Here is a 54539-nt window from a genome sequence, read left to right on the forward strand (position 1 = left end):
ATCCAGACTTCGCGGGATTCAGGGGTGTCGGCCGCGCCGGTGGCTGCGCTCCAGTGCTGGTAGAGCACCGCCAGCCCGCCGATGAAGGCTCCGGAGAGCAGGTCGACGTCGAGCGGGTCCGCGTCCGGGTAGGCCAGGCGCAGTTCCGCCGACATCCGCCGGGTGATCGCGGTGAAGGAGCGAAGGGCGATCAGCGCGGACCGCGGCGAAGGCTGCGCGTCGCCCAGCTGGCCGCCGTCGCTGAGCATGGCGGTGAGCCGGGCCATCGGGCCGACGACGTCGCTGGCACGCAAGGCGGCTATGACCTGGTCCGCCATGCTTCCAGGTACCCCGGTGCCCTGCTTCATGGGAGAAATCAGCTCATCCAGCGTGCTGCCCAGGAGCTCGCTGCAGGCTTCGACAATGACCTCGTCGAGGGAGCTGAAGTGGTTGAACACGGTGCGGCGGGCGACGTCGGCCCGCGCGGCTAGCTCGTCCACGCTGAAATTCATGCCCCGCTCGCTCATCAGGGACGCCGCGGCGTCAATGATGGCGCGGCGGTGCCGCTGCTTCAGGCTGGACCGGCGGTCCGGTGCTGCGGAGGCGGCGGAAACGGTCACGTAACGACACTAGGTGCATCGTTGCACCCGGTGCAACTCGGCGGAGAATACCTGACATGCGGAGGATTGGACTATGGCTTTGACGCTGCGAGGCCGACAACTCTCGGCGGGTTCAGGCTCCTATGGCTGCGCCTTAACAGCATCAACCCGCCGAAGGTTGATGGACGCACCCACCAACCCAGCATCAACCCGCCGAAGGTTGATGGACGCACCCACCAACCCAGCATCAACCCGCCGAAGGTTGAGCCCAGGCGCCCGCGCAACCGCGCAACCCCGCAACGCGTCATTTGAGTCATTACGCAACGTTCATGTTGCGTAATCAGACACCGCTTAGGTTAGCCTTAGCTATGCCGCTTCCCCCACGCGGCGCTTGAGCCACAGCCGCCTCTCCTTTCCCAACCGGCGGCTGCCCTGAACGAGGAGTGAACACAGTTGTTCCTGCCCAAGAAGACCGCGGCCCTGGCTGCCGCCGCCGCCCTGACGCTGACCCTCGCCGCCTGCGGCGGCAGCGCCGAAGCGGAATCGGAAACGCCCGCAACGGGCAGCTCCGCCGACTGGCCGCGCACCATTGAGCACGAAGCCGGCGAAACCGTCATCGACGCCCAGCCGGAGCGGATCGTCTCCACGTCGCTGTCCGTGACCGGAACCCTGCTGGCCATCGATGCCCCGGTGGCCGCCACCGCCGTCACCGCGGCCCGCCCGGGCAGCACCGATGAAAACGGATTCTTCGCGCAGTGGGCCGATACCGCCGTCGAGCGCGACGTCGAGCCGCTCTACACCGTCGGTGAGTTCGATCTGGAAGCCGTGATCGCCCATGATCCGGACCTGATCGTCGTCTCCACCTCCGGCGCCGACTCCGTGCTGGACCAGTACGAGGCGCTCTCCGACATCGCCCCCACCGTGGTGGTCAACTACGGCGACCAGACCTGGCAGGACCTGGCCGGGGAGCTCGGCGAAGCCACCGGCCTCGAGGCCGAAGCCGAAGCCGCGGTCACCGAGTTCGACGCCCTGGTCGAGGAAACCGCCGGAAAGATCGGCATCGAAGAGGGCACCACCGCCTCGGTCGTCTCCTACAACGCCGGGGACACCTCGCCCGTGGGCAAGCCGACCGGCCCGCACGCGCAGCTGCTGGAGAAGCTGGGCTTCACCGTCAACGAACCGCCGGCCGAATTCGACACCTCCACCCAGAAACGCGAGGACTTCGCCTTCACCTCCTACGAGGGCCTGGCCGACTCCGTCATCGGCGACTACGCGTTCCTGATCAGCGCCGATGACAAGCGCGTCGAGGCGTTCAAGGCCGATCCAACCCTGGCCAACCTCCCCTCCGTGCAGAACGACACCGTCTTCGCGCTCGGCCTGGCCTCCTTCCGGATGGACCCCTACTCCGCGACGGACATCGTGACCTGGTTCGGCGACACCTTCGCCCAGTAGGTACCGCAAAGACCGTTCCATCGTGTTGCAGAAACCGCGCCGCCAGCACCGGCAGGGCCTCGGCTGGATTCTCGGCCTCGCCCTGCTGGTGCTGCTGGCGTTGCTGAGCCTCGCCGTCGGCTCCCGCCCCATTGCCCCCGCCGACAGCTGGGCGGCCCTGACCGCCTTCGATCCCAGCCGGAACACGCATCTGCTGGTCCGTGAGCTGCGGCTGCCGCGCACCGTGCTGGCAGTGGTCGTCGGCGCGGCCCTCGGCCTGGCCGGAGCGCTCATGCAGGCGCTGACCCGCAATCCGCTGGCCGAGCCGGGCATCCTCGGGGTGAACTCCGGCGCCGCGTTCGCCGTCGCCGTCGGTCTGGGCTTCTTCGGCGCGAACGCGCCGATGCAGTACATGTGGTTCGCCTTTGCAGGCGCTGCCGCCGCCTCGGTGGTCGTCTACCTGCTGGGCCGGGCGCACGACGCCGGCACCAACCCGGTGCGCCTGGTCCTCGCCGGCGCGGGACTGTCGGTGATGCTCGGCGCGGCCACCTCGATCCTGCTGATCGCCGGCACCGAAGAGAACCTCACCGCCTACGCCTCCTGGGCCACCGGTTCCCTGCAGGGCCGCGGCTGGGATGTGCTGCCCTGGGTGGCCGGCGCCTGCGTGCTGGCGATCGCCGCCGCCCTGCCCACCGCGTCCAGCCTGGACTCGCTCTCCCTGGGCCGGGACCTGGGGCAAACCCTCGGCGTGCGCATACGCACCACATGGCTCACCGGCACCGGCGCCATCCTGCTGCTCGCCGGCGCCGCGACCGCCGCCGCCGGGCCCATCAGCTTCCTGGGCCTCGCCGCTCCGCACATCGCCCGGCTGGTCACCGGGCCGAACCACCGGAGGCTGCTGCCCTTCTCCATGCTCCTCGGTGCACTGCTGCTGCTGGTCGCCGACATCCTGGGCCGCACCGTCGCCGCGCCCGCCGAAATCGGTGCCGGAGTGATGAGCGCCCTGGTCGGCGCCCCGTTCTTCATCGCCCTGGCCCGCCGTCGGAAGCTGGTGAAACTGTGAGCCTCAGGACGCCGCCACCGCGGACAGGAACCGCCCCCGACGCCGGCCCCTCCCCGCGCGTCTCCCCGCGCGTCCTGGCCCTCGGGCTCGTGCGGCTGCGGGTTTCGGCGCGCACCGGCGTCGTCGGTCTCGTCCTGGCCGCCGCCGCGGCGCTGCTGGCGGTGCTGTCCATGCAGACCGGCACCCTGGCCCTGGCCTTCGGCGACGTGCTGGCCGCGGTGTTCGGCGGCGGGGAACCGCGCACCCAGGCCGTGGTGCAGCGCATCCGGCTGCCGCGGACCGTCACGGCCCTGGCCGTGGGCGCCTGCCTGGGCGCCGCCGGCGCCACCTTTCAGTCCATCTCCCGCAACGCCCTGGGTTCCCCCGACATCATCGGCTTCACCACCGGAGCCGCCACCGGTGCCGTGGCGCAGATCGTGCTGTTCAATGCCGGTCCGCTGGCCACCGCGCTGTGGGCGGTCGGCGGCGGGCTGGCCGCCGCCGGCGCGGTCTACCTGCTCTCACTGCGCGGCGGCGTCACCGGCGGGTACCGGCTGGTGCTGATCGGCATCGGCGTCGGCGCCATGCTCAGCGCCCTGAACACCGTCCTGCTGGCCAAGGGAGACTCGGACCTGGCGGCGCAGGCGCACCTGTGGCTCTCCGGTTCCCTCGCCGCCCGCACCTGGGCGCACGCGCTGCCGGTGCTGGCCGCCGTCGCGCTCCTGCTGCCGGTGCTGCTGGCCCTGGGCCGGAAGCTGTCGCTCCTGGAAATGGGCGAGGACGCCGCCCGCGCCCTGGGGATCCGCACCGAACGGGTGCGGCTCACAGCCATGGCCGCCGCCGTCGGGCTCACCGCCCTGGCCACCGCTGCCGCGGGACCGATCACGTTCGTGGCCCTCGCTGCCCCGCAGCTGGCCGCCCGCCTCACCCGCTCCCCCGGTGTGCCCATCGGCACCGGCGCGCTGATGGGCGCGGTGCTGATGGTGGGCTCCGACCTGCTCACCCAGCACCTGCCGATCCAGGCCGCGGTGCCCATCGGGCTGATGACCGGACTGGTGGGCGGCATCTACCTGCTGTGGCTGCTGACCCGTTCCCGGCAGGTGTAGCCGTGCCCCGCAGCCCTGATCCCCGGCATTCCGCTCCCAAGGAGGCTTCCATGCCCGACGTGCTCTCCGCCGAGGCCCTGACCCTCGGCTACGACGGCCGCACCATCAGCGAGGACCTGGACGTGGTGATCCCTCCGGGGTCCTTTACCGCGATCATCGGGCCCAATGCGTGCGGCAAGTCGACACTGCTCCGCGCGCTGTCCCGGCTGCTGAAGCCGCAGGCCGGGCAGGTGTTCCTGCAGGGCCGGGACATCGGAAAGTACTCGACGCGCGACGTCGCGCGACGGCTGGCGCTGCTGCCGCAGTCCTCCGCCGCACCGGACGGCATCACCGTGGCCGATCTGGTGGCCCGCGGCCGGTTCCCGCACCAGTCGCTGCTGCGGCAATGGTCCGACGCCGACCAGGCGGCGGTCGACGCCGCGATGGCCGCCACCGGCGTCGCCGACCTCGCCGGACGCACCGTGGACGAGCTCTCCGGCGGGCAGCGGCAGCGGGTCTGGCTGGCGCTGGTGCTGGCCCAGGACACCCCGGTGCTGCTGCTGGACGAGCCCACCACGTTCCTGGACATCGCCCATCAGCTGGAGGTGCTGCGGCTGTGCCGCCGGCTGCACGAAACCGGCAGCTACACGCTGGTCACCGTGCTGCACGAGCTGTCGCTGGCGTTCCGGTTCGCCGACCACGTCATCGCCATGAAGGACGGGCGGATCGTGGCGCAGGGCCCGCCGGAACAGATCGCCACTCCGAAACTGATGAAGGAGATCTACGGCATCGACGCCGTGGTGATCGAAGACCCGGCCACCGGCGGGCCGCTGGTGGTGCCGCTGGAACCGGGCGCCGGGCAGCGCGCGAAGGCGGCAGCCGGCGCCGGCGCACAGGCGGCCACGGCAGGGGCGCCGGCATGAACGCGGCGTCCACAGCAGCGGAATCGGCCGGCGCTGCGGGCCGGGCGGTGCAGGGCGGGCATCGGCTGGTCGTCGAATCGGTCGAGGACCTCACCCCCGGCATGCGTCGCGTGGTCTTCGCGGGCCCCGGCGTCGCCTCCTATCTGGCGGCCGGCCCGCACGTACCGAACATCAAGCTGTACTTCCCGGTTCCCGGCGCGGAGCTGGACCTGCCCGTGAAGGTGGACGGGCGCTGGAGCTTCGCGCCGGGCCAGCGTGAGCGCGTGCGAACCTATACGGTGCGCCGGCTGGACCGGGACGCGTCCCGGCTGGCGGTGGACTTCGTCCGGCACGGCGACGAGGGCCTGGCCTCCGTCTGGGCCGAACGCGCGGTTCCCGGCGCCGAGCTGGGCGCCCTCGGCGGCGGCGGACTGGTGGTGCGCGACGGCGCGTGGGTGCTGCTGGCCGGCGACGAAACCGCGCTGCCCGCGATCGGCTCCACACTCGAGCGCTTCGCCACGGAACGCCCGGAGCAGCGCGGGCTGGCACTGATCGAGGTCGCCGGGCCCGAGGAGGAACAGGACCTCACTGCCCCGGACGGGTTCGAGGTGCGCTGGCTGCACCGCCGCCGGGGCGGGGCGGCTGCGCCGGCATCGTCCCGGCCTCCGGTGCCGGCCGGAACCACCACGCTGCTGCAGGAGGCGCTGGCCGCCGTCGAGCTGCCTGCTGCGGAGCTCGCCGCCGGGCAGGTCCGGATCTGGGTGTCGGCGGAGTCCGCCGTCGTCCGCTTTGCCCGCGCCCATCTGAAGCGGCTGGGCTTCGACCGGCGGCATCAGCTGATCATCGGCTACTGGCACCGCGGCATGACCGAAACCGGGTACACCCGCAGCACCGACCACGACCGCGAGCGCGGCGAACTGGCCGATGTGCTGCCCGGCCAGGAGCACGCCCATGCTCACTGAGCCGCCGGAGCCCTCCCCCGCCGCGCAGTTTCCCCCGCCGCGGCCAGCCGTCCCGCCCACCCCGCCGCCGTCGCCCGTACTTCCGGGCTGGTTCCGGAACCGCTGGGCGGCGATGGGCAGCAGCGAACGCCGGCAGCTGCTCGACGGGCTGGCTGCAGGCGGCCGGGCGCCGCTGATCGAGCCCGACCCGCGCGGCCACTCCGACTTCCGCGCCGTGACGTTCCTGCACCGGAATGCCGCGGCGTCGGCGGTGATCCTCTCAGCCAACGGGCTGCTGGATCACCGCAATCCGGCCGCCATGGAGTTCGACCGGCTCGACGGCACCGATCTGTGGGCACTGACCCTGCGGATGCCGGCCGATTGGCAGGCCGGCTACCGGATCACCGCGCATGTGGGACCTGGCCTGCCGCCCTGGCGGCTGCCCGGCGCGGACCGGCGGACCGTGCGCCTGGCCGCCGACGCCGGGGCGCCGGATCCGCTGAATCCCCGCGTGGGCGCCGGGATGAGCGGGGCGCCGCAGTCGCTGGTGCAGCTGCCCGGGGTACCGGACGCACCGTGGCTGGCCGCGGCGACGCCGGAGGCCGCAAGCACGCAACCGTCCGTGATGGGCGCCGGGACGGGGGAACCAAGCGGCGCCGGGCCTGCCCGGCCGCTGACGGGGCCGGACGGGGGCGGTCCCGTCCGGAGCCCCGGCAGCGACCCGCTGGCCTCCCCTGCTGCGGGGCCTGCCGCCGCCCCGCGGCTGCGGGAGCTGCTCGTGCCCGACGCCGGTGCCGGACGGGGCCGGCGCATCTGGCTCTACCTGCCGCAACAGGTGGCCGGGCAGGCTCCGTCCGCCGACCTGCCCCTGGTGCTGCTGCACGACGGACAGGTCTGGGCGAAGTACCTGAACCTCTCCGCCACCCTGGACGCGGCAACCGCCGCCGGGGTCCTACCGCCGCTGGCGGTGGCGATGATCGATTCGCTGGACGTGCCGACCCGGACCCGTGAACTGTCCGGACCGACCGGGACCGTGGACTTCGTGGCCCGGGACCTGCTGCCGCTGCTGTGTACCCGCTTCCCCGTCACGGACGATCCGGCCCGGACCGTGGCCTCCGGCGCCAGCTTCGGCGGCCTGGCCTCGCTCTGGCAGCTGGCCCGTTTTCCGGACCTCGTCGGCGCCGCGCTGGCGCAGTCGCCGTCGCTGTGGCGGTACGACCTGGCCGATCCGCTCGCTGCTGTGGCCCGGCAGGTACGCATCCGGATCCAGGCGGGCATCTATGAGGACACCATCCACCGGGCCGGTGAAGCCCTGCACCGGGATCTGGCCCGCACCGGCGCGGACATTCGTTTCCGATCCATCACCGGCGGGCACGACTGGGCGTGGTGGAATCCCTGGCTGATCCGCGGCCTCACGGAGCTGCTCGGACCGTAGGGCCGCTTCCCCGGCGCAGCTCCCCCTCCCCGGGCCGGCTTACCCGCAGGACCCCCTCGGCCCTGACCGGCAGCGGACCGGCGGCGTACGCTGGGCGCATGTCCGTCGAGGTGCGCGCAGCAGTCGATTTTGACGATGTGGCAGCCGTTCTGGGGCCCAAACGACCAGACGCCAACGTCTGCTGGTGCCTGAGCTACCGGCTGATGACGTCGAAGGAGAACCGCGCGCTCACCGGCCCGGCCCGCGGCGAGCGGGTGCGTGCGCTGCTGCGGGAGGACGTGCCGCCCGGCGTCCTGGTGTACGACGACGGTGAAGCGGCCGGCTGGGCAGGCGTCCACCCCCGCTCCGACACCAGCTTCGCGACCAACCGGAGGATTCCGCATCTGGACGATGCGGACCCGTGGTCGATCTGGTGCATCCGGGTCCGCCCCGGCCACCGCCGCCGGGGCCTGGCCCACCACCTGCTCCGTGGCGCCGTCGACTTCGCCCGGGACCGCGGCGCCGCGGCTGTCGAGGGCTACCCGGTGGACAATGCAGGGGCCAAAGTTGATCTCACCATGGCCTACGTGGGCACCCGGAGCCTGTTCGAGCAGGCCGGCTTCCGGAAGGCGGCGGACACAACCTCGGTGCTGGCCGGGTTCCCGCGCGTGCTGATGCGGCTCGACCTGCACTGAGCCACCGGCGCGCCGCGGCGCGGCAGACGCCCCGACGCCGTCAGTCGCCCCGGGAGCGCCGCGCGGCCGGCAGTTTCACGCCTGCCGTGACGGCCAGGGCCAGGCAGGACATCCACACCGCGCCGCCCGGGCCCAGCGGTGCGGCGACCAGGCCGGCGGCGCCCGGCAGCACCACCTGCCCCACCCGGTTGCCCAGCAGCCGCAGCGCCAGCGCCGCACCGCGGGAAGCAGGATCCACTGCCTGCGACACCAGCGTCATGGTCAGCGGCTGGCCCAGCCCCAGGAAGAAGCCGGCAAAGGCCAGCGAGAGGCCCGCCGCCCAGGCCGACCCCAGCAGGAGGGGGGTCACCGTCAGCCCGATCGCCGATCCCAGCAGCGACGCAAACACCAGCCGGTCCCGGCTCCACCGTTTCCGCAGCGGGCCCAGCAGCAGCCGGGACAGGATGGTGGAGGCGGCACGGATGGCAAGCAGCACACCGATGACAACGGGAGCGACTCCTGCCTCCTCGCCCATCAACGGCAGGAAGGAGAGCAGGATGTCGGTGGTGGCGAGCAGGGCCAGGCTGGCCAGCATATTCGCTTTGACCCCCGGACGGGCGAGGATCGCCAACACCGGCTCGCTGCTGCCGGTCCCGACGGCGTCGGCGCCGCCTCGGACGGGCCGGGTCCGTGCGGCCGGGAAACGCACCAGGCAGGTGGGCAGGGAGGCCAGGGCTATGCCTCCGGCCAGCAGCAGCGCCCGGTTGACGTCCTGCAGCCGGTCCGGGTTGTCGACGCCGGTGGCGGACCCCAGGAGGAACCCGCCGAGCAGCGGGCCGATGAGCTGCCCGACGGCGAAGGCGGCCGTAAACCAGCCGAACGCCGTGTCGATGCGGGCCGGCGGTGCGAGTTTCGCGATGGCGGACTGGCCGGCGATCGTGAAGCAGAGGTGTCCCATGCCCAGGCCTGCGGCCCCGACCGCCACCACCGCCAGCCCGGGGGCCAGAGCCAGCAGCACGCCGTTCAGCGCCAGGAGGCCAAGGCCGGCCAGGAGCAGCACCCGGAGCCGGGAGGAACGGTCCGAGATACGGCCGAGACCGATCGCGAAGGCCACGGGCAGCAGGGCGAACGACGCCGATGCCAGGCCCACCGCCACTGCATCGCCGCCCAGCGCCAGCACCTTGTAGGTGATGAGCGGACGGGCCAGGTTGATGGCGGTCTGGCTGAGCACGGCGGCGACCACCAGCGCCCACAGCCAGGCATGCGGCCGGCCGGCCGCGGTCGGTGAGGGCATGGGGTGCGGAGCCTAGACGTCGGCTTTGGTGCGCTGCCGCATTCTGCCCACCGCAGTGATCACCAGGGCAGCCAGCAGGCCCAGATACAGCACGATCGTGATCGGTCCATCCACGAAGACGGAGTAGTCGCCGTTGGAGGACAGCAGCGCCGAGCGCATCGAGGTCTCCGCCAGCGGGCCGAGCACGATGCCGATCATCAGCGGGGCCAGGGGAATTCCGTACCTGCGCATCAGGAATCCGAGGCAGCCGATGCCGAGCACCATGAGCAGGTCGAACACCGAGGCCGAGGTGGCGTAGACGCCCAGCCCGCAGAAGACCGTGATCCCCGCGTAAAGGTAGGGCTTCGGGATCAGCAGCAGCTTGGCCCAGAGCGGCGCGAACGGCAGGTTCAGGATCAGCAGGACCACCAGGCCGACGAAGAAGCTGGCCAGCAGGCCCCACACCAAATCCGGTGCCCGGTCGAAGAGCAGGGGGCCGGGCTGGAGCCCGTACTGCTGGAAGGCGGCCAGCATGATCGCCGCCGTTGCGGACACCGGCAGGCCCAGGGCGAGCAGCGCACCCATCGCCGTGCCTGAGTTGGCGTTTCCGGCCGCTTCGGGAGCCGCGAGGCCGCGGATGGCGCCCTTGCCGAACTGGGGGTCCCGGCGTCGGCGGTCCAGGCGGCGCTCCGTGCCGTAAGCCATGAACGTGGGCACCTCCGCGCCGCCGACGGGAATGACGCCGAAGGGAATGCCGAACGCGCTTCCCCGCAGCCAGGCGGGCAGCGCTTCACGGAATTCGGCCCGGGAGAGGAACGGCCGCCCGGCATTCCTGATGGCCACCGCCTGGGGATCCCGCCGGATGCGCGAAATGACGTGGAAGACCTCACCCAGGGCCAGAATGCCCACGGTCACCGTGATGATGTTGACGCCGTCGAAGAGCTGCGGGACGCCGAAGCTGAAACGCTCCGCGCCGGAGATGCTGTCGATGCCCAGCACGGCAATGGCGAGGCCGATCACGAGTGAGACCAGGCCCTTGATCACCGAGTCGGAAACAACCGAGGCGGTGGCGATGAATGCGAAGATCGACAGGGCAAAAAACTCCTGCGGGCCGAAATTCGCGGAGAGATCCGCAAGTTTCGGCGCAAAGAACACCACCAGCACGCTGGCGATGAATCCGCCGATGAAGGCGCCGATCGCGGCTGTGGCGAGGGCCTGCGGAGCCCGGCCGTCCTTGGCCATCTGGTGGCCTTCAAAGGTGCTGGCGATGGCGGAGCCCTGCCCCGGCGTGTTCATCAGGATGGCCATGGTGGAGTCCCCGAACAAGCCGCCGAAGTAGACGCCGGCAAACATGATGAAGGCACCCATCGGGTCCAGCGAGAAGGTGATCGGCAGCAGCAGCGCCACCGCCATCGAGGAGCCCAGGCCCGGCAGGACGCCGACGGCGGTGCCCAGCAGGCAGCCGACCACCACCCAGAGCAGGTTCATGGGGGTCAGGACGTGGCCGAAGCCGTCGGCCAGGTTTGCCAGTGCGTCCATCAGAAAATGCCTCCCAGGATTCCGGCCGGCAGGTTAAGGCCGAGTCCGGCGCCGAACGCCAGCTGGATCAGCGACGACAGGACCAGCGCCAGGCTGAGGTCAAAGACGTAACGTCGGCTGCCCACGGCGTAGGCCACGGAAAAGAACAGCAGGGCAGCGGCCAGGATCCAGCCCAGCGGCTCAATGAGCAGGGCGAAGGCGAGGAACCCGCCGAAGGCAATGCCCAGAGCCTTCCAGTCGGAGTACATCCGGGGAGCCTCGGCCGCCGGCGTCTGCGGGTGCGCAGCCGCCGGCGCATCATCCTGCGCGTCGCCCGGCGGCTCCGGCGGAGCGGGCCGCCGGAGGGTGTCCAAGGCCAGCAGGGCCGAGAGGACATAGCCTGCCACCACGATCAGCGTTGGAAAGAACTTGGGCCCGGGGCTGGCAGCCCCCTGGGGCACGGTCATGGTCAGGATCCCCACCAGCAGATAGGAGGAGATGCCGGCCAGCACCAGCGCGACGACGAGCCCGCTGCGTCCGTGCCAGAATCCCCGCCCTTGCTGCTTGACGCGGCCTTCCGCCGTCGAGGCGCTCACAGGCCCAGTCCCTTCAGAATCTCGCGGACGGCTTCTTCTTCCTCGGCGATGAAGGTTTCGAATTCCTCGCCGACCATGAAGGTGTCGTCCCACCTGTTGCGTTGCAGGGCGTCCGCCCATTCCTCGGTCTCGGCCATTTCCGTGACGATGGCGAGCAGCTCCTCATAGTCCTCGTCGGACGTGCCCGGGGCGGCAAGCATGCCGCGCCAGTTGGTCATCTGCACGTCGTAGCCCTGCTCCAGCAGCGTGGGAATCTCGATGCCTTCGAGCCGTTCCGGGGCGGAAATCGCCAAAGCCCGCACCCGGCCGGCCTCAATCTGGTCGGCGAACTCGTTGTAGCCGCTGATGGCTGCCTTCGAGGTATCCGAGAAGACGGACTGCAGCGCCTCTCCGCCGCTGGTCGTGGGAATGTACGTGGTTTCGCTGGCATCTATTCCGGCTTCCATGGCCAGCTGCGCCATGATGAGGTGGTCGATGGAGCCGATGGAGCCGCCGGCGAAGGGGAACGCCCGCGGGTCCTGCTTCCAGTCGGCCACCAGGTCATCGATGGACTGGTAGGGCGAATCCGCCGGAACCACGATGGCGTCATAGTCGTCCGCCAGCCGCGCCAGGGGGCGCACGTCGGTGAGGTCCACCGGCGACTCGTTCAGTTCAATGCCGCCCAGCATGACCGTGCCCGTGGCCAGGAGGGTCGCCGATTCGCCCTGCATGGTGGAGAACTGGCCGAGTCCGATGGTCCCGGCCGCGCCGGGCACGTTGACCACCGTGACGTTGTTGACGATGCCGGCCGAGCGCATGGCCTGCTGCTGCTCGCGGGTGAAGGTGTCCCATCCGCCGCCGGCGCCGGCGGGAGCGATCAGCGTGAGCTTGCTCCGCAGCTCCGCGCCTCCCGCTGTCTGGGCGGCGGAGAACATCCCGGCGCCGATGACCAGCACGGCGAAAAGGCCGTAAAGCGCGAATCCGATCCTGCGTTTCGGAGTTTTTTCCGGTGTTCCCTGATCGGGCGCTCCGGTTTCCACGCGCACTGGTGACATGGCGTTGGCCTTTCCTGTCCTGATTGGCTGCCCTTCGAACAGTTGTTCGGCGGGGGGAGCAGCCTATGTAGGCTATGTCACAGGGATATGAGAGGCAAACCACATTGTTGCCCCGGCAAAACCCACGAGAGGACGCAATGACAGTTCTGGTGGCACGGTCCCAGACCCGCGAGGGCGCCGCAGCATTTGAAACCGGCATTACCGAGGCGCGGTTAAGGAATGAAGATGTCGTGGTGTTCGACCTGACGGTTGCGGAAGCCGGCGCGGCTTCCTTCCCCGAACAAGTGCAGGGCACTGCAATTACCTACCGGGCGCCCCGTGAATACAGCCGGGATGCAGCCGGAGAACTGCTGGACCTGGCCCAGGAGATCAGTCCGTCATTGATCGTCATCGGCCTCCGGCATCGCAGCCCGGTGGGCAAACTGCTGCTCGGCAGCGCGGCGCAGCAGATCCTGCTGGAAGCCCATGCTCCCGTGCTTGCGGTCAAGGCTGCCCCGGCTCCCTGACCGCCGGATCCCGGTGAGCCCGCGCCCTGCCTGTGCACGGGGGGGTAGCGGGCTAGAACAGGGCCGCAGCCTGCTCGCCCACGAGGCCGACGGCGAGCAGCACCATGATGATGCCGCTGCCCAGAGTGACGAGCCGCGCCGCGCCTGGCCGGGAGCGCAGCAGCCGCCGGGCTCCCAGGGCCACGCAGGTGTACAGCACGGCGCTGACCATCAGGTGCGACAGGCCCAGGACCGTGGACTGCAGCGGCACCGGCCAGGCGGCGGCCGGAGCAATGAACTGCGGAATCAGCGCCAGGTACAGCAGCAGCGCCTTGGGGTTGGTGCCGCTGGTGCCCAGCCCCTTGAAGAAGGCGCGGCGGTCTGATGCGGGCTGCTCCTGCAGTGACGGGTAGTCAACCGATTCGGTTTCACGTGTAACGGTCAGCAGCGCGGTGCCCGAGCCGCTCGGCTGCCCGGCAGCACCGACGACCGCTCCCCCGGCGTTGCCTCCGCGGGCTGCGCGCCCCGCTGACCCGGAGTCCGGGATCGTGTCCGGCACCGCAGCCTGATCCGCCTCGACCTCGACCGTGAAGCCCGCCGAGCGCCAGGAGCGGATGGTGGTGATCCCCAGCCAGAGCAGGTACGCGGCACCCAGCACGGTGAGCACGGTCAGCAGTTCCGGCCGGGCGGCGATGAGCGCGGCGAGGCCGGCGACGATGAGCGCGGTGTGCACCAGGTAGCCGGCGCAGAGGCCGGCGATGGCCGGCGCGATCCGTCCCGGGCGCAGGCCCGCGGAGATGGCGTACGCCCAGTCAGCCCCCGGGGTCATGGCAAGGGTGATCGAGACGGCCGCGAAGCCGAGAAGCTGCTGGGGATCCATGCGTTCCAGCCTAGGAATTCCGCTGCGAAATGTGCTGACCGGATTAACGCCGACAGGCCGCTGAGGGGATACGATTTTTGCGTGATTGATGCGATCGACCGCGAAATTTTGCGCCATCTTCAGCAGGATGGAAGAATCACTGCCACCGCGCTGGCGGCGAAGGTGGGCCTGACGGTGGCCCCCTGCCACCGCCGGCTGAAGGAACTGGAGGCCCGCGGCGTGCTCACCGGCTACCGCGCCGTCGTCGATCCGGCCGCCGTCGGCCTGGGGTTCCAGGCCCTGGTGTTCGTCACCCTGAAGGACCGGCAGAACATGCTCACCTTCGAGCAGGAGGTGGAGCGGATCGAGCAGATCGTCGAGGCCAACCGGCTGTTCGGCGAACCGGATTTCCTGCTCAAGGTGATCGCCGAGGACCTGCCTGCCTACCAGCGCTTTTACGACGAGGTGCTGGTCCGGCTGCCCGGCGTGGAGAAGCTGAACAGCACGATCGTCATGAAGAGCCTCAAGGACGGCGGCGCGCTGCCGCTTTAGCTGCCTGGCAGGGCCCGATCCGCGCCTCAGAACAGCAGCCAGCCGGCCGCTCCCGCCCCGATCACCACCGCCCACGGCGGCACCCGGCCAACGGTCAGGGCGGCGAACGCGACGGCGGCCAGCCCGGCGAGCGCCGGCGTCGTGATGCCGGTGGTGATCACCGGGTCGTAGAGGGCCGCGGCCAGCAGCCCCACCACCCCCGCGTTCACTCCCGCCAGTGCCCGCCGCAGCCGCGGGCGACGGCGCAGCCGGTCCCAGAACGGCAGCACGCCGAGCACCAGCAGCATCGAGGGCAGGAACACGGCCGCCAGGGCGAGGGCCGCGCCGACGACGCCGCCCGGCGGCACCTGCGCCACCGCCCCCAGGTACGCGGCAAAGGTGAACAGCGGACCGGGCACCGCCTGCGCGGCGCCGTAGCCGGCGAGGAACGCATCGGCCGACACCAGGCCGGCAGGCACCAGGCCGGCCTCCAGCAGCGGCAGGACCACATGCCCGCCGCCGAACACCAGCACCCCGGCACGGTAGAACACCTCGGCCAGGCCCAGCACGGCGCTGCCCGTGAGCGCCGCGAGCACCGGCAGCACCACCAGCAGGGCGGCGAACAGCGCCAGCGCCGCCACCGACACGGCCCGGGGCACCCGCACCGCCGGGCCCGGCTCCGAGACTTCCGCGGTGTCCGGTGCGGCCGGCGGCCCCACGGACTTCAGGAGCAGCAGTCCCAGCAGCCCGGCCCCCGCCATCGCGCCGACCTGGGCCAGCGGATGCGGAACCAGCAGCACTACAACCACAACGGCAGCGGCTATCCCGCCGCGGCGCAGGTCCGGCGTCAGGGTGCGGGCCATACCCAGGACGGCCTGCGCGACGACGGCGGCCGCCGCGGCCTTGAACCCGTCCAGCCAGCCGGTGCCGGCGCCGTCGAGCGCCGCCGCACCGTAGGCGAAGCCCACCAGCAGCACGGCCGACGGCAGCGTGAAGGCCGCCCAGGCCGCAAGCATCCCCGCCCATCCGGCGCGCTGCAGCCCCAGTGCCATGCACACCTGGCTGGACGCGGGGCCGGGCAGGAACTGGCACAACGCCACCAGGTCCGCATACGCGCGGTCACTGAGCCAGCGCCTGCGCTGCACAAACGCTTCGCGAAAGAACCCCAGGTGTGCCACCGGCCCGCCGAACGAGGTCAGGCCCAGGCGCAGGAACGCGCCAAAGACCTCCCGCACGGTTCCCGGTGCGGCGGCGTCGGCGTCGCCGGTGCCGCCGACCGACCCGTCGGTGCCGCCGTCCGGTCCGCCCGTGCCGCCGTCCGGTCCGCCGGTGCCGCTGTCCGCGTCCCTGTCCATCACCGTTCCTCCCCTGCGCGCGCCGCGTCTGTCGGCACCCGGACCGTGTCCGCTCCGCCTCTTCGCAGCCTCCGCCTCAGGCCCTGTGCCGCTGCCTTTCAGTGAACGGCATCCAGGTGAACGGCCGGCAAACGGCTACTTCGGCTCACCTTCCACCCACAGGCCCGCCAGCTGCTCCGCGTCCGGAGCCCCGCCGGCGTCGAACCCGTCATAGTGCTGGCGCAGCCGAAACACGGCGACGGCGGCATCCTCCTGGATTTTGGTCTCGCGGGCGACGCCCCAGCGGCCCAGCTCGGCGTCGAGCACCACGGCCGCGTCCTTCTCGTTGAGCCGGCGCGCCTGCGCCACCAGGCGGACGGCCTGCTGCCGGTTGGAGGGGTGGAACACCCAGGACAGCGCGTCCTCGTAGCCGGCACGGAAGCGCTGGGCGAGGTCCTGGTTGTTCCGGTACCAGGCGCCGCGGTAGGCGGCCACGCAGCCCACGTACGGGCCCTGCAGTTTGTCCTCCGTGCCCAGGTGCCGGAGGCCCTGCTGCCGGGCCAGCGCCTCGAACCCGTTGCTCAGCAGCGTGGCGGACGCGCCCGGCGTCGGCCCGACCATGCTGGCGTACCGCTCCGCCACCCCACCCAGCGGCACCACCTGGTAGTCGCGGCCGGGCGTGAGGCCCTCCTGCTCGAGCATCCAGTACAGGACGTACGCGTAGCCGCTGTCCGCGGCGTCCACGCCCACCCGGCCGCCGCGCACGTCCTGGACGGTTTCCACGTCGCGGGCGCCGACGGCGGTGAGCTCCATGCGCAGGTCCAGCGCGAAGTCGGCCTGCATGTCCAAGATGCGGCCCAGGCTGTTGGACTCGTTGAACCGGTAGTTCACCACGTTGTCCAGTGCGGTCTGCAGCACGTCCCAGCGGCCCTCGGCGAAGCCGCGGAACTGCGCATCGGAGGAGCCGACGTGCTCCATCACCAGGTCGACGCCGTGCCGGGCGAAAAAGCCCTGCCGCATCCCGGCGACCAGTCCGGGCGAGGGGGCAAAGGCGCCCATCGAGAGGGTGTCGGTGCTGCCTGGCAGTGCCATGTCCGGGTTCCGTTCGTCAGCGGGGTGCCGGGTCCGGTTCGCGGGCGGCACGTGCTGCGGCGCTGTGCTGATGTGCACGGGGTGCGCAGGTTTCCAGCGTAGGAAGCCGCTGCGGGAGTGGCGACGGGCAGCGGCGGCGGGAACTCAGTCCCCGGTCACCCCGTCGATCATTTCCCGCAGGATGTCCGCATGTCCGGCGTGCCGGCCGGTCTCCTCGATCATGTGCGTCAGCACCCAGCGCAGGTTGTGCTTGACGCCCGGCTTCCGGCAGAGGTCATCCAGCTCATAGCGGGCGGCAACCTCCCGCGACTCGGCGCAGGCCGCCTCGTAGTCGGCAATGATCTCCGCCAGCGAGTCGTCGGCGGTGACCCGGAACTCGCCGTCGGGGTCCGCATCGCTCCAGCGGGTGGGCACGTCGGCCTGCCCGTCCAGCTTCTCGCGGAACCAGGACCGCTCGACGTCGGCCAGGTGGCGCACCAGCCCGCTCACCGTGGTGAGCGAGGGCAGCAGCCGGCGGGCGCCGTCGGCGTCGCTCAGTCCGGTGGCCTTCGCGACGACGGCGCCGCGCAGGTAGTCGAGGAAACCGTTCAGCGTGTCCCGCTCGTCGGCGCAGTCGGGAGGCTCGGGAGGCGTAAAAGTCATGGGCCACAGCCTAGGCTGGGGACCACGGGAGCCGGCGGCGGCACACCGGGCCGGGGACCGAATCAGCGCGGGCATCGACCGCCGGGGGAAACCATAAGGTGCCGCGGGAGCTTGTTATCGTGGAAGTGCCGCCCGCGGCCCGCTCTCATCCGCACCAAAAGGACCTTCCGTGAAGACGTTCTCCGGCGCCGCCCTGGCCGCCGCCCTGCTCGTCAGCCTCACCGCCTGCGCCGGCGGCACCGAGGAAACCTGCACCCGCCTCCAGGAACTGAACCTGGGCGAGGTCACCGAAACCGGCTCCGAGCAGACCCGCCAGGTGGGCTCCGAACTGCTTGACTTGGCCGAGGACGGGCATCCGGATCTGGCGGATGACCTGCGCACGGTGGGCGAGGTCATGCTGATGCCGGCGGAGAAGGTCGAATCCGCGGATTACCAGCTGGCCCTGGAATACCTCGAGTCGCTGCAGAACCTGGCCGACGCCTGCGAGCTCTAGCGCCCCCGGGCGCTTCAACGGCGCCCGCTGCCGGCGTTAACGGCAGCCGCCCGCTGCCCCGGAACGGGACAGCGGGCGGAAACCGCGGAAACTGAAGCCTAGGCCTCGTTCGGCAGGATCAGTGCCGGGGCGCCGGAGCGGGCGGCGTCGAAGCGCTGCGCGACGTCGGCCCAGTTGATGATGTTCCAGAACGCCTTGACGTAGTCGGCCTTGACGTTGACGTAGTCCAGGTAGAAGGCGTGCTCCCACATGTCCAGCATCAGCAGCGGGATGGTGCCCACCGGGATGTTGCCCTGCTGGTCGTAGAGCTGCTCGATGACCATGTTCTTACCCAGCGGGTCGTAGGCCAGGATGGCCCAGCCGGAGCCCTGCAGCGAGGTCGCCGCGGCGGTGAACTGGCCGCGGAAGCCGTCGAAGGAGCCGAAGAACTCATCGATCGCGGCTGCGAGCTCGCCCTCGGGCTTGTCGCCGCCGTCCGGGCTCATGTTGTTCCAGAAGATGCTGTGGTTGGTGTGTCCGCCCAGGTGGAAGGCCAGGTCCTTGGACAGCTTCGGGATGGAGCCGAACTCGCCCTTGTCGCGGGCTTCGGCCATCTGCTCCAGGGCGGTGTTCGCGCCGGCCACGTAGGTGGCGTGGTGCTTGTCGTGGTGCAGCTCCATGATCCGCGCGGAGATGTGCGGCTCCAGGGCGGCGTAATCGTAGGGCAGCTCAGGCAGGGTGTACTTATTGTTCACAGCTTCTCCTTCATGCTCAGGTTCATCAGTGTTGATACCAACCTAGGACCTCAAGCAAAGTTGAGGTCAAATTGGTGATTGGCGTTACGCCACCGGCGTACAGGAGGCTAGGTCTTGGCCTTCGGTGCCGCCCGCAGCTGGAGCAGCAGGTTCCCGGCCCAGGCGGCCGCCCGCTGCAGCTCGCCGTCGGCCAGCGGGCCGTCCCTCCCCTCCACATGGAAGGCCATGGGCGTGGAGATGATCCGCGCCCCGTGCGCCTGCAGCGCCTTGCTGATCTTCCGGGCCGCGTCGCCGTGGATAAACAGCCGGACCCGGGTGTCGAAGGCGGCGGCGCGGACGCCGTGCAGGGCATCGGAGGGCAGCCCGGCCAGGGCCTGCTGGACTTTGGCGGTGGGCTGCCAGCCGTTGATCGGGCTGCCGACGATCAGCAGGTCCCCGGACTCCAGGATGCCCGGCACGAAGTGTTCGGCAGGCACCAGCCGGGCCCGCAGCCCGGTCAGCGCGGCCGCGATGGCCTCGGCCACCGCACGGGTGTTGCCGTAGTTGGAGTCGTAGACGATGACGGCCTTCATGCCGGCCTCCCTCAGACCTCCGGCAGCTGTCCCGCCGGCGGTGCGCCGGGGGCGGCACACGGCAGGGGTGCCGCGCCGGATTCCCCTATGGAACAAGCGGCGGAAGGCAGAGTCAACGGGTGCGGCTCACGGCTTCGCCAGCCACCTGAGGATTTCCTCCGCCGTCTCCTCCGGGGCGCTGACATGCGGCATGTGCCCGACGGCGCGCATCCGCACCAGCTCGGCATGCGGCAGGTGCCGGTGCAGGTAGGTGCCGACGGCGGCCGGGGCGAGGGCGTCGTTGGCGCACTGCAGGACCAGGGCCGGGCAGGTGACCTCCTGCAGCAGATGCCGGACGTCGGTGAGGAACGAAACCCGGAAGAACTGCCGGGCGATCACCGGATCCACCCGGCAGAAGCGGCGCTCCAGCTCCACCGCCAGGTCCGGGAACCGGGCGCCCATCACCACCGGCGCCATGGACGCAGCCCAGACCGGGAAGTTCCCGTCGATCGAGAGCATCAGCTCATCGATGTCGCCCCGCGTGAAGCCGCCCACGTAGCCGTCCTGCGGATGGTCCACGTAGCTGGGCGAGGCCGTCAGCAGCACGATCCGGCTGATCCGTTCCCGCGCGGCGGGCCGGGCCGCGGCGGCGATCGCCATGGTGCCGCCCACGCTGTGTCCCACCAGGGTGGCCCCGCGCAGGTCCAGCGCGTCACAGATCTCCAGCAGGTCATCGACGTAGCCGTCCAGCGCACCGTACTTCTCCGCCGAGTAGGCGGAGAGGTCGGAGCCGCCGGCGCCGACGTGGTCGAACAGGACCACCCGGTAGTCCGCGGTGAACTCGTCCAGCACCCGCTGCCAGATCACCTTGTCGCAGCCAAAGCCGTGAATGAACACCAGCACCGGGGCGCCGTCGGGCCCGTGCAGGCTGACATTGTTGCGGACCAAAACGTCGGCGGCTTGCTGCACGAAACTCCCCCTGGCAAAAGATCAAGGCCGCCCAACCGCGGCCGTTCCGCCGTCAAGCCTACCGGCGGAGACCGCGGCGGCCCGTGGCCGGCGAGGTCGTCGCGCCCCGTGGCCGATGCCGTCCCGCCGGCAGGCGCCGACCGGGGTCGTTGTGAGCGTGACGCGAGTCACGATAGGTTCTAAGCCTACTGTCGAATGCTGGAGGGGCCGATGGACGCACACATAACCCTGCAGGTGGACGGGCAGCCCAGGCCGCTGGCCGTCGATACCCGCACCACGCTGCTGGACGCCCTGCGGGACCGGCTGGGCGTCACCAGCCCCAAGAAAGGCTGCGACCACGGCCAGTGCGGCGCGTGCACGGTGCTGCTGGACGGGCGGCGGGCGAACTCCTGCCTGGCCCTGGCCGTGGCGCACGACGGCGCGGAGATCGTCACCGCCGAAGGCCTCGCCGGAGGCGACACGCTGCACCCGGTCCAGCAGGCTTTCCTGGCCGAGGACGCCTTCCAGTGCGGCTACTGCACGCCCGGGCAGATCTGCTCGGCCGTGGGCGTCATCGAGGAGGCCGCCGCCGGCCAGCCCTCCACCGCCACCGCCCTGGAGGAGGACGGCGCCGTCGCCCTCACCGATGAGGAGATCCGGGAGCGGATGAGCGGCAACCTCTGCCGCTGCGGCGCGTACGTGAACATCGTCGCCGCCGTCCGCCGGGCGGCGGCCTTCGAACACCGCCGCGGCGCGGAGCAGCAGCAGCCGGACGCCGAGCTGGCCGGCTCCCCCACCGCCGAGTCGATGACCTCACATCCGGAGGACCGGCCGTGAAGCCCTTCGACTACCACCGCGCCGACGACGCCGCCGGCGCCGTCGCCACCGCCGCCGAACACCCGGGCGCCGTGTTCCTGGCCGGCGGCACCAACCTCGTGGACCGGATGAAGCTCGGCGTCACCGAACCGGACCTGGTGGTGGACATCAGCCGGCTGCCGCTGGACACCGTCACGGAAACCGACGAGGGCGGGCTGCGGATCGGCGCCAACGTCCGCAACGCCGACCTCGCGGCGAACACGCTGGTGCGCACCCGCTACCCGCTGCTCGCCAAGGCGCTGCTCTCCGGGGCCTCGGGGCAGCTGCGCAACCTGGCCACCACCGGCGGGAACCTGCTCCAACGGACCCGCTGCGTGTATTTCCAGAACATCACCACGCCCTGCAACAAGCGGGAGCCCGGCACCGGATGCTCCGCCCGGGAGGGCCTGAACCGCAACCTGGCCATCCTGGGCGCCTCCGAGGACTGCGTTGCAACGCATCCGTCCGACATGGCGGTGGCGATGTCCGCGCTCGACGCCGTCGTGGTGGCGCTCGGCCCGTACGGAGAACGGCGGATTCCACTCTCCGAATTCCACCGGCTGCCCGGCGATGAACCGCAGCACGACACCGTGCTCGGGCACGGTGAGCTGATCACCGCCGTCGAGCTGCCGCCGGTGCCCTACGCGGTGAACTCGACCTACCGGAAGGTACGCGACCGCGCCTCGTTCGCCTTCGCGCTGGTCTCGGTGGCGGCCGCCGTCGACCTCGAGGACGGCCCGGACGGCCCGGTGATCCGGGAGGCCCGGCTGGCCTTTGGCGGCGTCGCGCACAAGCCGTGGCGGGCCTGGGCCGCCGAGGACCTGCTGCGCGGGGAAACCGCCTCCGAGGAGCTGTTCCGGCGCGCCGCCGACGCGGAGCTGGAGGCGGCCCGCCCGCTGTCCGGCAACGCGTTCAAGGTGCCGATGCTGCGCAGCACGCTCACCGCGGTGCTGCGCGGGCTGACCGGGGTGGCCCGCGGTGACGGCGCCGGCCCCGGGGGCCCGGACGGCGGAGTGGACGACGACGGAGAGGAGATCCGATGACCGAGCTGCTCCCGGCCCGTGAGATCGGCCTGGGCATCGAACGCCTGGACGGAGTGCTCAAGGTCAAGGGCACCGCCCCGTACGCCGTCGAGCATCCGGCCGAGGACCCGCTGTTCCTGTTCCCCGTGCTCTCGACCATCGCCCGCGGCCGGATCACCGGCATCGACACCGCGGCCGCCGAGGCGGTGCCCGGCGTGGCGCAGGTGCTGACCCATCTGAACGCGCCCCGGCTTGCGGACACCGAAGATCGCGAGCTGGCCGTGCTGCAGGGCCCCGACGTCGGGTTCCGCGGCCAGTTCGTCGGCGCCGTGCTCGCCGAGACCGCGGAGGCGGCGCGGGAGGCCGCCGCCGCCGTCGTCGTCCGCTACGACGACGAGCCGCACCGGGCCGCCCTGGACCCGGAGGACCCGGAGCTGTACAAACCCGAGGAGCTGAACACCGGCATCGAGCCGGACAGCAGCGACGGCGACGTGGCCGGGGCATTCGTCAGCGCCGACATCGTGGTAGAGGCGGTCTACCGGACTCCGGCGGAGCACAACAACCCGATGGAGCCGCACGCGACCACCGCGCAGTGGGACGGACAGGTGCTCACACTCATCGACTCCACCCAGGGCACGCACGTGGTCAAGGGCGCCCTGGCACCGGTGTTCGGGCTCGAGGAGAGCCAGGTGCGCGTGATCGCCCCGCATGTCGGCGGCGGGTTCGGCTCCAAGGGCATGCCGCACGCCAACGTGGTGCTGGCCGGGTTGGCGGCGCTGCGGGCCGGCGGGCGGCCGGTGCGCTTCGCGCTGACCCGGCAGCAGATGTTCTCCCTGGCCGGCTACCGCACGCCCACCATCCAGAAGATCCGGCTCGCCGCGGACCGGGACGGCACCCTGCAGGCGCTGTCGCTGGACGTGGTGGAGCAGACCGCCGTGATCAAGGAGTTCGCCGAGCAGACCCCGGCGCCGATCCGGATGATGTACGCGGCGCCGGCGCGCGCCACGACCACCCGGCTGGCCGCCCTGGACATTCCCGTGAACTCCTGGATGCGCGCACCCGGCGAATGTCCGGGCATGTACGGCCCCGAGGTTGCCATGGACGAGCTGGCCGAGGCCTGCGGGGTGGATCCCATCGAGCTGCGGCTGCGCAACGACACCCGGACCGATCCCGAGACCGGCAAGCCGTTTGCCTCCCGGCACCTGGCCGAGTGCCTGCGCCGCGGCGCCGAGCACTTCGGCTGGGAGCGGCGCAGCCGGCGTCCGCGGCAGCGGCTGGTGGACGGCTGGTGGACCGGGCTGGGAGTGGCGAGTGCCACCTATCCGTTCATGGCCCAGCCGGCGAACAAGGCCCGGATCCGGTACGACGCCGGCACCGGACCCGGCACCGACGACGCCGGGACGCGGGCCGCCGCCGGCGTCGGCGGGCTGGACAGCGCCGGCGTGTACACCGTGCAGATCGGCGCCGCCGACATCGGCACCGGGGCATGGACGGCGCTCACCCAGATCGCCGCCGATGCCCTGGACGTGCCGCTGGACCGGATCCGGCTGCAGATCGGTGACAGCGCCCTGCCGCTGGCCACGGTGGCGGGAGGTTCCTCGGGCACCGTCAGCTGGGGCGCCACCATCATTGCCGCCGCCGAACAGTTCCGGGCCGACCACGGCGAGGCGCCGTCTCCGGGCGCGCAGTCCGAGGCATCGCCGCCGGAAAACCCCGCGGCGGACGAGTTCACCCTGCAGTCCTTTGGCGCGCATTTCGCCGAAGTGCAGGTGAACGCCGACACCGGCGAGGTCCGGGTGCCGCGGCTGCTCGGAGTGTTTTCCGCCGGCCGGATCATCAACCCCTCCACCGCGCGGTCCCAGTTCATCGGCGCGCTGACCATGGGCCTGGGCATGGCCCTGCACGAGGAGAGCGTCATGGACCCCAGGTTCGGCATCTTCGTCAACCACGACCTGGCCGAATATCACGTGCCCGCGCACGCCGACATCCTCGACGTCGACGCCCTGTGGATCGAAGACGACGACCCGCACGCCGGAAAACTCGGTGCCCGCGGCATCGGCGAAATCGGCATCGTGGGCTCCGCCGCCGCCATCGCCAACGCGGCCTACAACGCGACCGGCATCCGGGTCCGGGACCTGCCGCTGACACCGGACAAATTCCTGGCCTGACGGTCCGCAGTCGGCATGCCTGCCCGGGACGCCGGTCCGGGCCGCCGGTGAGACCCGGCTCACCGGCGGCAGGACCGGGATGGAGGCAGGCGTATCCTGAACGACGTTCAAGGCACGGACAAGGGGGTTCGCGGCACCACACGGCGCACCCGCCCTCCGCGGCGCGCCCGGGCAGGATGAGGAGCAGGCAGGCATGACCGGCACAGAAGGGCAACGAAAACTGTGGAGCGGCAGCTTCATCCTGGCGATCCTCACCCAGTTCTTCATCGCCACCGTCTTCTACCTGCTGGTCACCACCATGGCCCTCTACGCCGTGGAACAGTTCAGCGCGGCGGAAAGCGCCGCCGGCCTGGCCTCCAGCATCTTCGTCCTCGGAGCACTCGCCGCCCGCATCTTCGCCGGCAAGTACCTTGACTTCGTCGGGCGGCGGAAGCTGCTGCTGATCAGCCTGGTCGCCTACGTGATCGCCGGCGCCCTGTACATCCCGGCGGACAGCCTGGGCCTGCTGATGGTAATCCGCCTGGTGCACGGCATGGCCTTCGGCGCCGCCAGCACCGCGGTGTCCGCCTCCGTGGTCGGGCTGATTCCGCTGCGCCGCCGTGCCGAGGGCATGGGCTACTTCGGCATCTCCGCCACCCTGGCCGCCGCGATCGGCCCCTTCCTGGCCCTGCTGCTGGCCGACACCGTGGGTTACACCGCGCTGTTCGCCGTCAGCACCGGCGCCTCGGCCGCCGCGCTGCTGCTGGCCCTGCTGCTGCGCCTGCCGGAGCGGGTGCCCAGCGAACGCGAGCGGCAGGAAAAGTGGCGGCTGCGCCTGACCGATGTGCTGGATCCGGCCGCCCTGCCGATCGCCGTGGTGATGTTCCTGGCCGGGGTGGCGTATTCCAGCGTGATGTCCTTCCTCAGCTCCTACGCCACCGCCCTGGACCTGGTGGCGGCCGGCAGCATCTTCTTCCTCGTCTACGCCGCGGCCGTGCTGGTGTCCCGGCTGTTCATCGGCCGGATCCATGACCGGCGCACCGACAACACCGTGGTCTACCCCATCCTGGCCGTGTTCGCCGTCGGGCTCCTGGTCCTCGGGCTGGCCCGGGACACCTGGGCGCTGCTTGCCGCCGCCGTGCTGATCGGCATCGGATTCGGCGGGCTCATGCCCAGCGGGCAGACCATTGCGGTGACCAACGCCCCGGAGCACCGGATCGGCATCGCCACCTCCACGTTCTTCCTCATGCTCGACGCCGGCTGCGGCCTGGGGCCGCTGCTGCTGGGCCTGCTGATTCCGCTCACCGGCTATCACGGCATGTACCTGCTGATGGCAGGCCTGGCCGTGGTGACCATGGGCCTGTATTTCCTGCTCCACGGCAGGCACCGCGGCCGCCGGTCGCGGCTGGCCGTGCCGGACCAGGACACCGCACCGGCCTGACGCGCCCGACGTCGTCCGCGGTCCCCTGCCCGCAGCGCACGTGACGCAGATCACGGCGCTGGCCGGAATGAGCAGCCGGAAGGGACCGTTGGTTTCATTGAAGTATCAACTATGTGTTCCCCTATCCCCACCCAAAGGAGACAGCCCGCATGAGCGACGGCACCCTGGAATCCACCCTCCCGATCCTCGACGACACCGCACTGGCAGCACTGTTCCGTGATGCCCGCACGGTCGGCGAGTTCAGCGATGCGCCCGTCACCGACGAGCAGCTGGAGGCCATCTACGAGCTGGCCAAGATGGGCCCCACGGCCATGAACATCCAGCCACTGCGCATCACCTGGGTCCGTTCCGCCGACGCCCGGGCCCGCCTGGTGCAGCACATGGCCGAGGGAAACCAGGCCAAGACCGCCTCCGCCCCGGTGACCGCGGTGCTGAGCTTCGACCGCAACTGGCATGAGCGCTTCCCGGAGCACTTCCCGCCGGCCGCCGCGATGGCCGAGTCCTTCGCCGCGAACCCCGAGCTGCGCAACGTCATGGGCAACAACAACGCCCACCTGCAGGCCGGCTACTTCCTGCTGGCCGTGCGCGCCCTGGGCCTGGCCGCCGGGCCCATGGGCGGCTTCGACGCCGCCGGCCTGGACGCCGACCTGCACGCCGGCCTGGAACGCCAGACCTTCCTCGTGGTCAACATCGGCGTTCCCGCCGGCGAACCGCGCCACCCGCGCCTGCCGCGCATGGGCTACGCCGACGCGACCCTGACCCTCTAGCCTGACGCTCCGGCTCCGCCGGCGGCGTCCTGCCGCTGCCGGAGCCGGCGCCGCGGCCCGCCGTTCCCCCCGAACGGCGGGCCGTCGTCGTCTGCGGGATCAGCCGGGCGGGCGTGCGCCGTCAGGCGGGCACCGTCAGGTCCGGGCCCGCCGGGCCGCTTTCGCCGCACCCCTGAGGCTGAACCCCGCGGCTGCGGCGTCCGCGGGCGTGACCTGCGCGCCGGCCTCCAGCAGCTTCCGTGCCCCCAGGTGTTCCGAGGGGAGGTTGACCGTCTCGACCGCGGCGAGGACACCGCGGCGGAAGCAGAGCACCGCAAACGCGCCGTCCTCCTGTCGGCCGAGCAGCACCGTCTCGTCGTCGGGAAGCGCCAGCCCGGCCATCTGCAGCCGGTACGGGCCCTGCGTGGACCAGAACCAGGGCAGGGACCGGTAGGGTTCGCCGGATCCGAGGATCGCCGCGGCGGCGTGCCGGCCCTGGTCCACGGCATTGGGCACCGATTCCAGCCGCACCAGGGCGCCGTCCGGGCCGCCGGGGAAGGCCGCGGCGTCGCCCACCGCGTAGATGCGGGGATCATCGGTCCGCAGCGCGGCGTCCACCACGATGCCGTTGCCGGTTTCCAGTCCGGCGGCCGCCGCCAGCTCCTGGTTGGGCAGCACGCCCACGCCCACCGCCACCAGATCCGCCGGATACTCGACGCCGGCGGTGGAGACCGCGGCCGCCACGCGCCCGTCCGGGCCGGCGGCAAAGGCGTTGATCCCTTCGCCCAGGCGCAGGTCGATGCCCAGGTCCGCGTGTGCCTGGACAAACCACTCCCCCATGCGCGGCGTCAGCGCACGTGCCATCGGGCGCGGCGCAAACTCCAGCACCGTCACCTTGCAGCCATGCGCCCGCGCTGCGGCGGCGACCTCCAGGCCGATGAATCCGGCGCCGACCACCACCACGCTGCGGGCGGCGCCCAGCCCGGCGCGCAGGGCGGCGGCGTCGGCGGCGGTGCGCAGCTGGAGGACTCCGGGCAGGTCGGCTCCCGGCGCGGGCAGCGGCCGCGGCCGCGACCCGGTGGCAAGGACCAGATGGTCATAGGCCAGCTCCCGGCCGTCATCGAGGCCGACGGTGCGGGCCGAGCGGTCGACACCGACGGCGGCGGCATGCAGCATCGTCACGTTCTCCCGGTCGAAGAACCCGGCGGGACGCAGCGGCAGCAGGGCCGGCTCAGGCGAAGCCGGCATCAGCCAGTCCTTGGACAGCGGCGGCCGCTGATATGGCAGGCCGGCCTCCCCGGCCACCAGGGTGACCGCGCCGTCATACCCGCCGGCGCGCAGCGAGTCCGCTGCCTGCACCCCTGCCTGCCCGGCTCCGATGATGACAACGCCCATGACCGCTCCTGTTCCGGGGCGCAGCCATCGGCCTTCCGCCTGCGCGCCCCGCTCCATTCTGCCCGACGGCGCCGGCGCCCATCGGCCCAGCCTTCCTGAAGCGGCGGGGCGAAGGAAGACGCCGCATGTGCTGCCGCCGCGGCGTCAGCCCATCAGGCGGTTCTCGTAGGCATAGGCCACCAGCTGGATGCGGGTGCGCAGCTCAAGCTTGGCCAGGATGCTGCGGATCTGCGACTTCACGGTCGCTTCCGCCACGAACTCAGCGGCCGCGATCTCCGCGTTGCTCAACCCCTTGGCCACCAGCAGGAAGACGTCCCGCTCGCGCGGTGAAAGGGGTGCCAGTGCCTCCACCCGGGGGCCGGGAGCCGGACCCGCGGCGGTACGGGCTGCGTGCCGGAACAGGTCGTGCACCGAACCCGGCGCAATAACCGAGTAGCCGGAATGCACGGTGCGGATCGCCGCCAGGAGGAACTCGGGGTCGGAGCTCTTGAGTACATAGCCGCTGGCGCCGGCCGCCACTGCGTCCACGACGGCCGCATCCCGGTTGAAGGTGGTCAGCGCAATGACCCTGGGTGGTTCCCTGCCGTCTTCGCGGGCGGCGGCCGTGATCCGGGCCGTGGCGGCAACGCCGCCGAGCACGGGCATGCGCAGGTCCATCAGCATCACGTCGGGCACCGTCTCTGCGGCCAGCGCCAGTGCTGCTTCCCCGTTGTCCGCTTCACCGCAGAACAGCAGGTCCGGCTGCGAATCGATGAGCATCTTCAGGCCCGACCGGAAGAGTGCCTGATCGTCCACAAGAGCGACCCGGATGGCGGATCCCGCCTCGGCCTCCGCCTCACTCACCGGCGCGGCCAAGTGCAAGTGCCGGTTCCGCTGCGGGCAAGGCCGCCGAAGCCAGGACCGGAGATACCGCAGCCGCACTGTAGGGAATGAAGGCCGTCACCCGGAAGTCCGCGCCATCGGGACCGGCGGTAAGCCAGCCGCCCGCCAGGTTCGCGCGCTCCCGCATGCCTGGAATGCCCCGGCCGATGCGTCCCGGCTGTCCGCCCGGTTCCCCGCTTTCCGATGCTGCGCTCCCGGAAACCGCGCCGACTCCAGGCCCTCCTGCCGCACCGCCTTCGGGGGCAGCGCCGCGGGAACCGATCTGCAGGGCCAGGCCCGGACCGCTCCAGTCGAGATGGATCATGACCGCCGTTCCCCGTCCGCCGTGGCGCAGGGCGTTGGTCAGCGCCTCCTGGACGATCCGGTAGACCGCCAGCTGCTGGCCTGCTTCAAGGTCGACCGGCGCCCCGGATTCGGTCCGCTCGATACTGAGCTGGCCCGCCTGCATCTGTGCGAGGAGGGTGTCCAGATCGGCGATGCCGGGTTGGGGCGCCCGCTCGAGGCTGTCCTCACGTACGCCGTCGATAACCCGCTGGGCGTCGGCGAGCGCCCGTCGGGCCGCCACGGCAATGTTCTCCAGCGCGTTCAGCACCGGCTTGGGCTGGTCCTTGCCCAGATACCGCGACCCGTCCGCCTGGGCGGCGATCACGGCCAGGGAATGGCCGAGCACGTCGTGCAGGTCCCGGGCGATCCGGTTGCGTTCCTGCTCCACGATGAGGTCGATTTCGGCGTGGCGCAGGCTCTCCTCGGCCTTCAGCCGGGCCCCGGTGAGCCACCCCCGTTCCTCCCTCAGGCGCAGCGCCATTCCGGGCAGCCAGCACAGCAGCATGATCACCAGCAGCAGTCCGGAGACCATCAGCCAGTACGCGAACATCGTGGGACGGGCCACCCCCAGCACCCACAGCCAGCCGACCCCCGAGCCGTACTGCCGGGAGACCATCAGGAAGGCGAAGATGCCGGAGAAGACCAGCGCTGCTGCCGGGCCATGCCAGGCACGTGTTTTGGGGTTCAAAGACGCGAAGAACAACGCGTATCCCACACCCAGGTAGATGGCCCAGTCGCTGGATAAGGGACCCACCAGGTGCCCGAGGAGCGCGGCTGCCAGCAGGACGGCAAGCACAAGTGAGGCCAGGGGCGCGACGGCGGCGAGGCCGATGGCCAGGGTGAGCACCGTCAGCGTCGGGGCGCCGGGCCAGGCAAGGAAGCTGCCGCCCATGCGGCCGGCTTCGCCGATGCACCAGAGCGTGAAAAAGACGGCCGCGGCACACGGCGCACCCCAGGTGCGAAGGAATCGGGTCAGGTTGTCCATGCCGAGCAGGCTAGCGGGCGCTTGGCACCCGCGGCCGGACATCCGCTGCGTTTCCGCCCTGCGGTAGCCGGATTCCAGCCCTGGGGCTGAGGCCGGCCACCCGAGGCAGGCCGGATCTCAACCGGCTCTGAAGTCGATGACCACCTTGATGTCGTCCTCCTGCGTCTCGAAGGCCTGCCGCCAGTCGGAAAGCGGGACGGTGCGGGTGATCAGCCGGCGCAGCCACGCCGTGTTGCCGCCGGTGAACGCCTCCACCGCCTGCAGGTAGTGGCGGCGGTTGGCGTTCACGGTGCCGAACACCACCGCGTTGCCCAGCACCATTTCCTTGTTGAGCGCGCCCACGTCCACCGGAATCTCCTCCCCGGCGTCGGACACGCCCGCCAGGCAGGTGATGGAGTTCCTTCCCGCAGCGCGCACGGCATCGAGCACCACGGAGGGCACGCCGGTGCATTCAATGAGCACATCCGGGGCCAGCCCGGACTCGGGCAGCGTCTCCGTGTGGAAGATGCCGCCGAGATCCCGGACCAGGTCCGCCTTGGTTCCCTCCTCGAGGTCGAAGACGTGGACCTCCAGACCCCTGCGGATACCGAAGTACGCCGCGATCAGCCCCACGGGTCCGGCGCCGGTCACGGCCGCCACCTTCGGCTCGAAGAAGGCCCGGCGGCCGATCTCCTCGATCTGCTCCCAGGCCTTGGCGATCACGGTGGCCGGCTCCAGCAGGACGCCCACGGACTCCAGCTCAGGATCCAGCCGCACCAGCTCATCCGGCTCGGCGCGCCAGAGCTGCCGGGCAAAGCCGTCCATGCCCATGATGCCGTGCTCGCGGTATCCGCCGTTCAGGCACATGTCGAACTCCCCGGCGGCGCACGCGGCGCAGGGTTCCGGATCGGGGCTGCGGACGATTCCGACCACCAGGTCCCCCGGTTCCAGCCCCGATTCCGCCGGCGCCTCGCGGACCCGGCCCAGGTTCTCATGGCCGAGGACCAGCTCCCGGTGACCCTCCGGCGCTTCCCCATGTCCGCCGTCGATCACTTCACGGTCCGTGGCACAGAGGCCAACGGCGAGCGCCTCCACGAGGACCGATCCTTCCTCCGCGCGGGGCTCCTTGAAGTCCGCCAGCCGCAGGGAGTCCGGATCGCCGGGGATAACGCTGATGGCCTTCATGTGCTGTCTTGCCTTTCGCTGAACGGGTCACCCGGGCGCGCTGCGCCGAGCCGTGTCTCGATTGCCTGGTTCAATTATCGGCGCCTGCGGATGGGATTCAGGCAGGAAGGACCGCCAGCAGGTCCGCGCAAGCGGCTTCGCAGCGCCGGCAGGCCTCGGCGCAGATCCGGCAGTGCTCGTGCATGTCCGCGTGCTGCTCGCACTCCTCCGCGCAGACCCGGCAGGCGGCACGGCAGGCCTCCAGCAGGGAACGGACCAGGTAGGGATCCCGGGCCGTCTGGCGGGAGAGCACCTGCCCCGTTGCCTGGCAGACCGCCGCGCAGTCGAGATCGGTGCGGATGCAGCGGCGCAGTTCCCCGAGCATCTCCTCGGCCAGGCAGGCGTCCGCGCATGCGGTACAGGTCTGGGCGCAGTCGTAGCAGGCGGCGATGCACTCCGCGAGCGCCGCCTGGTCGAGCCCGAGATCGCCGGGCCAGCTGTCGAGCATGGGCTGAACGTGGGTCATGTTCTCTTCTCCAATCGCCTGGGGTGCAGTTGCCGGCTGCCCGGGGCTGCCGTGAAGAGGCGCAGGGGCCCCCGGACCACGATCATCAGGCTACTGATGATCGGCGATGCCGAACAACCGTGCGGCCGCACTCCGCCGCCTGTCCGGCGGGCCGTCGGCCTGAAAACTTCTGACCACCGCCTCTTCCAATATTGTGTGACGCACACTATCGTGTTGGACATGGATGAAGATCTGCTGGGCGGACATCTGCAGGAACTGCGCCGAGGAACCGTGGTGCTGGCCTGCCTGTCCATCCTCAAGCGCCCCGGGTACGGCTACGGCCTGCTGGAGGCGCTCGGGAACGCGGGTTTCGGCGTCGAGGCGAACACCCTCTACCCGCTGCTCCGCCGCCTGGAGAAACAGGGACTGCTCACCAGTTCCTGGGACACCGGGGAGGCGCGGCCGCGGAAGTTCTACACCACCAGCGAGCAGGGCAGGGAACTGCTGGACCTGCTGCTCAAAGACTGGGACGACCTGCATACCTCTATCCGGCAGCTCAATGAAGGAAGGCCCTCATGAGTACGCTCATCGACCGTTACGTCTTCACCGCCCTCAAGTCGATTCCGGAGAGCCAGCGCTCGGACATTGACCGGGAGCTCCGCGGCTCGATCTCCGACGCCGTCGAGGCCCGGGTCGAGGCCGGCGAGACGCCGGCCGCAGCCGAAACCGCCGTCCTCACCGAATTCGGTGATCCGGCGCGGCTGGCGGCCCGGTACGCGGACCGGCCGCTGTACCTGATCGGTCCGGACCTGTTCCTTGACTGGTGGCGCCTGCTGAAGACGCTGCTGATCATCGTGGTGCCGCTCGCCGTGGTCGCCAACCTGGTCATCAGGTTCGCCCTGGAGCCGACCGACATCGGCGGCGCCATCGGTTCGGCGATCGGCCTGGGCATCAGCGTCGTCGTGAACATCGCGTTCTGGGTGACCCTGGCGTTCTACATCATCCAGAGCACCGGCACCCGGCGCAGCGACCTCGGCCTGGCCCGGTGGACCCCGGAGCAGCTGCCCCAGCTGCCGCGGCGGTCGCAGGTCTCGCTGGGTGACACCGTCGCCTCGGTCATCATGCTCGGCATCTTCATCGCCGTGCTGATCTGGCAGCACTTCGGTTCGGCCCTGTACCTCAACGGGGAGCCCGTCCCGGTGCTGAACGACGGGCTGTGGAGCTTCTGGCTGCCCTACGTGATCGTCCTGCTGGCGGTGGAGATCGCCTTCACCGTGGCACTGTACCTGCGGAGGGGCTGGACCTGGGGCTCCGCCGCCGTCAACACGGTGCTGGGACTGCTGTTCATGGTTCCGGTCCTGTGGCTGCTGGCCACGGACCAGGTCTACAACTGGGCCTTCCTGGCCGAAGCGAACTGGGAGGGCGCCAACACCGGCTGGATCAACGGCATCACCGCCGCGTTCGTGCTCTTCATCGGCATCTGGGACATCGCCGACGGGTTCGTGAAGGCCTGGAAGGCCGAGCGGCAGGAGGCTCCGCGGGAACCGGCCACGGTTTAGCGGCGTCGGCGAACCCGCCCAGATAAGAAAATCGCAGCAGCAGGCCGGCCCGGGACTTCGAGTCCCGGGCCGGCCTGCTGCTGCAACGGCACCGGTGTTCCGACGACGGCCCGGATCCCGGACCTGACGGCGGCACCCGGATCGTGCAAGGATCAGCTATGCCCCAGCGCCTGATGTTGCTTGACACCGCCTCCCTGTACTTCCGCGCCTTTTACGGCGTTCCGGACAGCATCAAACGCAGCGACGGCACCCCGGTCAACGCCGTCCGCGGGCTGCTGGACATGATCGCCCGGCTGACCGTGGACTACGGCGCCACCCACCTGGTGGCCTGCTGGGACGACGACTGGCGCCCGCAGTGGCGGGTGGACCTGCTGCCCACCTACAAGGCGCACCGGGTCGCGGAAACGTCCGACGTCGGCCCGGACACCGAGGTGGTCCCGGATCCGCTCGAAGCGCAGATCCCGATGATCCGCCGGGTGCTGGAGCTGGGCGGCATCGCCGTCGTCGGCGCCGCTGAGCACGAGGCCGACGATGTGATCGGCAGCTATGCGAGCCGCGCCGAGCTGCCCACGGACGTCGTCACCGGGGACCGGGACCTGTTCCAGCTGATCGACGACGCGCGCGGAGTGCGGGTGATCTACACGGCGCGGGGCATGAAGAACCTGGACGTGCTCACCGAGCAGGAGGTGGTCGCCAAGTACCGGGTGCTGCCGCAGCAGTACGCGGACTACGCGACCCTGCGCGGCGACGCGTCCGACGGGCTGCCTGGCGTGTCCGGGATCGGCGAAAAGACAGCCTCGTCGCTGCTGGCCGAGTACGGCACGCTTGAGGCGCTGCTCGCCGCGGCGGAGGACCGGGACAGCGGGCTGGCCTCCGGTGTGCGGGCCAAGCTGGCGGCCGCGGCGGACTACCTCGAGGTGGCGCCCGACGTCGTACGCGTGGTCCGGGACCTCGATCTGCCCTCGCTGGACCAGGCGGGCGCGCAGCTGCACCCGGTCAGCGGCGACAACCGGGCCGAGCTGGAGCGGCTGGCCGAGGAATGGAACCTGGGCGGTTCGGTGCGACGGTTCCTGGCGGCGCTGGATGAGCGCGGAGGTTCCTGAGCGGCGGCGGTTACTGAACGGCGGCCCGGCCCCGGGCCAGGCCGCCGTCGTCCTCATTGGCGATCGCGGAGCGCGCCGCTCAGCGGCGGGGCTTCTGCAGCCACGGCTGCAGCATCCCGGTGACCCAGGGCAGCACCCAGTAGGCCATGATGGGCGTCAGGATGGCGGTGGTGAGGAACACCCGCAGCGGCATGAACAGGGCGTCCCACTCGGGGAACGCCAGCCCGATCAGCCAAGTGAAGATCAGGTTCACGGGGAAGAAGCCGAGCCAGATGGCGATTGACTGCTTCCAGGCGGGCGGCTTCACGGGGGTTTGCAGGTCGGTGGTGACCGACGGCGCGTCGAACCAGCCTTCGATGCCGGTGCGGCGGGTGACGGTCCGGTCTTCGACCATGTCGCGGCCGCGTTCGAGCCAGGTGCGGCGCTCGTCGGACTGTTCCCAGGCGTCGAGCGTGGTTTCGTCGGCGAACCGGTAGAGCATGTGCCACTCGTCGGAGGTGGCTGAGGCGCGGACCCAGCCCGAGCCGAGGAACCCGGGCCAGGCGTTGGCGAGGTTGACGCCGTCCTGGACCCAGTGCGTGACCTCGGGAACGCGGCGGGGATCGACCCGGCGCGTGATCGAGACCGTAACCGCTTCCGGCTCCCGGGCCGGAAGGGTTTCAGCGGAGGTGATTGTCATGGGTTCAAGTATCCGGGCGGCGCGGCGGAGGCGGCGACTTCGCGGCAGGTGATGCTCAGCACCCGCGTAGGCCGATCTCTTCGGCCGGGTCGGCGTCGACGGACAAACCTGGACGGCCGCACGCAACCCGTCTGGCTCGAAACAGTCAAGACCGGAACGGCAGGTCCTGCACGTCTTCCCCTGGGCGGGGGACGGGGGTTTACTGTCCCCGTTCAAGCTCGCCCCACGAAGGAGTGGACATGCCCGACACCGCAGCACCCCAACTCGATCGGACCGTGGAGGACTGGCTTCGCAGGCTTGATACGGCGCTCACCGAACGCGACGCCGAGGCCGCCGCAGACCTGTTCGAAACGGACGGGCTGTGGCGGGACTTCGTTTCCTTCACCTGGAACCTCAAGACGTGTGAAGGCCGGAGCCAGATCACCGAAATGCTCGAGGCCGTCCTGGACGACACCGCGCCCTCGGGCTGGGCCCTGGCCGAGCCCGCCACCGGCGACGCCGGCCTTATCGAAGCGTGGATCACCTTCGAAACCGGGGCAGGCCGCGGCTGGGGCCACCTGCGCCTGCGCGGTGGCAGGTGCTGGACCCTGCTCACCACGCTGCAGGAGCTGAAGGGCTACGAAGAGGCGAAGGGTCCGCGGCGGGCCAAAGGCGTGGAACACACCATCGCCCGCGGCCGGAAATCCTGGCTGGAGGAGAAAATCGACCGCAGGAACGGCTCGGGCGCGAGGAGCAGCCGTACTGCGTCATCGTGGGCGGTGGCCAGGGAGGCATCGGCCTTGCCGCCAGGCTGCGCCGGCTCAACGTGCCCACCCTGGTCCTCGAGCGCAACGAGAAGGCCGGTGATTCCTGGCGGCGGCGCTACAAGTCCCTCGCCCTGCATGACCCCGTCTGGTACGACCACATGCCGTACCTGCCGTTCCCGGATGACTGGCCGGTCTTCGCGCCCAAGGACAAGATCGGGGACTGGCTGGAGCACTACACCGCCGTCATGGAACTGGACTACTGGTCCGGGACCGAATGCCTCAACGCCCGGTTCAACGAAACCGAGGGCGAATGGGAAGTCCGCGTGCACCGGCACGGTGAGGATCTCGTCCTTCGTCCGAAGCACCTGGTCTTCGCCCTCGGCGTCTCCGGCTACCCCCACATCCCCGAATTCGACGGCGCCAAGGCCTTCCTCGGCGAGCAGTACCATTCCTCGCAGCACCCAGGCGGCGGCGACCAGACCGGACGGAAAGCCCTGGTCATCGGTTCCAACAACTCGGCCCATGACATCGCAGCCGACCTGTGGGAACACGGGGCCGACGTCACCATGGTCCAGCGTTCCTCCACCCATGTGGTCCGCAGCGACTCCCTCATGGAGTTCGCCCTCGGCGACCTGTACTCCGAACGCGCGCTGGCCGCCGGGGTGAACACCGAAAAGGCGGACATGCTGTTCGCCTCGCTGCCTTACCGCATCCTGCCGGAGGCGCAGATTCCCATCTATGAACAGATCGCCGAGCACGACGCCGACTTCTACCGCCAGCTGCAGGAAGCCGGGTTTGAGCTCGACTTCGGTGAAGACGGATCCGGGCTTTTCCTGAAGTACCTGCGCCGCGGGTCGGGCTACTACATCGACGTCGGCGCCTCGCAGCTGATCATCGACGGACGGGTGAAGCTTCACCGAGGACAGGTTGCCAAGCTCACCGGAAACGGCGTGGTCATGGACGACGGGACGGAACTGGACGCTGACCTCATCATTTATGCCACCGGTTACGGGTCCATGAATAACTGGCTCGCCGACCTCATCTCCCCCGAGGTCGCGGATCAGGTGGGCAAGTGCTGGGGCTTCGGGTCCGGCACGACAAAGGACCCCGGACCCTGGGAGGGTGAGCTCCGAAATATGTGGAAGCCCACCAACGTCGAGAACCTGTGGGTCCACGGCGGAAATCTCCATCAGAGCCGGCACTACTCGCTCTTCCTTGCCCTGCAGCTGAAGGCACGGATGGAGGGGCTGCCCACTCCGGTCTACGGATTGCAGCCTTCGCATCACAGGCGTTAAGACGAAAGCGGCGTTTCCACCCGCACACTAGATTGGAGGCATGCAGCAGGAGGATTTTCGAATCACGGTCGGCGAGGCCGACGTCAGCGCCGCCTACGCCCGCCCGCAGGACGCGTTCGCGACCGTCGTCGTCGCCCACGGCGCCGGAGCCGGGATGGAGCATCCGTTCATGGTGGGCTTCACCGACGCCCTGAACGACGGCGGCGCGGCCACCCTGCGCTTCAACTTCCCCTACCGCGAGGCCGGAAAGAAGTTCCCGGACAAGGCGCCGACGGCGATCGCCACCTGGCGCGCGGTGATCGACGCCGCGCAGCGCCGGGCGGCGGACGGCGAACCGGTCTGGGCGTGCGGCAAGTCCTTTGGCGGCCGGATGGCGTCGATGGCGGTGGCCGAAGGGATGGACGCCGCAGGGCTGGTCTACCTCGGCTATCCCCTGCACCCGCCGGGCAAGCCGGAGAAGCTGCGGGACGAACACCTCTACGGCCTCGCCCTGCCCATGTTGTTCCTGCAGGGAACCCGTGACCCCTTCGCCCTGCCCGGCGAACTGGAGCCAATCGCGGAGCGGATCGGGGCCAACGCCCGGGTCGAACGGATCGAGGGCGGCGACCATTCCTTCAACGTCGCCGGCAACAAGCGCCCGCCGGCCGACGTCGGCGCCGGACTGGCCGCAACAGTCCTGGAGTTTCTTCGCCGGAACTGAACCGCGCCGCTAGGCTGCTGCGGTGGAAAACCAGGCCCTGACCATCACCGTCGATCCCGGCGACGGCACCCCGCCGCGCACGTTCGACCTGCCCGAGGGGTGGACCAGGTCCCCCAACCACAACACCAGCAGCTATGCGATGCAGATGGCCTTCGGCAAACACGCCTGGCGCGGGATCTACCTCAACGACGGCCGCGGCAACGGCTACTTCGCCCCCGGCTGGAGCGGACACCGGCTCGCCCGCAACATGCGGATCGTGCAGCGGATCGCAGCGGCTGCCACCGTGATCCTCGTGCTCTTCCTGCTCGCCTGGACCGGCCTGAAGATCCGCGACAACGCCGAGTACTACCGGCTCGCCTCGGAGGGCATCGAGACTGAGGCCACGGTCGCAGCGGTGCAGGTGGAACGCTCCCACCGGGTGGGGCTGAACGGGCGCAGCCCCAGCTACACCACCCGGACGACGGCGGAGATCACCTACACGGCCGAAGGACGGATGCACGCGGCAACCCTGCGGGAGAAGGCCACGCGCTCCACCGGCTATGCGGACCCGGAGTGGGCTGAGGGCGACCGCGTGCGCATCTACGCGGACCGGGCAGACCCCGAACATGTGGTCGCCTTCAGCTCCTTCCTCGACGGGAAGAGCAGCCCGGTCAACAGCACTTTTTGGTTCATCGCCGTCGGCGGGCTGGCCCTCGCCGCCGCACCCGGAACCATCTGGCTCGTGGCCCGAAATGCCCGCCGCAAAGCCGAGGCGCTCTAGCCGGACGTCGCCCGATGTCAGGCTGGGAATTTGCTGATAATCGGCGTTCACCGGAGTCGCTATTCTGGTTACAGTCGGCCCGGCAGGGCCGGCCTACCCATTGTCGATAAAAGTATGGAGATCATGAGCGCCCGCTGCGACGCACCCTGTCACAGACCCTGGCCTTCGGGCCTGAAGACTGAGACGGGATGGTGGGGCTGATGGAAGTCGTCGCCATCCTGATTGGCATTATTCTGATTGCCGCCTGCGGCGCCTTCGTTGCCGCCGAGTTCGCCCTGATTACGGTGAACCGCAACGACGTCGAAGCTTCCGCGGAAGCCGGAGACCGTAAATCCCAGGGCGTGCTGAAGGCCATGCGCACGCTCTCCACCCAGCTGTCCGGCGCCCAGCTGGGCATCACCGTCACCAACCTCGGCATCGGCTTCCTGGCCGAACCGGCCATCGCCTCCCTTGTCGTTGGACCGCTCCAGGACATGGGCCTGGGCGAGGTCGCTGCACGCTCGGTCTCGGTGACCATCGCCCTGGTCCTGGCCACCGGCCTGACCATGATCTTCGGTGAACTGGTCCCGAAGAACCTGGCCATCGCCAAGCCGCTGGCCACCGCGCGCGCCGTCACCGGCTTCCAGCGCGGCTTCAGCCGCTCCACCGCCATCCTGCTGCGCTTCTTCAACGGCACCGCCAACAAGGTGGTCCGCTCCTTCGGCATCGAGCCGCAGGAGGAGCTGGCCTCCGCCCGCTCTCCACAGGAACTCGCCGGCCTGGTGCAGCACTCGGCCAAGCAGGGCGCACTGGCCGCGGAGACCGCCGAGCTGGTGGCCCGTTCCTTCGCCTTCGGCGACCGCCGGGCCCGCGACGTGATGACCCCCCGCGCCCGCATCCACGACCTCTCGCCGGAAACCTCCGTGGCGCAGATGCTCGCGGCGGCCACCGAGTCCGGGTTCTCCCGCTTCCCGGTCATCGAGGAGGACGAAGGCAAGGTGCTCGGCCTGGTGCACGTGCGCCACAGCCTCGCCATCCCCTACGAGCAGCGGGCGACGACGCCGGTCAGTTCCGTCATGGGCCCGGTCACCGTGGTCCCGGACACCGTGGAGCTGGACCACCTGATGGACACGCTCCGGTCCGGCGGCCTGCAGCTGGCCGTCCTGGTGGACGAGTTCGGCGACACCGCCGGCCTGGTCACCCTGGAGGACCTCGTCGAGGAGCTCGTGGGCGAAGTGCTCGACGAGCACGACCCGCAGGGCCCCTCCGCCGTCCAGGCAGCCGACGGCTCCTGGGTGCTCGACGCCCTGCTGCGCCCCGACGAGGCCAGCGAATACCTCGGCGCCTGCGTGCCCGAGCACGACGACTACGAGACCCTCGCCGGCCTCGTGACCCTGGAGCTGGAACGCCTGGCCCAGGTGGGAGACGAGGTGACCATCGCCGCGGACACCCCGCACGGTGCGAACCCGGCCACCATCGTCCTCCGCGTCGAGGAGACCGACGAGCACCGGATTGTCCGGGTGCGCGCCGTCGTCACCCATCACGAGCCTGTTGACGCCGAGGACGGCGCCGAGGAAAGCGAGGCCCGCCGATGAGCGACCTGACCGGCATCCTGCTGACCATTTTCCTGCTGCTGTTCAACGCGTTCTTCGTCGGCGCCGAGTTCGCGCTGATCTCCGCCCGGCGCACCATCGTCGAGCCCAAGGCCCAGGCCGGGTCCTGGGCCGCGAAGGTCACGCTCGGGGCCATGGAGAACGTCTCCCTGATGATGGCCGCCGCCCAGCTGGGCATCACCATCTGTTCGCTGGCGCTGGGCGCGATCAGCGAACCGGCCATCGCCCACCTGCTGGAGGTGCCGTTCAACGCGATCGGCATTCCGGAGGCCCTGGTCCACCCGATCGCCTTCGCGATCGCCCTGTCCCTGGTCACCTACCTGCATGTGGTCTTCGGTGAAATGGTGCCGAAGAACATCGCCCTGGCGGGCCCGGAGCGGATGGCCATGATCCTGGGCCCGATCCTGGTGGGCATCGCCACCGTGCTGCGCCCGCTGCTGTGGGTCATGAACGGCATCGCGAACCTGATCCTGCGCGCCATGAAGGTCCAGCCCAAGGACGAGGTGACCAGCGTGTTCACCCGTGACGAGGTGGCCGCCCTGGTCGAGGAGTCCCGCGAAGGCGGCCTGCTGGACGTCAGCGACGAGCGGCTGCTGCTCGGTGCCCTCACCTTCGAGGAGCGCACCGTGAAGCAGGTGACCCTGCCGATCAGCACGGTCAAGACCCTGCCGGCCGGCGTCACCCCGGCCCAGGCCGAGGCCGTGGCGCGCGGCGGGTTCTCCCGGTTCCCGATCTCGGGACCGGGCGGCCTGGAAGGCTACGTGCACATCAAGGACCTGCTCAGCGCAGGCCCGGAGCAGCGCGAGATGCCCATCCCGGCCGACGCCGTCCGCCCGCTGCCGCGCATCGCCGTCACCACGCCGCTGCGTCAGGCGCTGGCCACCATGCAGGCCGACGCCGCCCACCTGGCGGCCGCGGTCGACGCCGAGGGCCGCACCATCGGCATCCTCACCCTCGAGGATGTCATCGAGGAACTCGTGGGCCAGATCCGCGACGACAGCCGCGCCATGCGCGTGCGCTGACCGCAGTACCGCCCGGGGCCGAAGTGAACGGCGGCCCCGGGCATCAACGCCGACGCCGGGCAGGAACTCTCCTGCCCGGCGTCGGCGTTTGTGTGTCTGCTCCGCGCCGAGGGCGGGATGTCAGTGGCTGGCGGTGCCGCGCCGGGATTCAAGCACCGGCCGGATCAGGGCGTCCGACGCCGCGCCGGTGGCCCAGGAGTAGACGCTCTTGTGCAGTACGTCCACGATCTGGTCCTGCCGCTCCCAGGTGGGCGGCGGGGCGCCCACGCCGGTGGCGTTTTCCAGCGTCTGGTCGGTGGCCAGGCGCACCACGGTGTGCCAGGTGTTGGCCAGCGGACCCCGGATCCCGGTGACGGACCAGACGCCGCGCAGCGCGCCCAGGGCGGCACCGGTACCCCAGTGCATGGCGTGGTTCCAGGCCGGAGACTGCGGCTCGTCGCCCGGCCTGCGACCCAGCAGGGAGAGCAGCGTCCGCGCCGGCACATAGGAATTGGGCCGGTGCGTCAGGGCCTGTTCCAGCTTTTCGCCGGCGGTCATTGCCGCCACCCCGGCCAGCCCGGCCAGGGTTCCGGTTGCCGCTGCCTTCAGCAGTGTGCGTCCGCGTGGTGGTGTCATGCGTTGCCTCCCCTTGCCGTTGCTGCCTTTGGTGGTCTCCACCCTAACGACCGGAGCCCGGCAGGATTCAGCGACGGCGGCCGAAGATCAGCGACGCGGCGGCCATCGCGCCGGTGACGGTGAAGACCGAGGGCCAGGCGCCCATCTTCTTGGCCAGCGGGTGGGAAAGCCCGAAGGCAGCCACGTAGGAACCGGTCAGCGCCGCGGCGCGGGCGGTGCCGGCGTCGCGCTTCCAGAGCGCGAAGGCGGCCGCCCCGGCGGCGGCGAGCACGGCGCCGCCAAGCTGCCGGTTGCCGGTGTCCCGGGCGGTCTTGTAGCCGCCGAGCAGGCCGGCGCTGGAAACCAGGGAGGAAAGCAGGGAACTCAAGGGCATTTCTCCTTCTCGAAGTCGGTGCCTCCAGCCTATCCCCGCCGTTTCCGCGGCCCTGGCCGGCATGGCGGCCCGCACCTGCCGCCCCGGTTCGGTTCGGTTCGGTTCGGTTCGTGGAGCACGCCGTCACGGAGGGCTCTATGGACGGCCACGGCCATCCCGGCTAGCGTGCCCCTCCACGATGCGAAGCAGCATTGCCGGTCACCACTAGCGAGAGTCAGCTATGCACATGAAGACCATTCTTCCCACCGACTGTGGAAATGCGCCCAGAATCTCCATAGTCGGTGAACTCGTCACCAGCTGGGCGAAAAGCGACGCTGCGGCAATCACCGCATGGTTGACCGACGATGCGGCGTGGACCATCGTCGGACAGGAGACTGTCAGCGGCGAGGGCGCGGCCGACAAGGTGTGCCCGGACGGCACAACCAGCTACATCGAAGTCACTTCGATCATCACGCACGGTCGGCTCGCGTCCTGCGATGGCTTCCTGGACTCCGGCTCAGGTCGAACCTCCTTCAGCCACGTGTTCAGGTTCGCGAGCACCTCTAAGACCGCCAGGATCAGAGAGGCTCGAACGTACCTCGTCGAGTGTTCCGCCTGAGCCGCGCGGTCCCCGCGGTCGGCTGCTCCGGCGACGCCGGAATATCGAAGCCGGGTCCAGTGCTGCAAGAGGCATGAAGCGCATTGGTTTCCTCACGTTCGGCCACTACCGGGACATCCCCGGTTCCCAGGTACGCACCGCGCAGGATGCGCTGCGGCAGACCATGGAGCTGGCTGTGGCGGCCGAGGAGGTCGGGGCCGACGGCGCGTTCCTGCGCGTGCATCATTACGTGCCGCAGCTGGCCTCGCCCTTCCCGCTGCTGGCCGCCATGGCGGCCCGCACCTCCCGGCTGGAGCTGGGCACCGCCGTCATCGACATGCGGTATGAGAACCCGCTGTACATGGCTGAGGAAGCCGCCGCCGTGGACCTGATCAGCGGCGGGCGGCTGCAGCTGGGCCTGAGCCGGGGATCCCCCGAGCCCGCCCTGCACGGATGGGAGTCGTTCGGCTACCGGCCCGAGGATCCGGCGGAGGATGCCCGACGCCGCACCGCCCGGTTCCGCGCTGCCATCGCCGGGGCGGGCCTGGCTCCGGCGGACCCGGCCATGACCGGCGGGCAGCAGGGCCTGCTGTCGGTTGAACCGCAGTCCCCCGGGCTCGCGCAGCGCATCTGGTGGGGATCCGGCACCCGGGCGACGGCGCGGTGGGCGGGAGAGCAGGGCATGAACCTGATGAGCTCCACCCTGCTGACCGAAGACACCGGCGTGCCCTTCGACGAGCTGCAGGCGGAGCAGATCGAACTGTTCCGCAGCGCCTGGCGCGACGCCGGCCACGAGGGCGAGCCGCGGGTCTCGGTCAGCCGCAGTGTCATTCCCCTGGTCACCGAGCAGGACCGGCGCTGGTTCGGCCTGCGCGCCCAGGCCGACGGCACCGACCAGGTGGGGCTGCTGGAGGGCGTTCGGTCCCGGTTCGGGCGCAGCTACATCGGGGAGCCGGATGCGATTGCCGCCGAGCTGGCCGCCGACGCCGCGGTGCAGGCCGCAGATACCGTTCTGGTGACGGTGCCGAACCAGCTGGGCGTGGACTACAACGCGCACCTGCTGGAGGGCATCGTGCAGCATGTGGCCCCGGCGGCCGGCTGGCGCTGACCCCCGGGAGGGGGGATGGCCCGCAGCCCACGCGGAACAGCGCTGCTGCTAGGGTGGGGGCTCCGGGTGTTCCGGATCAAGAACCACAATAGGTAGACGGCCTATCTAGAAGCGGGGCTAGGATAGTGCCTATGGACTCACCAGCAACTTCGGACGGTGCGGGCTACTGGTACGTGCCTGCCCCCGAGTCTGCGGACAGCATCGACGTGCTCAACGCCCTGCGCACGTACCGTGCCGCGGAAGCCGCCATGCGGCGCCGCACCCGTGATTCCATGCGCATGAACGAAACCGATCTGCTCGCCATCCGGTATGTCATGCAGGCCCAGCAGGCCGGACGCAGCATCGGCCCCAAGGATCTCTCCCGCATCCTCAACATCTCCACCGCCTCCACCACTGCCCTGCTGGACCGCCTGGAGGCCCGCGGCTACCTGATGCGCCGCCCGCACCCCACGGACCGGCGGGCGCTGGAAATCCTGCCCACCGAGAATGCGGACGTCGAGGTCCGGGACACGCTCGGCCTCATGCATCGCCGCATGCTGGCCGCCGCAGAGAACCTGACGCCCCAGGAGGCCGTGATCATCACCCGGTTCCTGCAGGCCATGACGCGGGTCCTGGATGACACGGATGGAAAACACCACGTGGAACAAAACCAGTCCCGATAGCATCATTTTGTATCCGCAGGCTGGACATTTCAGCATGCTGACAGATATAAATAGTTCTCCTAACTACTTGTTAGGGAAATGTAATAGTCGGAGGCGAAGCTTAATGTCCCTGGTACCCCAGACCCCCCACGAGAACGATATTGCTCCTGAAGAAACCGCTGCGGCGGACGAAGCGAGCGAATCCCTCTCCCCCCTGGTCATGGCTGCCTCCCGCGTCGAAGTGCAGCAGTGGGAACTGGACCGTGCCGAGCAGGCACTCGCGGAGGTCGTCCAGGATGCCCTGGAGGAGGGCACTGAGCCTGAAGCGGTCGCCAAGGCCGCAGGGCTGACCACCAACGATGTCGACCGGCTGCTGCATACCGGTTCGCTGCAGATCATTCCCCAGCAGTAAGACCTTTGGGCCGTCCCCGTGCAGGTGGGGGACGGCCTTTTTGGTACCCGGAACCACCCGCCCCGGACGGATGCGCCGTTCGACGCCGTCCGGCAACTTCCCAAGGATTCCCAAGGAGCTCTATCGTGCGTTCTTCCGATCTGCTTCCGGACACCGCCCGCCTCGAGAAGGTGGCCAGCGGCGCTTCCTGGGCCGAGGGGCCGACCTGGATTCCCGGCCGGCGTGCGGTGCGGTTCAGTGATGTGAGCGGCAACCGCATCCTGGAATACAGCGAGCGCACCGGCGAGCTCAGCGTGTACGCCACCGAGGTCGAGTACACGAACGGACGGGCGCTGGCGCCGGACGGATCCGTGGTGCAGTGCTCCCAGGGACGCCGGCGGATGGAACGGGACCGGGACGGCGCCGTCGAGCCCCTCGCCGATCAGTGGCACGGCCGCCGCTTCAACTCGCCCAACGACGTGGTGGTGACCTCCGACGGAACCATCTGGTTCAGCGACCCCTCCTACGGCATCCTGAAAGACGGCGAGGGCCACCCCGGCGAGCTCGAGTACGGAGACCACTACGTCTTCCGGCTGGACCCGGCCACCGGCGAGGTGGAGCCTGCGGTCCTTGACGTCCGCATGCCCAACGGGCTGGCGTTCTCCCCGGACGAAACCATCCTCTATGTCTCCGACACCTCCATGGAGCTGCCCGAACGCACCCCGGCCGGTTATCCGGGCGGAGGCCACGGCATCCGCGCCTACGACGTCGCCGCGGGCCGATGGGTGAAGAACGGGCGCCTGCTGCTCGAAATCCAGGACGGGCTGGCCGACGGATTCCGGGTGGACACGGACGGCAACCTCTGGACCTCCGCAGGCAGCGCGGTGCAGGTGTTCACGCCCGACGGCGCGCTGCTGCTCACCATTGCGGTACCCGAGACGGTGGGCAACCTCTGCTTCGGCGGCCCGGACGGGCAGAGCCTGTACATCACGGCCTCCAGCAGCCTGTACCGGATCCGCACCAACGCCCGTGATGCCCGGAGCAGTTTCCTGCCCTGGTCCTAGCGGCAGGCGATCAGCTGCGGTTTCCCCCGCTGCCGCCGGCCACCTGGTAGCTCCACAGTTCGGCACTGACCCCCACCGGACGCTGCCGGCCGGCGTCGGCACCCTCGCCGTGGCCGTGGCCGTGGCCGTGCGCGAAGTTCCTGGACGCGGTCCAGGCCTGGAAGGACTCCTCGTCGCGCCAGCGGGTGACCACCAGCCAGGTGGTGCGCCCGTCGGTCGGCTGCAGCAGCTCAAAGCCCTCGAAACCGTCCTGGTTGTCCACGGCCCCGGCGCGGGCGGCGAACCTGCGGGCGAGCTCGTCGCCGGAGTCCTCGGGCACGGTGATCGCATTGATCTTGATGATGCTCATGCCCCCATTATGTCCCCGCCCGGCAACCGGCGCGGCTGTTCCCGGCCGATCCGCGGAAGGCCCGGCGCGGGCCCCGAACACCGATAGGCTCGGGGCATGAGGACCGATTTCCGCCCGGCTGAGATGTCCGGCTCCGCCTTCTACCGCCTGCTGAACTCCGTGGTGGTTCCGCGTCCCATCGCCTGGGTGGCCAGCATGGATGCCGCCGGAAACGACAACCTGGCCCCGCACTCCTTCTTCACCGTCGCCTCGGTGGAGCCGCCCATGGTGGCGTTCACCTCGGTGGGCGAGAAGGACACGCTGCGCAACATCCGCGCCACCGGCGAGTTCACCGTCAGCCTCGCTCCGGAGGACCTGTTCGAGCAGGTCAACGCCACGGCCACCGACTTTCCGCCCGGCTCCAGCGAGTTCGACGCCGCCGGGGTGGCCCGGGAGCCCGCGCTCACCGTCGCGCCGTCCCGGGTGGCCGGCTCCCCCGCCGTGCTGGAATGCCGCCTGCACCAGGTGCTGCCGGTGGGCGACTGCTACATGGTCATCGGCGAGGTCACCCTCGCCGCCGTCGACACTGCCGCCCTGGTTGACGGACACCCCGACATCAGCCGGCTGCGCCCGCTTTCACGGCTGGGCCGCAACGAGTGGGCCGGCGTCGGCCGGGTCCGCAGCATCAGCCGGATCCGCGCGGCCGACTGGCCCGGGCACTACACGCCGCCCGCCGGCTGACCCGGCGGTCGGCGCCGCCCGGATTTGCTACCGTGGGACCAGGGCCGGGCAATCGCGGCCCCCGGACGAGGGATCAGTACCCGGACAGCGACAAGACTGGCCAAAGGAAATCATCATGAGCTGGGTTGTCCTGGTTCTGTCCGGGATGCTGGAGGCCGTCTGGGCCACCGCGCTGGACCGATCCGAAAACTTCCGCCGCCCCCTTCCCACCCTCCTGTTCGCCGCCTCCATCACGCTGAGCATGGCCGGCCTGGCCTGGGCGATGCAGTCCATCCCGGTGGGCACCGCCTACGCCGTCTGGGTGGGCATCGGCGCCGTGCTGACCGCCGGGTATTCCATGGCCGTCGGACGCGAGCAGGCCACCACGGCCAAGCTGCTGCTGCTGGCCGGGATCATCGGCTGCGTCATCGGCCTCAAGGCGGTGAGCTGATATGCCGTGGCTGATCCTGATTCTCAGCGCCCTGCTCGAAGCCGTCTGGGCCACCGCGCTGGCTGCCTCCGACGGCTTCTCCCGGCCGCTGCCCACCATTGTGTTCTTCGTGGCCGCCGTCCTGTCCATGGTCGGCCTGTCCCGGGCCATGCGCAGCATCCCGGTGGGCAGCGCCTACGCGGTCTGGACGGGCCTGGGTGCGGTGCTGACCGCGGCGTGGGCCATGCTCACCGGCGCGGAGGCCGCCGGGGTACTGAAGATCGTGTTCCTGGCCGGCATCATCGCCTGCGTGGCCGGGCTGCGCCTGGTGGAGGGACGCAGCCCGGCGGCCGGCAACGGAACCGGCGCCGACGGCGCGGCGGCACCCGACCGCACCGCCTAGCCCGCACTGCGCGCCCGCCCTGCCCGGGCCGGAAAAGCCCGAGGGGGTGGGCAGCGCCGTCCCCGGGGTGTTTACTGCTGTCCGACATGCGGATTTCGCCGGGCGAAGGGCAGCAGGAGGCGCATCGTGAGTACAGCGGACGGGACCACCGGATCAATCTTCCGGCGCAAGCCCATCGACGAAATCGACGAGGAGAAGGGCGGCAACCAGCTCTTCCGCAGCCTGGGGCTGTGGCAGCTGACCGCCATCGGCGTCGGCGGGATCATCGGCATCGGCATCTTCACCCTCGCCGGGCTGGTGGCCAACGGCGGCGCCGATTCACCCGGCGTCGGGCCCGGTGTCCTGCTCTCGTTCCTGATCGCGGGCCTGGCCAGCGCCGCGGCCGCCCTGTCCTACGCCGAGTTCGCCGGGATGGTGCCGCGCGCCGGCTCCGCCTACACCTACGGCTATGTGGCCCTGGGCGAGGTGATCGGCTGGTTCATCGGCTGGGACCTGCTGCTGGAGTACACGGCGATCGTCGCGGTGGTAGCGATCGGCATCTCCGGCTACTTCACCGAATTCATGGCCGGCATCGGCGTGGAGGTGCCGGTCTGGATGCAGGGCACCGGCGACCAGATCCAGGGCGGGCTGATGAACCTGCCGGCCATCGTGGTGTGCCTGTTCATCACCTTCATCCTCAGCCGCGGCGCCCGCACCTTCGGGCGGTTCGAGCTGGTGGCGGTCGTGCTGAAGGTGGTGCTGATCCTGTTCATCGTCGGCCTCGGCGTCTTCTACATCAATCCGGCGAACTACTCGCCGTTCCTGCCCAACGGGTTCGGGCCGGTCTTCACCGGCGCCGCCACGGTGTTCTTCGCGGTCTTCGGCTACGACGCCATGAGCACCGCGGCTGAGGAGGCCACCGAGGGCAAGAAGCACATGCCCAAGGCCATCCTGCTCTCCCTGGCCGTGGCCATGGTCCTGTACGTGCTCGCCACGCTGGTGCTGACCGGGATGCAGAACTACCGCGACATCAGCCCGACGGCGGGGTTCGCCTCCGCGTTCCAGGCGGTGGGCCTGCCGACGATCGCCACGGTGATCTCCGCCTTCGCGGTGCTGTCGATCCTGACCGTGATGCTGACCTTCCTGCTCGGGGTCACCAGGGTGTGGTTCTCGATGAGCCGCGACGGACTGCTGCCGGGCTGGTTCTCCGGCACCGACCGGCACGGCACCCCGCAGCGGGTCACCTGGATCGCCGGCATCGCCTCGGCCGTGCTGGCCGGGTTCCTGCCCATCCGCGCCGTGGCGGACCTGACCAACATCGGCATCCTGGCCGCCTTCGTGGTGGTCTGCGTGGCGGTGATCGTGCTGCGGCGCCGCCAGCCGGAGGCTCCGCGCGAGTTCCGGCTGCCGCTGATGCCCTGGATCCCGGCGTTCGGCGTGCTGTCCTCGGGGTTCCTGATCCTGCAGCTGCACTGGGAGACGTGGCTGCGGTTCGGCATCTGGCTGGTGATCGGTCTGCTGCTGTACATGTTCTACGGGCGGAAGCACTCGCTGCTGAACCCGGACAGCCCCCGGCTCCGGCCCGGACCCGCTGCCGAATCCGGGTCCGCCTAACCGGGGCGGTCAGCCCTCCGCGGCGGCGGCCGGACCGGCCGCCGCCTGGAGCCGGGCGGCGCGACGACGGGTCATATGCAGGAGCCCGCCGATGAGCAGGCAGACCAGGTAGCCGGAGCCGACGAAGATCCAGCCGGCCAGGAAGTGTCCCGAGAGGTCGAGCAGCAGGCCCATGGCCAGCGGCCCCAGCGCGAAGCCGCTGTACATGCCCAGGGACACCACCCCGGACGCTGCCCCCACCCGGGCGCCGGGAACCAGGCGCAGCACCCCTGCCATGACCACCACGTTCACGCCCAGCACGGTCGCCCCGTGCAGCACGACGCCGGTCCACAGCAGGGCAGGCGCCCCGGTTTCCCCGGCCGCGAGCAGCAGGCCCGCGCCGCCGACCGCGCCGAGGGCCAGGATCACCAGCAGCGTGGCGGCCGAGACGCCGCCGGCCATCCGGCGTCCCCAGAGGACCCGGGAGGCGACGCCGATGACTCCGGCCGCGGCCGCCGTCGCGCCGGCCAGCAGCAGCGGAAAGCCGAGCTCCCGCTGGGCGAACAGCGGCAGGTACACATTGGTGGCCTGCATGCCGGCGCCGGAGAACAGGGCGAACGCGGCCAGCAGCCACACCGCCCCCGGAAAACGGCGGCCGGCCGCATCCGACGGGCCACCGGCTGCGGGCGTGTCACGGACGGCGCCGGCGGCGGGCAGGGCGTCGGCCGACGGGGGAAGGTGCCGCCACGCGTAGGCGAGCAGCAGGCCCAGCAGGGCGGCCGCCGCGACGGCGGCACCGCGCCAGCCCGCGAGCAGCGCGGCGGCCGGGAAGAAGAGGCTGGAGAAGAGCTGGCTGGCCTGCACGCCGGACTGTTTGATGCCCAGCCAGCCGGGGCGGCGCTGCGGCTCGACCCGGTGGCTGATGATCCGGTTGGTGGTGGGGTTGGAGATGGCCTGCGCGGGCCCGGCCAGCACCGCTGCGGCCAGCAGCCACCAGTAGCTGCCGGAGACCGCCATGAGCAGCAGGGCCAGGGCGCTGCCGCCGAAGATGATCAGCATCTGGGCCCGGGAGCTGATCCGGTCACTGAGCCGGCCGAGGGAGAGCGAGCACAGGGCGGCGCTGAGGAAGCAGCCCGTGGCAAGCAGGCCGAACTGCCCTTCGCTGATGCCCAGGTCCGCGATGATCAGGGTGCTGGCCGCGCTGATTCCGTAGTTCATCACCGGGCCGGCGCCCATGGCGCAGACCAGGATGAACAGCAGCCCCGGGCCTGCCTTCGCTCCCATGATGTTCCCCTCCTCGACACAGTCAGGGAACATTCTTCACCTTGGTCCCACCCGCAACGAAAAAAGGGGCTAATATTCAGCGTGGGGGCCCAGCTGGGGGGTCCGTTAGCCGGGGAGAAACGCAAGATGAGGACTGGGTCTCAGGCGGGTGCGCCCGCCACTCGACGCTCTGTGATGCTCTTCCGCCGTGCCCGCACGTTCCTGGTGCTGATCGGTGTCTTCTGGCTCTGGCTGCTCTTCGGCAGCGCCGCCTTCATCGCCACCCTGTTCGACACCCCGATGTACGCCCTGCTGGCCCTGTACGGCCTTGGCGTGCTCACCCTGATCTCCCTGCTTGCCGCACCGGTGTGCGTGGCCTTCCTGGTCATGAACCGGGCCGGGTCCACGCACCGGGTCCACCACCTCTCCGAGCTGGCCCCGGTGATCCGCATGGTGCCCCGGCGGGTGGCCGACGGCGGCTCCGCCCTGTCCCAGCGCGCCGCCGCCAAGTGGCGGGACCTCGCCTCCTGACCGGACAGGCCCCTTCGGTTTCCTGACCGGACGGGCCCCTCGGTCTCCTGACCGGACAGCTTCCTGACGGAATGTCAGTGCCGGCAGGCACTGTGGAGGAATGCCTGCCACCCTTGCCGCGACGCGCACCGCCTCCGCTCCCGCCCGCACCACCGCCCCCTCCCGCACTGCCGCCCCGCTCACCGCGGGTTCCGGCCGTCCGGAGGGCCGGGTCACGCATGCGCCGTACCGCCGCGAACCCTACATCCGGGCCCGTCCCGTCCCGGGCGTGACGGTGGACGGCAAGGCAGTCGCCTGGACCCGCACGCACGTGCTGCTGCATTGGATTGACGACGACGGCCAGGCCCACAACCGGTGGCTGGCGGCCGCGATGGTGGGCCGGATCCAGCGCGGCGACTCCGCCTGGCAGGATCCGTACGACGACCACGCCTTCTACCTGGGCACGGCGCAGGCTGCCTGACTCCACCCGGATCGCCAGCCCGCAGCCCGCTGCCCCGGGGTCCGGGCCCGGATCCACCGGCCCGCGGCGGGCGGCCCGCCCTCGCCCTTGACACCCCCGGCGCCATGGCCGCAGATAGGGGCAGGGCCCGCCCGGGCCGGCGTCGGGAGGTGCCGTGGACTTTCAGTACTTCATCGAGGACGTCGGCGCGCTGATGGACCTGGCCGGGGTGGCGGCGATCGTCGTCGGCGCCCTCCTCTCCGGGGCCGTGGTCATCCGCTCCCTGCTGCGCGGCGAGCGCACCGGGCTGTACGAGGACTTCCGACGCCGGCTGGGCAGCTCCATCCTGCTCGGCCTGGAGCTGCTGGTGGCCGCGGACATCATCCGCACCGTAGCCATCACGCCCACCTTCGAGTCCCTGGGCGTGCTGGCGGTGATCGTCCTGATCCGGACCTTCCTCAGCTATTCACTGCAGCTGGAGGTCACCGGGCGCTGGCCGTGGCAGGCGGGTGACCAGCTGCAGCCCGCTGCAGGGAACGGGTCCGGGCGGCATCGCGGAAGGCGGTGACCAGCACGGCAACGGTCAGGCCGAGGGCCGCGATGCCCAGCGGATTGGCCAGCCCCGCGGAAATCCCGACGTACTCCTCCCCCGCCAGCCGGGACAGCACCGAGCCGTGCACCCCGGCGCCGTCGCCGAAGTCCGGCAGCAGGAAACCGAACCCCGCCGCCGCAGCATACTGGCCGAGCAGCAGCAGCGAGGTGCGCCGCGGGGCACCGAACGGGCGGTAGGCGGCCGCATTGACGGTGATCCTGGCGGCCGCCAGCAGCATCACCACGGCCAGCAGCGGACCGGCGGTGAAGGCCAGCGCCTGGGAAAGCCAGCCCGCCGGGCCGAACCACGTCCGTCCCAGGGACACCCACACCGGAATCAGCAGGGCCATCGGCAGGCTGGAGCCGGCCATGACCGCATCGAAGGCGGAGCGGCGGCGCGGCAGCGGCGGAGTCGGGACGGAGGCGGCCATGCCTTTACTTTAGGCGGCGCCCCGGTGCCCTTCAGCCCGGCGCCGACGGGCCGGCGTCGATGCCACCTGCACAGCGGGCACGCGGGCTCGCGGCCACACGGGCTCGGAGGAATCAGGGTTGTTCTCAGGGATGGCCCTGATGTCCCGGGCCCTTCCGGTTCGGAGAATGGAGGTACAGCCTCCCGGCCGGGCAGTTGGGCGTCCGAACCGCCACCGGTCATCCGATGGTCGGACACGCCGGGTGGAATGTCAGCTCCTGGCATGATGCGTGGCCGGAACGGGGCATCCTAGGCTGAAACCGATCGGCCTGCCGGGCCTCACGCGAACGGGGTCCCGGCAGGCCGCCGCACTGACAACAGGCAGCACCATGAGTTCATCAGAGAGGCCGATCCGCCATGCCGGTCGAGTACCTGCTGTTCATGCCCCTGGCCATTCTCGGCGCTGTGCTGGTCATCGTCCTGGCCGCCGCGGCGCTCGTCAGCCTGGTGCGGGCCGTGTGCCTGCCGCTGCCGGCGCGGGTGGCCTGGGGGACGGCGATTGTGGTGCTGCCGCTGATTGGGCCGCTGGCGTGGCTGGGCTTCAGCCAGTTCCGTGACCGGCGCACCGCCACCGAGGCCGCGTCCGCGGCCCCCGCCGGCGGGACCAGCAATGACCCGCGCCCGGATCCGGGCCCCGGCGCCGCCGGGAAGCAGGGATCCGCTGCCGCCCAGGACGCGATGCCCTGAGCGCGGAAGAACGGGTCAGGCTCCTGCGGCCGCCGTCGCGCCCGGGGCCGGCACGGCCTTCGCGTTGGCCAGCACCGGCAGGTGGGAGCGCACCTGCGCCACCTGGGCCAGGTCCAGGTCCACCGTGAGCAGGCCCGGTTCGGCGCCCAGCTCCCCCAGCGCCACCCCGAGCGGTGAGACCGCCAGGCTGTGCCCGACGCCGAGCGGCGCCTTGCTGCGTACCTCGCCGCCCGCCGCGGCCGGATCGGCCTGGTCCACGGCCACGACGAACGAAGTGCTGTCCAGCGCCCGGGCCCGCGCCAGCAGCGTCCACTGATCCGCCTTCCCCTCCCCCGCACCCCAGGACGCGCAGACGATGTTCACGTCCGCCCCCGCGGCCGCGTTAGCCGTGAACAGGGCGGGGAAGCGGATGTCGTAACAGATGGCCAGGCCGAAGGTGACGCCGTCCAGGGTGAAGGTTACGGGGCGGTCGCCGGGTTCCACGGTGTCGGACTCGGCGAAGCCGAACGCGTCGAACAGGTGAATCTTGTCGTACGCGGCCTCCACTCCGGGCCCGGTGACAAGGGCGGTGTTGCGCACCCTGCCGTCCGTGCCTGGCGTGAACATCCCGACCATGATCGCGATGTCCAGGTCCCGGGCCATGTCCCGCACCGCCGTGGCCCAGGGCCCGTCCAGCGGCTCGGCGACCGGTTTCAGCGGATTGCCGAAGGCGCACATGGTGGCCTCCGGGAACACCACAAGCCGCGCGCCGGCGGTCCGGGCTTCCTCGGCGCGGGTACGGATAACGGCCAGGTTCGCGGCGGGGTCCGCGGTGCTGTTGATCTGCGCCAGGGACACCCGGATGGTTGGGCTGTTCATAGCGCCAGCCTAGCCACAACCGCGGTCCGGCGCCGCCCCGTCCGGGTTGCCCGCCCGATGTTCGGCAACTCAGCCTGACGCGGGCCGATGAGGCGACGGTGAGTTTGTCGAGGAGTTTTTAGTCTTTCACTGCTTTTCTCCGCCTTTTCTGTATTGGCGGGATATCAAGCTTTGGCACGGCCCGAAGCATGAAGCGGTCAAAATGCGGTACTGTAAACTTCGCATAGCCGTGGTCGGGCGTGTAAAGAAGGCCGAGACTAATCAGCTCTGACCTCGTGGGAGCGACCTGCGTGGACTCGCGTCCCATTACAGCAGCAACATCTGCAGCTTTTTGCGCCTCAGGGCCCAATTCGGCCATTGCCCGCATATAAGCGATCTGCAACTGTGTCGCACGGTCCAGACGCACCCGGAAGAACGAGGA

General features: G+C 70.4%; 60 protein-coding genes, 2 pseudogenes and 1 riboswitch (2 of these 63 cut by a window edge). Of the genes and pseudogenes, 37 read left to right on the forward strand and 25 right to left on the reverse strand.

The features are described from left to right. A protein-coding gene (locus AC5RV6_RS04150) for a TetR/AcrR family transcriptional regulator (protein ID WP_494006010.1) crosses the window boundary here: on the reverse strand, window positions 1-599 show its 5' portion. It extends 112 nt beyond the left edge of the window; only the first 599 of its 711 coding nucleotides appear in the window; the start codon lies at window positions 597-599; the stop codon falls past the left edge of the window. 432 nt (window positions 600-1031) lie between these two features. Here AC5RV6_RS04150 and fepB point away from each other — a divergent pair, with 432 nt between their 5' ends. The 7 genes from fepB (at window position 1032) to AC5RV6_RS04185 (ending at window position 8088) form a co-directional block, all read left to right on the forward strand. Then, the gene (gene fepB / locus AC5RV6_RS04155; RefSeq protein WP_494006011.1) at window positions 1032-2030 is read left to right on the forward strand and encodes a Fe2+-enterobactin ABC transporter substrate-binding protein; all 999 of its coding nucleotides are present in this window, start codon (window positions 1032-1034) and stop codon (window positions 2028-2030) included. Between the two features lie 22 nt (window positions 2031-2052). Continuing rightward, complete coding sequence (locus AC5RV6_RS04160) at window positions 2053-3072, forward strand: FecCD family ABC transporter permease (protein WP_494006012.1); 1020 nt, start codon at window positions 2053-2055, stop codon at window positions 3070-3072. Continuing rightward, window positions 3069-4157 carry a FecCD family ABC transporter permease gene (locus tag AC5RV6_RS04165; protein ID WP_494006013.1) on the forward strand — a complete coding sequence of 363 codons (1089 nt, stop codon included), beginning with the start codon at window positions 3069-3071 and terminating at the stop codon, window positions 4155-4157. The genes AC5RV6_RS04160 and AC5RV6_RS04165 overlap by 4 nt, the downstream gene beginning before the upstream one ends. Window positions 4158-4207: 50 nt before the next feature. Next, on the forward strand, window positions 4208-5059 hold the full coding sequence (locus AC5RV6_RS04170) for an ABC transporter ATP-binding protein (protein ID WP_494006014.1): 852 nt from the start codon (window positions 4208-4210) through the stop codon (window positions 5057-5059). After that, complete coding sequence (locus tag AC5RV6_RS04175; protein WP_494006015.1) at window positions 5056-6000, forward strand: siderophore-interacting protein; 945 nt, start codon at window positions 5056-5058, stop codon at window positions 5998-6000. Before AC5RV6_RS04170 ends, AC5RV6_RS04175 begins: the two co-directional genes overlap by 4 nt. Further along, window positions 5990-7414: an alpha/beta hydrolase-fold protein gene (locus AC5RV6_RS04180; protein ID WP_494006016.1), complete on the forward strand. Its 1425-nt coding sequence runs from the start codon at window positions 5990-5992 to the stop codon at window positions 7412-7414. The genes AC5RV6_RS04175 and AC5RV6_RS04180 overlap by 11 nt, the downstream gene beginning before the upstream one ends. 98 nt (window positions 7415-7512) lie before the next feature. Then, entirely contained in the window at window positions 7513-8088 is a 576-nt protein-coding gene (locus tag AC5RV6_RS04185; protein ID WP_494006017.1) for a GNAT family N-acetyltransferase, read from the forward strand. A gap of 40 nt (window positions 8089-8128) precedes the next feature. On the opposite strand, the gene AC5RV6_RS04190 is transcribed toward AC5RV6_RS04185, so the two are convergent. From AC5RV6_RS04190 to AC5RV6_RS04205, 4 genes are read right to left on the reverse strand one after another with little or no spacing between them, the layout of a single operon-like run. After that, on the reverse strand, window positions 8129-9361 hold the full coding sequence (locus AC5RV6_RS04190) for an MFS transporter (protein WP_494006018.1): 1233 nt from the start codon (window positions 9359-9361) through the stop codon (window positions 8129-8131). A gap of 12 nt (window positions 9362-9373) precedes the next feature. Then, entirely contained in the window at window positions 9374-10879 is a 1506-nt protein-coding gene (locus tag AC5RV6_RS04195; protein ID WP_494006019.1) for a tripartite tricarboxylate transporter permease, read from the reverse strand. Continuing rightward, on the reverse strand, window positions 10879-11454 hold the full coding sequence (locus AC5RV6_RS04200; RefSeq protein WP_494006020.1) for a tripartite tricarboxylate transporter TctB family protein: 576 nt from the start codon (window positions 11452-11454) through the stop codon (window positions 10879-10881). The genes AC5RV6_RS04195 and AC5RV6_RS04200 overlap by 1 nt, the downstream gene beginning before the upstream one ends. Next, on the reverse strand, window positions 11451-12488 hold the full coding sequence (locus AC5RV6_RS04205) for a Bug family tripartite tricarboxylate transporter substrate binding protein (protein WP_494006021.1): 1038 nt from the start codon (window positions 12486-12488) through the stop codon (window positions 11451-11453). The genes AC5RV6_RS04200 and AC5RV6_RS04205 overlap by 4 nt, the downstream gene beginning before the upstream one ends. A gap of 137 nt (window positions 12489-12625) precedes the next feature. Here AC5RV6_RS04205 and AC5RV6_RS04210 point away from each other — a divergent pair, with 137 nt between their 5' ends. Further along, window positions 12626-12994: a universal stress protein gene (locus AC5RV6_RS04210; RefSeq protein WP_494006022.1), complete on the forward strand. Its 369-nt coding sequence runs from the start codon at window positions 12626-12628 to the stop codon at window positions 12992-12994. Between the two features lie 52 nt (window positions 12995-13046). On the opposite strand, the gene AC5RV6_RS04215 is transcribed toward AC5RV6_RS04210, so the two are convergent. Then, window positions 13047-13853, reverse strand: coding sequence for a LysE family translocator (locus tag AC5RV6_RS04215; protein WP_494006023.1), 807 nt, complete (start codon window positions 13851-13853; stop codon window positions 13047-13049). Between the two features lie 81 nt (window positions 13854-13934). Here AC5RV6_RS04215 and AC5RV6_RS04220 point away from each other — a divergent pair, with 81 nt between their 5' ends. Next, window positions 13935-14384 carry an Lrp/AsnC family transcriptional regulator gene (locus AC5RV6_RS04220; protein WP_494006024.1) on the forward strand — a complete coding sequence of 150 codons (450 nt, stop codon included), beginning with the start codon at window positions 13935-13937 and terminating at the stop codon, window positions 14382-14384. 26 nt (window positions 14385-14410) lie between these two features. On the opposite strand, the gene chrA is transcribed toward AC5RV6_RS04220, so the two are convergent. The 3 genes from chrA to AC5RV6_RS04235 form a co-directional block, all read right to left on the reverse strand. Further along, window positions 14411-15718, reverse strand: coding sequence for a chromate efflux transporter (gene chrA, locus AC5RV6_RS04225; RefSeq protein WP_494006025.1), 1308 nt, complete (start codon window positions 15716-15718; stop codon window positions 14411-14413). A 135-nt stretch (window positions 15719-15853) separates the two neighbouring features. Further along, window positions 15854-16789: an ABC transporter substrate-binding protein gene (locus tag AC5RV6_RS04230; RefSeq protein WP_494006026.1), complete on the reverse strand. Its 936-nt coding sequence runs from the start codon at window positions 16787-16789 to the stop codon at window positions 15854-15856. Window positions 16790-16933: 144 nt separating this feature from the next. Next, entirely contained in the window at window positions 16934-17431 is a 498-nt protein-coding gene (locus AC5RV6_RS04235) for a DinB family protein (protein WP_494006027.1), read from the reverse strand. A gap of 169 nt (window positions 17432-17600) precedes the next feature. Here AC5RV6_RS04235 and AC5RV6_RS04240 point away from each other — a divergent pair, with 169 nt between their 5' ends. Further along, the gene (locus tag AC5RV6_RS04240) at window positions 17601-17924 is read left to right on the forward strand and encodes a hypothetical protein (RefSeq protein WP_494006028.1); all 324 of its coding nucleotides are present in this window, start codon (window positions 17601-17603) and stop codon (window positions 17922-17924) included. 98 nt (window positions 17925-18022) lie between these two features. Here AC5RV6_RS04240 and AC5RV6_RS04245 read toward each other — a convergent pair whose 3' ends face one another. From AC5RV6_RS04245 to AC5RV6_RS04255, 3 genes are all read right to left on the reverse strand, one after another. Continuing rightward, window positions 18023-18658 (reverse strand): superoxide dismutase, encoded by a 636-nt coding sequence (locus AC5RV6_RS04245; RefSeq protein WP_494006029.1) that lies wholly within the window; start codon window positions 18656-18658, stop codon window positions 18023-18025. Window positions 18659-18765: 107 nt separating this feature from the next. Then, complete coding sequence (locus AC5RV6_RS04250; protein ID WP_494006030.1) at window positions 18766-19230, reverse strand: flavodoxin family protein; 465 nt, start codon at window positions 19228-19230, stop codon at window positions 18766-18768. Between the two features lie 126 nt (window positions 19231-19356). Beyond that, window positions 19357-20178, reverse strand: a complete 822-nt coding sequence (locus AC5RV6_RS04255; protein ID WP_494006031.1) for an alpha/beta fold hydrolase — start codon at window positions 20176-20178, stop codon at window positions 19357-19359. 210 nt (window positions 20179-20388) lie between these two features. Between AC5RV6_RS04255 and AC5RV6_RS04260 the strand changes: the two genes are divergently transcribed. The 6 genes and pseudogenes from AC5RV6_RS04260 (at window position 20389) to AC5RV6_RS04285 (ending at window position 26389) form a co-directional block, all read left to right on the forward strand. After that, a complete protein-coding gene (locus AC5RV6_RS04260) occupies window positions 20389-20994 on the forward strand; it encodes a (2Fe-2S)-binding protein (RefSeq protein WP_494006032.1) in 606 nt (201 codons plus the stop codon). Beyond that, window positions 20991-21632, forward strand: a pseudogene (locus tag AC5RV6_RS04265) (FAD binding domain-containing protein); the annotation flags it as partial. The gene AC5RV6_RS04260 and the pseudogene AC5RV6_RS04265, both read left to right, overlap by 4 nt. Before the next feature lie 27 nt (window positions 21633-21659). After that, window positions 21660-22055: an FAD binding domain-containing protein gene (locus tag AC5RV6_RS04270; RefSeq protein WP_494006623.1), complete on the forward strand. Its 396-nt coding sequence runs from the start codon at window positions 21660-21662 to the stop codon at window positions 22053-22055. Further along, window positions 22052-24202: a xanthine dehydrogenase family protein molybdopterin-binding subunit gene (locus AC5RV6_RS04275; protein ID WP_494006033.1), complete on the forward strand. Its 2151-nt coding sequence runs from the start codon at window positions 22052-22054 to the stop codon at window positions 24200-24202. The genes AC5RV6_RS04270 and AC5RV6_RS04275 overlap by 4 nt, the downstream gene beginning before the upstream one ends. Before the next feature lie 193 nt (window positions 24203-24395). After that, window positions 24396-25622 carry an MFS transporter gene (locus tag AC5RV6_RS04280; protein WP_494006034.1) on the forward strand — a complete coding sequence of 409 codons (1227 nt, stop codon included), beginning with the start codon at window positions 24396-24398 and terminating at the stop codon, window positions 25620-25622. A gap of 149 nt (window positions 25623-25771) precedes the next feature. After that, a complete protein-coding gene (locus AC5RV6_RS04285; RefSeq protein ID WP_494006035.1) occupies window positions 25772-26389 on the forward strand; it encodes a malonic semialdehyde reductase in 618 nt (205 codons plus the stop codon). Between the two features lie 135 nt (window positions 26390-26524). On the opposite strand, the gene AC5RV6_RS04290 is transcribed toward AC5RV6_RS04285, so the two are convergent. The 5 genes from AC5RV6_RS04290 to AC5RV6_RS04310 form a co-directional block, all read right to left on the reverse strand. Continuing rightward, window positions 26525-27763, reverse strand: a complete 1239-nt coding sequence (locus AC5RV6_RS04290) for an NAD(P)/FAD-dependent oxidoreductase (RefSeq protein ID WP_494006036.1) — start codon at window positions 27761-27763, stop codon at window positions 26525-26527. Window positions 27764-27907: 144 nt separating this feature from the next. After that, window positions 27908-28606, reverse strand: coding sequence for a response regulator (locus tag AC5RV6_RS04295; RefSeq protein WP_494006037.1), 699 nt, complete (start codon window positions 28604-28606; stop codon window positions 27908-27910). Further along, on the reverse strand, window positions 28599-29954 hold the full coding sequence (locus AC5RV6_RS04300; protein WP_494006038.1) for a sensor histidine kinase: 1356 nt from the start codon (window positions 29952-29954) through the stop codon (window positions 28599-28601). Before AC5RV6_RS04300 ends, AC5RV6_RS04295 begins: the two co-directional genes overlap by 8 nt. 117 nt (window positions 29955-30071) lie before the next feature. After that, on the reverse strand, window positions 30072-31118 hold the full coding sequence (locus AC5RV6_RS04305; RefSeq protein WP_494006039.1) for a glucose 1-dehydrogenase: 1047 nt from the start codon (window positions 31116-31118) through the stop codon (window positions 30072-30074). A 97-nt stretch (window positions 31119-31215) separates the two neighbouring features. Further along, entirely contained in the window at window positions 31216-31623 is a 408-nt protein-coding gene (locus tag AC5RV6_RS04310) for a four-helix bundle copper-binding protein (RefSeq protein WP_494006040.1), read from the reverse strand. 219 nt (window positions 31624-31842) lie between these two features. Between AC5RV6_RS04310 and AC5RV6_RS04315 the strand changes: the two genes are divergently transcribed. The 3 genes from AC5RV6_RS04315 (at window position 31843) to AC5RV6_RS04325 (ending at window position 34264) form a co-directional block, all read left to right on the forward strand. After that, window positions 31843-32181 carry a PadR family transcriptional regulator gene (locus AC5RV6_RS04315; RefSeq protein ID WP_494006041.1) on the forward strand — a complete coding sequence of 113 codons (339 nt, stop codon included), beginning with the start codon at window positions 31843-31845 and terminating at the stop codon, window positions 32179-32181. Continuing rightward, complete coding sequence (locus AC5RV6_RS04320; protein WP_494006042.1) at window positions 32178-33161, forward strand: permease prefix domain 1-containing protein; 984 nt, start codon at window positions 32178-32180, stop codon at window positions 33159-33161. The genes AC5RV6_RS04315 and AC5RV6_RS04320 overlap by 4 nt, the downstream gene beginning before the upstream one ends. 158 nt (window positions 33162-33319) lie before the next feature. After that, window positions 33320-34264, forward strand: coding sequence for a 5'-3' exonuclease (locus AC5RV6_RS04325; protein ID WP_494006043.1), 945 nt, complete (start codon window positions 33320-33322; stop codon window positions 34262-34264). 79 nt (window positions 34265-34343) lie between these two features. On the opposite strand, the gene AC5RV6_RS04330 is transcribed toward AC5RV6_RS04325, so the two are convergent. Then, on the reverse strand, window positions 34344-34943 hold the full coding sequence (locus AC5RV6_RS04330; protein ID WP_494006044.1) for an antibiotic biosynthesis monooxygenase: 600 nt from the start codon (window positions 34941-34943) through the stop codon (window positions 34344-34346). A 239-nt stretch (window positions 34944-35182) separates the two neighbouring features. On the opposite strand from AC5RV6_RS04330, the pseudogene AC5RV6_RS04335 reads away from it, so the two are divergent. From AC5RV6_RS04335 to AC5RV6_RS04355, 5 genes and pseudogenes are all read left to right on the forward strand, one after another. Next, window positions 35183-36984 (forward strand): annotated as a pseudogene (locus AC5RV6_RS04335) (NAD(P)-binding domain-containing protein). A gap of 40 nt (window positions 36985-37024) precedes the next feature. Next, window positions 37025-37684 carry an alpha/beta hydrolase family protein gene (locus AC5RV6_RS04340; protein WP_494006045.1) on the forward strand — a complete coding sequence of 220 codons (660 nt, stop codon included), beginning with the start codon at window positions 37025-37027 and terminating at the stop codon, window positions 37682-37684. 22 nt (window positions 37685-37706) lie between these two features. Continuing rightward, entirely contained in the window at window positions 37707-38444 is a 738-nt protein-coding gene (locus AC5RV6_RS04345; protein ID WP_494006046.1) for a DUF3592 domain-containing protein, read from the forward strand. Window positions 38445-38632: 188 nt separating this feature from the next. Further along, the gene (locus AC5RV6_RS04350) at window positions 38633-40018 is read left to right on the forward strand and encodes a hemolysin family protein (RefSeq protein ID WP_494006047.1); all 1386 of its coding nucleotides are present in this window, start codon (window positions 38633-38635) and stop codon (window positions 40016-40018) included. Further along, complete coding sequence (locus AC5RV6_RS04355; RefSeq protein ID WP_494006048.1) at window positions 40015-41058, forward strand: hemolysin family protein; 1044 nt, start codon at window positions 40015-40017, stop codon at window positions 41056-41058. Before AC5RV6_RS04350 ends, AC5RV6_RS04355 begins: the two co-directional genes overlap by 4 nt. A gap of 120 nt (window positions 41059-41178) precedes the next feature. Here AC5RV6_RS04355 and AC5RV6_RS04360 read toward each other — a convergent pair whose 3' ends face one another. Both AC5RV6_RS04360 and AC5RV6_RS04365 read right to left on the reverse strand, forming a co-directional pair. Continuing rightward, a complete protein-coding gene (locus AC5RV6_RS04360) occupies window positions 41179-41673 on the reverse strand; it encodes a hypothetical protein (RefSeq protein ID WP_494006049.1) in 495 nt (164 codons plus the stop codon). Between the two features lie 67 nt (window positions 41674-41740). Then, the gene (locus AC5RV6_RS04365) at window positions 41741-42046 is read right to left on the reverse strand and encodes a hypothetical protein (RefSeq protein ID WP_494006050.1); all 306 of its coding nucleotides are present in this window, start codon (window positions 42044-42046) and stop codon (window positions 41741-41743) included. Between the two features lie 226 nt (window positions 42047-42272). On the opposite strand from AC5RV6_RS04365, the gene AC5RV6_RS04370 reads away from it, so the two are divergent. The 5 genes from AC5RV6_RS04370 (at window position 42273) to AC5RV6_RS04390 (ending at window position 45827) form a co-directional block, all read left to right on the forward strand. After that, a complete protein-coding gene (locus tag AC5RV6_RS04370; protein WP_494006051.1) occupies window positions 42273-42644 on the forward strand; it encodes a hypothetical protein in 372 nt (123 codons plus the stop codon). Between the two features lie 73 nt (window positions 42645-42717). After that, the gene (locus tag AC5RV6_RS04375; protein ID WP_494006052.1) at window positions 42718-43731 is read left to right on the forward strand and encodes an LLM class flavin-dependent oxidoreductase; all 1014 of its coding nucleotides are present in this window, start codon (window positions 42718-42720) and stop codon (window positions 43729-43731) included. Window positions 43732-43862: 131 nt separating this feature from the next. Beyond that, window positions 43863-44393 (forward strand): MarR family winged helix-turn-helix transcriptional regulator, encoded by a 531-nt coding sequence (locus AC5RV6_RS04380; RefSeq protein WP_494006053.1) that lies wholly within the window; start codon window positions 43863-43865, stop codon window positions 44391-44393. A 103-nt stretch (window positions 44394-44496) separates the two neighbouring features. Beyond that, window positions 44497-44784 carry a hypothetical protein gene (locus tag AC5RV6_RS04385; protein WP_494006054.1) on the forward strand — a complete coding sequence of 96 codons (288 nt, stop codon included), beginning with the start codon at window positions 44497-44499 and terminating at the stop codon, window positions 44782-44784. Between the two features lie 125 nt (window positions 44785-44909). Next, window positions 44910-45827 (forward strand): SMP-30/gluconolactonase/LRE family protein, encoded by a 918-nt coding sequence (locus AC5RV6_RS04390; protein ID WP_494006055.1) that lies wholly within the window; start codon window positions 44910-44912, stop codon window positions 45825-45827. Window positions 45828-45837: 10 nt separating this feature from the next. Here AC5RV6_RS04390 and AC5RV6_RS04395 read toward each other — a convergent pair whose 3' ends face one another. After that, complete coding sequence (locus AC5RV6_RS04395) at window positions 45838-46176, reverse strand: antibiotic biosynthesis monooxygenase family protein (RefSeq protein ID WP_494006056.1); 339 nt, start codon at window positions 46174-46176, stop codon at window positions 45838-45840. A gap of 96 nt (window positions 46177-46272) precedes the next feature. Between AC5RV6_RS04395 and AC5RV6_RS04400 the strand changes: the two genes are divergently transcribed. The 4 genes from AC5RV6_RS04400 to AC5RV6_RS04415 all read left to right on the forward strand — a co-directional run bounded on the left by AC5RV6_RS04400 (window position 46273) and on the right by AC5RV6_RS04415 (window position 49301). Further along, entirely contained in the window at window positions 46273-46896 is a 624-nt protein-coding gene (locus tag AC5RV6_RS04400) for a flavin reductase family protein (protein ID WP_494006057.1), read from the forward strand. A 38-nt stretch (window positions 46897-46934) separates the two neighbouring features. After that, a riboswitch (guanidine-III (ykkC-III) riboswitch) is annotated at window positions 46935-47001 on the forward strand. Between the two features lie 10 nt (window positions 47002-47011). Continuing rightward, the gene (locus AC5RV6_RS04405) at window positions 47012-47326 is read left to right on the forward strand and encodes a DMT family transporter (protein ID WP_494006058.1); all 315 of its coding nucleotides are present in this window, start codon (window positions 47012-47014) and stop codon (window positions 47324-47326) included. A 1-nt stretch (window position 47327) separates the two neighbouring features. Beyond that, window positions 47328-47708: a DMT family transporter gene (locus AC5RV6_RS04410; protein ID WP_494006059.1), complete on the forward strand. Its 381-nt coding sequence runs from the start codon at window positions 47328-47330 to the stop codon at window positions 47706-47708. Between the two features lie 126 nt (window positions 47709-47834). Continuing rightward, on the forward strand, window positions 47835-49301 hold the full coding sequence (locus AC5RV6_RS04415) for an amino acid permease (RefSeq protein WP_494006060.1): 1467 nt from the start codon (window positions 47835-47837) through the stop codon (window positions 49299-49301). Window positions 49302-49310: 9 nt separating this feature from the next. Here AC5RV6_RS04415 and AC5RV6_RS04420 read toward each other — a convergent pair whose 3' ends face one another. Further along, the gene (locus AC5RV6_RS04420) at window positions 49311-50564 is read right to left on the reverse strand and encodes an MFS transporter (RefSeq protein ID WP_494006061.1); all 1254 of its coding nucleotides are present in this window, start codon (window positions 50562-50564) and stop codon (window positions 49311-49313) included. A 174-nt stretch (window positions 50565-50738) separates the two neighbouring features. Between AC5RV6_RS04420 and AC5RV6_RS04425 the strand changes: the two genes are divergently transcribed. The 3 genes from AC5RV6_RS04425 to AC5RV6_RS04435 all read left to right on the forward strand — a co-directional run bounded on the left by AC5RV6_RS04425 (window position 50739) and on the right by AC5RV6_RS04435 (window position 52081). Further along, window positions 50739-51074, forward strand: coding sequence for a hypothetical protein (locus tag AC5RV6_RS04425; protein ID WP_494006062.1), 336 nt, complete (start codon window positions 50739-50741; stop codon window positions 51072-51074). A 100-nt stretch (window positions 51075-51174) separates the two neighbouring features. Continuing rightward, complete coding sequence (locus tag AC5RV6_RS04430; protein ID WP_494006063.1) at window positions 51175-51534, forward strand: hypothetical protein; 360 nt, start codon at window positions 51175-51177, stop codon at window positions 51532-51534. A gap of 154 nt (window positions 51535-51688) precedes the next feature. Further along, window positions 51689-52081 carry a DUF1622 domain-containing protein gene (locus AC5RV6_RS04435; protein WP_494006064.1) on the forward strand — a complete coding sequence of 131 codons (393 nt, stop codon included), beginning with the start codon at window positions 51689-51691 and terminating at the stop codon, window positions 52079-52081. Here AC5RV6_RS04435 and AC5RV6_RS04440 read toward each other — a convergent pair. Continuing rightward, complete coding sequence (locus AC5RV6_RS04440; RefSeq protein ID WP_494006065.1) at window positions 51996-52535, reverse strand: hypothetical protein; 540 nt, start codon at window positions 52533-52535, stop codon at window positions 51996-51998. The genes AC5RV6_RS04435 and AC5RV6_RS04440 overlap by 86 nt on opposite strands. 395 nt (window positions 52536-52930) lie before the next feature. Between AC5RV6_RS04440 and AC5RV6_RS04445 the strand changes: the two genes are divergently transcribed. Next, window positions 52931-53260 carry a hypothetical protein gene (locus AC5RV6_RS04445; protein ID WP_494006066.1) on the forward strand — a complete coding sequence of 110 codons (330 nt, stop codon included), beginning with the start codon at window positions 52931-52933 and terminating at the stop codon, window positions 53258-53260. A gap of 15 nt (window positions 53261-53275) precedes the next feature. Here the strand turns inward: AC5RV6_RS04445 and AC5RV6_RS04450 are convergent, their stop codons facing one another. Together AC5RV6_RS04450 and AC5RV6_RS04455 are read right to left on the reverse strand one after the other, a co-directional pair. Next, window positions 53276-54103 (reverse strand): carbon-nitrogen hydrolase family protein, encoded by an 828-nt coding sequence (locus tag AC5RV6_RS04450; protein WP_494006624.1) that lies wholly within the window; start codon window positions 54101-54103, stop codon window positions 53276-53278. A 133-nt stretch (window positions 54104-54236) separates the two neighbouring features. After that, window positions 54237-54539: the 3' portion of a DUF8462 domain-containing protein gene (locus tag AC5RV6_RS04455; protein WP_494006067.1), read on the reverse strand. The gene runs 474 nt beyond the window's last position; the window shows 303 of its 777 coding nt (coding positions 475-777); its start codon lies off the right edge, out of view; it ends in the stop codon at window positions 54237-54239.

The sequence above is a fragment of the Arthrobacter saudimassiliensis genome (assembly GCF_059090665.1).

Coding starts and splice junctions, on each gene's coding strand:
- AC5RV6_RS04170 (WP_494006014.1), top strand. CDS start 4,208: ATGCCCGACGTGCTCTCCGCCGAGGCCCTGACCCTCGGCTACGACGGC.
- AC5RV6_RS04175 (WP_494006015.1), top strand. CDS start 5,056: ATGAACGCGGCGTCCACAGCAGCGGAATCGGCCGGCGCTGCGGGCCGG.
- AC5RV6_RS04180 (WP_494006016.1), top strand. CDS start 5,990: ATGCTCACTGAGCCGCCGGAGCCCTCCCCCGCCGCGCAGTTTCCCCCG.
- AC5RV6_RS04185 (WP_494006017.1), top strand. CDS start 7,513: ATGTCCGTCGAGGTGCGCGCAGCAGTCGATTTTGACGATGTGGCAGCC.
- AC5RV6_RS04190 (WP_494006018.1), bottom strand. CDS start 9,361: ATGCCCTCACCGACCGCGGCCGGCCGGCCGCATGCCTGGCTGTGGGCG.
- AC5RV6_RS04195 (WP_494006019.1), bottom strand. CDS start 10,879: ATGGACGCACTGGCAAACCTGGCCGACGGCTTCGGCCACGTCCTGACC.
- AC5RV6_RS04205 (WP_494006021.1), bottom strand. CDS start 12,488: ATGTCACCAGTGCGCGTGGAAACCGGAGCGCCCGATCAGGGAACACCG.
- AC5RV6_RS04210 (WP_494006022.1), top strand. CDS start 12,626: ATGACAGTTCTGGTGGCACGGTCCCAGACCCGCGAGGGCGCCGCAGCA.
- AC5RV6_RS04215 (WP_494006023.1), bottom strand. CDS start 13,853: ATGGATCCCCAGCAGCTTCTCGGCTTCGCGGCCGTCTCGATCACCCTT.
- chrA (WP_494006025.1), bottom strand. CDS start 15,718: ATGGACAGGGACGCGGACAGCGGCACCGGCGGACCGGACGGCGGCACG.
- AC5RV6_RS04230 (WP_494006026.1), bottom strand. CDS start 16,789: ATGGCACTGCCAGGCAGCACCGACACCCTCTCGATGGGCGCCTTTGCC.
- AC5RV6_RS04235 (WP_494006027.1), bottom strand. CDS start 17,431: ATGACTTTTACGCCTCCCGAGCCTCCCGACTGCGCCGACGAGCGGGAC.
- AC5RV6_RS04250 (WP_494006030.1), bottom strand. CDS start 19,230: ATGAAGGCCGTCATCGTCTACGACTCCAACTACGGCAACACCCGTGCG.
- AC5RV6_RS04260 (WP_494006032.1), top strand. CDS start 20,389: ATGGACGCACACATAACCCTGCAGGTGGACGGGCAGCCCAGGCCGCTG.
- AC5RV6_RS04275 (WP_494006033.1), top strand. CDS start 22,052: ATGACCGAGCTGCTCCCGGCCCGTGAGATCGGCCTGGGCATCGAACGC.
- AC5RV6_RS04280 (WP_494006034.1), top strand. CDS start 24,396: ATGACCGGCACAGAAGGGCAACGAAAACTGTGGAGCGGCAGCTTCATC.
- AC5RV6_RS04285 (WP_494006035.1), top strand. CDS start 25,772: ATGAGCGACGGCACCCTGGAATCCACCCTCCCGATCCTCGACGACACC.
- AC5RV6_RS04290 (WP_494006036.1), bottom strand. CDS start 27,763: ATGGGCGTTGTCATCATCGGAGCCGGGCAGGCAGGGGTGCAGGCAGCG.
- AC5RV6_RS04300 (WP_494006038.1), bottom strand. CDS start 29,954: ATGGACAACCTGACCCGATTCCTTCGCACCTGGGGTGCGCCGTGTGCC.
- AC5RV6_RS04305 (WP_494006039.1), bottom strand. CDS start 31,118: ATGAAGGCCATCAGCGTTATCCCCGGCGATCCGGACTCCCTGCGGCTG.
- AC5RV6_RS04310 (WP_494006040.1), bottom strand. CDS start 31,623: ATGACCCACGTTCAGCCCATGCTCGACAGCTGGCCCGGCGATCTCGGG.
- AC5RV6_RS04315 (WP_494006041.1), top strand. CDS start 31,843: ATGGATGAAGATCTGCTGGGCGGACATCTGCAGGAACTGCGCCGAGGA.
- AC5RV6_RS04320 (WP_494006042.1), top strand. CDS start 32,178: ATGAGTACGCTCATCGACCGTTACGTCTTCACCGCCCTCAAGTCGATT.
- AC5RV6_RS04325 (WP_494006043.1), top strand. CDS start 33,320: ATGCCCCAGCGCCTGATGTTGCTTGACACCGCCTCCCTGTACTTCCGC.
- AC5RV6_RS04330 (WP_494006044.1), bottom strand. CDS start 34,943: ATGACAATCACCTCCGCTGAAACCCTTCCGGCCCGGGAGCCGGAAGCG.
- AC5RV6_RS04340 (WP_494006045.1), top strand. CDS start 37,025: ATGCAGCAGGAGGATTTTCGAATCACGGTCGGCGAGGCCGACGTCAGC.
- AC5RV6_RS04350 (WP_494006047.1), top strand. CDS start 38,633: ATGGTGGGGCTGATGGAAGTCGTCGCCATCCTGATTGGCATTATTCTG.
- AC5RV6_RS04355 (WP_494006048.1), top strand. CDS start 40,015: ATGAGCGACCTGACCGGCATCCTGCTGACCATTTTCCTGCTGCTGTTC.
- AC5RV6_RS04360 (WP_494006049.1), bottom strand. CDS start 41,673: ATGACACCACCACGCGGACGCACACTGCTGAAGGCAGCGGCAACCGGA.
- AC5RV6_RS04365 (WP_494006050.1), bottom strand. CDS start 42,046: ATGCCCTTGAGTTCCCTGCTTTCCTCCCTGGTTTCCAGCGCCGGCCTG.
- AC5RV6_RS04370 (WP_494006051.1), top strand. CDS start 42,273: ATGAAGACCATTCTTCCCACCGACTGTGGAAATGCGCCCAGAATCTCC.
- AC5RV6_RS04375 (WP_494006052.1), top strand. CDS start 42,718: ATGAAGCGCATTGGTTTCCTCACGTTCGGCCACTACCGGGACATCCCC.
- AC5RV6_RS04380 (WP_494006053.1), top strand. CDS start 43,863: ATGGACTCACCAGCAACTTCGGACGGTGCGGGCTACTGGTACGTGCCT.
- AC5RV6_RS04385 (WP_494006054.1), top strand. CDS start 44,497: ATGTCCCTGGTACCCCAGACCCCCCACGAGAACGATATTGCTCCTGAA.
- AC5RV6_RS04395 (WP_494006056.1), bottom strand. CDS start 46,176: ATGAGCATCATCAAGATCAATGCGATCACCGTGCCCGAGGACTCCGGC.
- AC5RV6_RS04400 (WP_494006057.1), top strand. CDS start 46,273: ATGAGGACCGATTTCCGCCCGGCTGAGATGTCCGGCTCCGCCTTCTAC.
- AC5RV6_RS04405 (WP_494006058.1), top strand. CDS start 47,012: ATGAGCTGGGTTGTCCTGGTTCTGTCCGGGATGCTGGAGGCCGTCTGG.
- AC5RV6_RS04410 (WP_494006059.1), top strand. CDS start 47,328: ATGCCGTGGCTGATCCTGATTCTCAGCGCCCTGCTCGAAGCCGTCTGG.
- AC5RV6_RS04420 (WP_494006061.1), bottom strand. CDS start 50,564: ATGGGAGCGAAGGCAGGCCCGGGGCTGCTGTTCATCCTGGTCTGCGCC.
- AC5RV6_RS04425 (WP_494006062.1), top strand. CDS start 50,739: ATGCTCTTCCGCCGTGCCCGCACGTTCCTGGTGCTGATCGGTGTCTTC.
- AC5RV6_RS04430 (WP_494006063.1), top strand. CDS start 51,175: ATGCCTGCCACCCTTGCCGCGACGCGCACCGCCTCCGCTCCCGCCCGC.
- AC5RV6_RS04440 (WP_494006065.1), bottom strand. CDS start 52,535: ATGGCCGCCTCCGTCCCGACTCCGCCGCTGCCGCGCCGCCGCTCCGCC.
- AC5RV6_RS04445 (WP_494006066.1), top strand. CDS start 52,931: ATGCCGGTCGAGTACCTGCTGTTCATGCCCCTGGCCATTCTCGGCGCT.